The sequence below is a fragment of the Calothrix sp. CBUCES-K 9914 genome (genome assembly GCF_059640475.1).
The window spans coordinates 1-46,202 of the sequence record NZ_JBXXZH010000047.1; the positions used below are offsets into that span (position 1 = coordinate 1).

At 38.4% G+C, this 46,202-nt stretch carries 41 protein-coding genes and 2 pseudogenes; 13 read left to right on the top strand and 30 right to left on the bottom strand.

Going from position 1 to position 46,202, the window contains the following annotated elements; translation table 11 throughout:
- Positions 1–254: 254 nt before the first annotated feature.
- A pseudogene (locus AC2JBO_RS13215) lies at positions 255–452 on the top strand (transporter); the annotation flags it as partial.
- 34 nt (positions 453–486) lie between these two features.
- On the opposite strand, the gene AC2JBO_RS13220 reads toward AC2JBO_RS13215, so the two are convergent.
- The 3 genes from AC2JBO_RS13220 to AC2JBO_RS13230 all read right to left on the bottom strand — a co-directional run bounded on the left by AC2JBO_RS13220 (position 487) and on the right by AC2JBO_RS13230 (position 4,411).
- Entirely contained in the window at positions 487–1,188 is a 702-nt protein-coding gene (locus AC2JBO_RS13220; protein ID WP_496954117.1) for a thermonuclease family protein, read from the bottom strand.
- A gap of 127 nt (positions 1,189–1,315) precedes the next feature.
- Positions 1,316–1,507 carry a bromodomain-containing protein gene (locus AC2JBO_RS13225; RefSeq protein WP_496954118.1) on the bottom strand — a complete coding sequence of 64 codons (192 nt, stop codon included), beginning with the start codon at positions 1,505–1,507 and terminating at the stop codon, positions 1,316–1,318.
- Positions 1,508–1,639: 132 nt separating this feature from the next.
- A complete protein-coding gene (locus AC2JBO_RS13230) occupies positions 1,640–4,411 on the bottom strand; it encodes an NHLP bacteriocin export ABC transporter permease/ATPase subunit (protein WP_496954119.1) in 2,772 nt (923 codons plus the stop codon).
- Between the two features lie 19 nt (positions 4,412–4,430).
- On the opposite strand from AC2JBO_RS13230, the gene AC2JBO_RS13235 reads away from it, so the two are divergent.
- Complete coding sequence (locus AC2JBO_RS13235) at positions 4,431–5,573, top strand: TerB family tellurite resistance protein (RefSeq protein WP_496954120.1); 1,143 nt, start codon at positions 4,431–4,433, stop codon at positions 5,571–5,573.
- Between the two features lie 530 nt (positions 5,574–6,103).
- Here AC2JBO_RS13235 and AC2JBO_RS13240 read toward each other — a convergent pair.
- Positions 6,104–6,898, bottom strand: a complete 795-nt coding sequence (locus AC2JBO_RS13240) for a prohibitin family protein (RefSeq protein WP_496954121.1) — start codon at positions 6,896–6,898, stop codon at positions 6,104–6,106.
- A 465-nt stretch (positions 6,899–7,363) separates the two neighbouring features.
- On the opposite strand from AC2JBO_RS13240, the gene AC2JBO_RS13245 reads away from it, so the two are divergent.
- Entirely contained in the window at positions 7,364–7,765 is a 402-nt protein-coding gene (locus AC2JBO_RS13245; RefSeq protein ID WP_496954122.1) for a four-helix bundle copper-binding protein, read from the top strand.
- A gap of 16 nt (positions 7,766–7,781) precedes the next feature.
- On the opposite strand, the gene AC2JBO_RS13250 is transcribed toward AC2JBO_RS13245, so the two are convergent.
- The 3 genes from AC2JBO_RS13250 to AC2JBO_RS13260 form a co-directional block, all read right to left on the bottom strand.
- Positions 7,782–8,330, bottom strand: a complete 549-nt coding sequence (locus AC2JBO_RS13250; RefSeq protein WP_496954123.1) for a cupin domain-containing protein — start codon at positions 8,328–8,330, stop codon at positions 7,782–7,784.
- 163 nt (positions 8,331–8,493) lie between these two features.
- Positions 8,494–9,468 (bottom strand): cysteine synthase A, encoded by a 975-nt coding sequence (gene cysK, locus AC2JBO_RS13255; RefSeq protein ID WP_496954124.1) that lies wholly within the window; start codon positions 9,466–9,468, stop codon positions 8,494–8,496.
- A gap of 145 nt (positions 9,469–9,613) precedes the next feature.
- Entirely contained in the window at positions 9,614–9,787 is a 174-nt protein-coding gene (locus AC2JBO_RS13260) for a hypothetical protein (protein WP_496954125.1), read from the bottom strand.
- Positions 9,788–9,952: 165 nt separating this feature from the next.
- Here AC2JBO_RS13260 and AC2JBO_RS13265 point away from each other — a divergent pair, with 165 nt between their 5' ends.
- Positions 9,953–10,732, top strand: coding sequence for a DUF4058 family protein (locus tag AC2JBO_RS13265; RefSeq protein ID WP_496954126.1), 780 nt, complete (start codon positions 9,953–9,955; stop codon positions 10,730–10,732).
- Positions 10,733–10,924: 192 nt separating this feature from the next.
- Here AC2JBO_RS13265 and AC2JBO_RS13270 read toward each other — a convergent pair whose 3' ends face one another.
- Entirely contained in the window at positions 10,925–11,809 is an 885-nt protein-coding gene (locus AC2JBO_RS13270) for a ParA family protein (RefSeq protein ID WP_496954127.1), read from the bottom strand.
- 539 nt (positions 11,810–12,348) lie between these two features.
- Here AC2JBO_RS13270 and AC2JBO_RS13275 point away from each other — a divergent pair.
- From AC2JBO_RS13275 to AC2JBO_RS13295, 5 genes and pseudogenes are all read left to right on the top strand, one after another.
- Positions 12,349–12,618, top strand: coding sequence for a nucleotidyltransferase family protein (locus tag AC2JBO_RS13275; RefSeq protein ID WP_496954128.1), 270 nt, complete (start codon positions 12,349–12,351; stop codon positions 12,616–12,618).
- 370 nt (positions 12,619–12,988) lie between these two features.
- Positions 12,989–13,183 carry a hypothetical protein gene (locus tag AC2JBO_RS13280; protein WP_496954129.1) on the top strand — a complete coding sequence of 65 codons (195 nt, stop codon included), beginning with the start codon at positions 12,989–12,991 and terminating at the stop codon, positions 13,181–13,183.
- Between the two features lie 68 nt (positions 13,184–13,251).
- On the top strand, positions 13,252–13,521 hold the full coding sequence (locus AC2JBO_RS13285) for a UPF0175 family protein (RefSeq protein ID WP_496954130.1): 270 nt from the start codon (positions 13,252–13,254) through the stop codon (positions 13,519–13,521).
- Positions 13,518–13,613 (top strand): annotated as a pseudogene (locus tag AC2JBO_RS13290) (PIN domain-containing protein); the annotation flags it as partial. The gene AC2JBO_RS13285 and the pseudogene AC2JBO_RS13290, both read left to right, overlap by 4 nt.
- Positions 13,614–13,666: 53 nt before the next feature.
- Positions 13,667–13,999 (top strand): PIN domain-containing protein, encoded by a 333-nt coding sequence (locus AC2JBO_RS13295; RefSeq protein ID WP_496954131.1) that lies wholly within the window; start codon positions 13,667–13,669, stop codon positions 13,997–13,999.
- A 35-nt stretch (positions 14,000–14,034) separates the two neighbouring features.
- On the opposite strand, the gene AC2JBO_RS13300 is transcribed toward AC2JBO_RS13295, so the two are convergent.
- The 4 genes from AC2JBO_RS13300 to AC2JBO_RS13315 all read right to left on the bottom strand — a co-directional run bounded on the left by AC2JBO_RS13300 (position 14,035) and on the right by AC2JBO_RS13315 (position 21,227).
- Positions 14,035–16,596: a DNA translocase FtsK gene (locus AC2JBO_RS13300; protein ID WP_496954132.1), complete on the bottom strand. Its 2,562-nt coding sequence runs from the start codon at positions 16,594–16,596 to the stop codon at positions 14,035–14,037.
- A gap of 30 nt (positions 16,597–16,626) precedes the next feature.
- A complete protein-coding gene (locus tag AC2JBO_RS13305; RefSeq protein WP_496954133.1) occupies positions 16,627–18,702 on the bottom strand; it encodes an ATP-binding protein in 2,076 nt (691 codons plus the stop codon).
- A gap of 61 nt (positions 18,703–18,763) precedes the next feature.
- Positions 18,764–19,585, bottom strand: coding sequence for a transcription factor RcaD (locus AC2JBO_RS13310; protein ID WP_496954134.1), 822 nt, complete (start codon positions 19,583–19,585; stop codon positions 18,764–18,766).
- Between the two features lie 679 nt (positions 19,586–20,264).
- Complete coding sequence (locus AC2JBO_RS13315) at positions 20,265–21,227, bottom strand: glycosyltransferase family 2 protein (protein ID WP_496954135.1); 963 nt, start codon at positions 21,225–21,227, stop codon at positions 20,265–20,267.
- Positions 21,228–21,598: 371 nt separating this feature from the next.
- Between AC2JBO_RS13315 and AC2JBO_RS13320 the strand changes: the two genes are divergently transcribed.
- On the top strand, positions 21,599–22,810 hold the full coding sequence (locus AC2JBO_RS13320) for a glycosyltransferase family 4 protein (RefSeq protein ID WP_496954136.1): 1,212 nt from the start codon (positions 21,599–21,601) through the stop codon (positions 22,808–22,810).
- 240 nt (positions 22,811–23,050) lie between these two features.
- Here the strand turns inward: AC2JBO_RS13320 and AC2JBO_RS13325 are convergent, their stop codons facing one another.
- Positions 23,051–23,338, bottom strand: a complete 288-nt coding sequence (locus tag AC2JBO_RS13325; protein WP_496954137.1) for a hypothetical protein — start codon at positions 23,336–23,338, stop codon at positions 23,051–23,053.
- Positions 23,339–23,587: 249 nt separating this feature from the next.
- A complete protein-coding gene (locus AC2JBO_RS13330) occupies positions 23,588–25,351 on the bottom strand; it encodes an iron uptake porin (RefSeq protein WP_496954157.1) in 1,764 nt (587 codons plus the stop codon).
- Between the two features lie 200 nt (positions 25,352–25,551).
- Between AC2JBO_RS13330 and AC2JBO_RS13335 the strand changes: the two genes are divergently transcribed.
- Positions 25,552–27,870, top strand: coding sequence for a hypothetical protein (locus AC2JBO_RS13335; protein ID WP_496954138.1), 2,319 nt, complete (start codon positions 25,552–25,554; stop codon positions 27,868–27,870).
- Positions 27,871–27,902: 32 nt separating this feature from the next.
- Here AC2JBO_RS13335 and AC2JBO_RS13340 read toward each other — a convergent pair whose 3' ends face one another.
- The gene (locus tag AC2JBO_RS13340) at positions 27,903–28,076 is read right to left on the bottom strand and encodes a hypothetical protein (RefSeq protein ID WP_496954139.1); all 174 of its coding nucleotides are present in this window, start codon (positions 28,074–28,076) and stop codon (positions 27,903–27,905) included.
- Between the two features lie 388 nt (positions 28,077–28,464).
- On the opposite strand from AC2JBO_RS13340, the gene thrC reads away from it, so the two are divergent.
- On the top strand, positions 28,465–29,556 hold the full coding sequence (thrC, locus tag AC2JBO_RS13345; protein ID WP_496954140.1) for a threonine synthase: 1,092 nt from the start codon (positions 28,465–28,467) through the stop codon (positions 29,554–29,556).
- 147 nt (positions 29,557–29,703) lie between these two features.
- On the opposite strand, the gene AC2JBO_RS13350 is transcribed toward thrC, so the two are convergent.
- The 7 genes from AC2JBO_RS13350 to AC2JBO_RS13380 form a co-directional block, all read right to left on the bottom strand.
- Positions 29,704–30,102 carry a hypothetical protein gene (locus AC2JBO_RS13350; protein ID WP_496954141.1) on the bottom strand — a complete coding sequence of 133 codons (399 nt, stop codon included), beginning with the start codon at positions 30,100–30,102 and terminating at the stop codon, positions 29,704–29,706.
- Positions 30,103–30,254: 152 nt separating this feature from the next.
- Complete coding sequence (locus AC2JBO_RS13355) at positions 30,255–30,704, bottom strand: hypothetical protein (RefSeq protein ID WP_496954142.1); 450 nt, start codon at positions 30,702–30,704, stop codon at positions 30,255–30,257.
- Between the two features lie 43 nt (positions 30,705–30,747).
- The gene (gene hpnI, locus AC2JBO_RS13360; protein WP_496954143.1) at positions 30,748–32,019 is read right to left on the bottom strand and encodes a bacteriohopanetetrol glucosamine biosynthesis glycosyltransferase HpnI; all 1,272 of its coding nucleotides are present in this window, start codon (positions 32,017–32,019) and stop codon (positions 30,748–30,750) included.
- Between the two features lie 4 nt (positions 32,020–32,023).
- Positions 32,024–32,914, bottom strand: a complete 891-nt coding sequence (gene hpnK / locus AC2JBO_RS13365; RefSeq protein ID WP_496954144.1) for a hopanoid biosynthesis-associated protein HpnK — start codon at positions 32,912–32,914, stop codon at positions 32,024–32,026.
- A gap of 53 nt (positions 32,915–32,967) precedes the next feature.
- A complete protein-coding gene (gene hpnJ / locus AC2JBO_RS13370) occupies positions 32,968–34,413 on the bottom strand; it encodes a hopanoid biosynthesis associated radical SAM protein HpnJ (protein WP_496954145.1) in 1,446 nt (481 codons plus the stop codon).
- A gap of 173 nt (positions 34,414–34,586) precedes the next feature.
- Positions 34,587–35,735, bottom strand: coding sequence for a bacteriohopanetetrol glucosamine biosynthesis glycosyltransferase HpnI (gene hpnI / locus AC2JBO_RS13375; RefSeq protein ID WP_496954146.1), 1,149 nt, complete (start codon positions 35,733–35,735; stop codon positions 34,587–34,589).
- Between the two features lie 24 nt (positions 35,736–35,759).
- Positions 35,760–37,403 carry a B12-binding domain-containing radical SAM protein gene (locus AC2JBO_RS13380; RefSeq protein WP_496954147.1) on the bottom strand — a complete coding sequence of 548 codons (1,644 nt, stop codon included), beginning with the start codon at positions 37,401–37,403 and terminating at the stop codon, positions 35,760–35,762.
- A 205-nt stretch (positions 37,404–37,608) separates the two neighbouring features.
- On the opposite strand from AC2JBO_RS13380, the gene AC2JBO_RS13385 reads away from it, so the two are divergent.
- Entirely contained in the window at positions 37,609–39,225 is a 1,617-nt protein-coding gene (locus tag AC2JBO_RS13385) for a cyclic peptide export ABC transporter (RefSeq protein ID WP_496954148.1), read from the top strand.
- A gap of 127 nt (positions 39,226–39,352) precedes the next feature.
- On the opposite strand, the gene AC2JBO_RS13390 is transcribed toward AC2JBO_RS13385, so the two are convergent.
- The 8 genes from AC2JBO_RS13390 to AC2JBO_RS13425 all read right to left on the bottom strand — a co-directional run.
- Positions 39,353–39,574: a type II toxin-antitoxin system HicA family toxin gene (locus AC2JBO_RS13390; RefSeq protein ID WP_496954149.1), complete on the bottom strand. Its 222-nt coding sequence runs from the start codon at positions 39,572–39,574 to the stop codon at positions 39,353–39,355.
- The gene (locus tag AC2JBO_RS13395) at positions 39,571–39,801 is read right to left on the bottom strand and encodes a type II toxin-antitoxin system HicB family antitoxin (protein ID WP_496954150.1); all 231 of its coding nucleotides are present in this window, start codon (positions 39,799–39,801) and stop codon (positions 39,571–39,573) included. Before AC2JBO_RS13395 ends, AC2JBO_RS13390 begins: the two co-directional genes overlap by 4 nt.
- Positions 39,802–40,091: 290 nt before the next feature.
- Positions 40,092–41,462, bottom strand: a complete 1,371-nt coding sequence (locus AC2JBO_RS13400) for a GlnX family signal transduction membrane protein (RefSeq protein WP_496954151.1) — start codon at positions 41,460–41,462, stop codon at positions 40,092–40,094.
- A gap of 44 nt (positions 41,463–41,506) precedes the next feature.
- A complete protein-coding gene (locus AC2JBO_RS13405; RefSeq protein WP_496954152.1) occupies positions 41,507–42,934 on the bottom strand; it encodes a GlnX family signal transduction membrane protein in 1,428 nt (475 codons plus the stop codon).
- A 25-nt stretch (positions 42,935–42,959) separates the two neighbouring features.
- Positions 42,960–43,757 (bottom strand): FHA domain-containing protein, encoded by a 798-nt coding sequence (locus AC2JBO_RS13410; RefSeq protein ID WP_496954153.1) that lies wholly within the window; start codon positions 43,755–43,757, stop codon positions 42,960–42,962.
- Between the two features lie 12 nt (positions 43,758–43,769).
- Positions 43,770–45,044: a vWA domain-containing protein gene (locus AC2JBO_RS13415; protein ID WP_496954154.1), complete on the bottom strand. Its 1,275-nt coding sequence runs from the start codon at positions 45,042–45,044 to the stop codon at positions 43,770–43,772.
- 349 nt (positions 45,045–45,393) lie between these two features.
- A complete protein-coding gene (locus AC2JBO_RS13420; RefSeq protein ID WP_496954155.1) occupies positions 45,394–45,795 on the bottom strand; it encodes a hypothetical protein in 402 nt (133 codons plus the stop codon).
- A 197-nt stretch (positions 45,796–45,992) separates the two neighbouring features.
- On the bottom strand, positions 45,993–46,202 hold a 210-nt coding region (locus AC2JBO_RS13425; RefSeq protein ID WP_496954156.1), incomplete at its 5' end, for a PP2C family protein-serine/threonine phosphatase.

Here is a 46,202-nt window from a genome sequence, read left to right on the forward strand (position 1 = left end):
GCTAACCATCTTGACAAATCCGATTTGAGAGGGAATGAAACAGCCCTGCCTTATTAAGGGGGGTTGGGGGGATTATTTTCTTAACCGAGTAGTATTGTCATAGATTTAGTATTTATTAGGGGTATTAGATGGAGAATTGGCAAACGTTGATTAGCATTACCACATTTTTGTGCGTTATTTTTTTTATTATGACTGAGTGGGTACACTTGACAATTGCAACTTTATTAGGCGCATTGTTGCTTGTATTTACTAATGCGATGATGTTTGGCGCCACATTAGGAGGCAACGGTACATTAGTAGGAGCATCATCGAATATAGTCGCAGCAGGTGTATCCGAACAACATGGGCGCCGTATTTCATTCAAAACGTTCTTACACTATGGTATACCAGTAATGGTACTACAACTCATAACTTCTGCAATATATGTATTCTTCCGCTTCCTGCGCGCGTAATATAACATCATGTAGCACAGGCATCCTGCCTGTGCTACAAAGGTTTAATAGATAAAACCCGATAGCCTTTACCCTGGGTTACACACTTACCATTAACATCAATAGGACAAGCACTACTTCCTTGAGCAGAAGGACGAGTACCCTCAACAAACATAACTTTTATTTCCACTTGTCGATTATGAAATGATTGCAACTGTCTACGAGAAACTTGCTCAGACGGACGTAATACTATTTTACTACCTGAGCGAGAATCAGTAATTAGAAAAAACTCTTCACCCAAATAAGCTTCTTGTGACATAACCGCAGGAATTTCTTTATAAATTAGCTTTCCACGCAAAGAATACACTTTTGATTGTCTCCACAACCCTAAACGTTTATTCTTAGCAGTGGCCTCAGCAATTAAATATTGACTCCTGCTTTCAAAACAATTATTTAAAGTCCTTCGCTCAACAACTGCGGCGCCTTCTTCTACCATACGAAGATTTACAGACTTATTATCTACAAACACCTCGCCAAATATACTACCATTTTGTACAGATTCTGTAGTTTTGACAACTAAGGGAGTATTTGGCGCCAGTATTTTCTTTAAGGTTGCCCTTCCATTTGTTTCAGGTACATTAATACATGCAAGCTTGACCGTTACAAGTTTACCAGCATCATCTTTAACCTGAACATTGTTACCATCTATGAAACCAATAAAATGACCTAATATTAAAATTATTTCAAAAAAGTCCATATGTAGACAGGTGTATAAGTTTATTTTGCTTTATTATTCCCTGAATACAGCGTCAACAAACATTTAGTAGGTAGGTTGGGTAAAGCAAAGCGCAACCCAACATACACAAGGCATTTACTTACAAATTTTATTTAGGAAGAACTGGACGTTCTTCATCAGGTGTAATTAAAGGCACACCTAACTTCTTTCTCGCTGTCTCTTCAGCTATTTTTCTATCTTCTTCGTGACTAAATTGACTCTCATCTAATAAACTTTTATCGTGCGCTGCTTGGTCGCGACTTGGTGCGGCGCCGTTTTTCCATCTGTATCTAATGTCCATAATTTATAAAAAGTAGATAAACTACTTTTTGCTATCTACTTCTTCATATTAAAACTAACGTTCTTGGCTATTACTCTAACCACAGATGTAAAGACGCTTCCTATCGCGTCTTTACACGGATAATTTTTTGACTTAAGCAATTTGTCTAGCCATTAGTTTCGCAAATAGCCCTTCTTGTTGTGCAAGTTCATCGAAACTTCCTTGCTGTACTACTCTACCTGCTTCAATTACATAAATATGGTCAGCGTTGCGAATGGTACTGAGACGATGGGCAATTACTATTCGTGTCACCCGCAACCGTTCCAAACTTTCACTGACTATTGCCTGAGTACGATTATCTAATGCACTAGTCGCTTCATCAAAAATCAAAATTTTTGGTTTCAACACCAAGGAACGGGCAATTAACATGCGTTGGCGTTGTCCTCCAGATAGGTTAGTACCACCTTCTGATATTACTGTATGCATCCCCATTGGCATTGCCTCAATATCTTCAGCAAACCCTGCCATACGCGCGGCTTCCCAAGCTTCATCCATTGTAACTAGGGCGCCACCTGAAATATTATCAAATATTGAAGCGCTATTAATCCGCCCATTTTGCAATACTACACCAAGTTGGCGCCGTACAGCGGATATATCTAGTCCTGATAAATCTTGACCGTCATAATAAACAGTTCCTACTTCTGGTGTATCAAATCCTAATAGTAAGCGAATGGTGGTGGATTTACCGCTACCGCTAGGTCCAACAAAAGCAATAAATTCCCCTGGTTCGGCTTTGATACAAACATCATCTAGATTCAAAGGACCATCAGCACGATAGCGGAAAGACACGTGTTCTAACTCGATTTTGCCAGTCAGTTTACCAGGATTAGCTTTTTGTAAATTAATTTCGGGTGTCGCTTGAAGAATCGGTTTTGCACGCTCCCATAAAACCACTACTTCTAAAATCCGAATCAAGGTATTACTTAAATTAGTAATACCCGTGACAAATATCCCAAAAGCTGCATTAAAAGCAAGAAAACTTCCAGCTGTTAACTTTTCTACATCCTTCGCTGCATCTGGTTGCATTGAATCCGCCATAATTTTAGCTGATAAAGCAAAAATTATCATGGAAGATGCAACAGGCACCATTATGTTAAATACTGCAACTAAGTCTTCAATCAACTGTGTACTCAACATGAGCTTCAGTTGTTTACTATACTTTTTAGCCCAGTGAGCAAAAGCACGATTTTCCGCACCTGCGATTCTAAGTTTAGAAACACTACCGATTAGTTGCACCATCAAACCGGAGATTTCTCCCTGTATATCTTCCAAAGGACGCATAGTTCGACGGGTAAGGGTGCCGCAGATAATCGTAACTGCCATCACAGCTATACCTACACCTACTGCGACTAAGGCTAATTTGGAACTATAAACGAACAGTAAACCCAAATTCAGTAACGAAAACAGGCTGGTGAAGAGGGTTAGCAAAGTACTACTACTTAGTTGCTGACGCATCTTTGAAATCGCTGAAACTCTCGATTGCAAATCCCCTATCGAGTATTCGCGAAAAAACGACATTGGCAAGTTTAATAATCTATCCCATACAGCAGCTTGTGTATCAGCGTCAGAATTACTTTCTAATCTTAATGATGCAAAACTTTGTGTAAGTTGAAATATTGCAGTGCCAAAACTAGCTGCCAGTAAGCCAATACCTACTTGCAGTACAAATCCTCTGTCTGCATCAGGTATAGCCTTATCTATTAGGATACTTGTGGCTTGAGGAGTTATCATACCCAGTAAGCTACCAACAACCCCTGCTAAAAACAAGACCATAATGTCCTTGCCACGACCGGCTAAGGCAAATTTCAGTAAATCTATCGCCTTCAAATTTTGATCGGGTAAAGACCGATAAAACATATAAGCAACTGGGTCTAATTCATTTTTTTTTAAAAACTTCGCTGCAGAAGTTCGTTTGCGAGTGGCAGGGTCGAATATTTCATATTGATTACTACCTATTGGAAGAAGTGCTACAGGACATTTATCGCTATTAGCATAAGCTAGCAATGGTCCAGAATCTTGTTTCCACCAATTAGGTGTGAGAATAACCCGACGCATACGAACCCCGGATGCTCGTGCAATTGCTTCAACTGGTTCTTTTACACGATTTAAATCTTCTGATTTACCAGGAGGTCGAATCATAATTCCTAATGCTCTTCCTACGGCGCCAGCCGCCATTAGTAAGCTTGTATCCTCCTCCAAAAGAGTTTTAGACTTGGGTTTAAGGATGGAGGCAAGTTCTCCCAATGCCCCAGTTGTTACCTTAAGATTGAGTTTTTCTCTAGCTTCAAATTGGGTAAGTTGCTCTTCGTATTCTTGTTGTTCCAATTGGTAAAGGTGTCGTAGAAAATCTCTGTATAGATGTACCACCTTTTCTGAGAGAATCTCCCAAGTATATAAAATTGAATTATCTAGAATTGTTGCAGGGTTGACTACACCAGGGAAAATAGAAAACTTTTCTATCCATTTTTCTGCTGAAACGATTAATTTCTTGCTTACAGGTTTCGCTATCAACAGACTTTGACTATCAATAACCGAGCCTTCAAAGATATCTTGCGTAATTTTACTTACAGTGCTTTCTTCTAGAGGTACTGCTAAAATTCCGTATATTTTGGGATGGTTGCTGTCGTCAGTTGATGTAACTATCGAGTTAACCTCAGCCAGATCGAAGCCAAATAATGCCTCTCCAGGACTTGCACTAAATAGATAACGACGTTCACTTACTGGAATGCCGTCTTGGATTGCAACCGCAAATAGCCCTACAACTCCTGATTCAATTATCCAAACAATGGAAGGGTCGTCTAAAAGTAAAGGCTGGTTAGCTTTGAGCAGGAAATTAGGGCTGAGTACTTGATTTTTCTTATTCATACGAAAGGTAGTTTGAGTTATGAACACAGTATTAGTTGAATCTGAAGCAGTCGAATTGCTATCCCATCTAACAGGACGCAGGCTGAATCAAACGGATGTAAACAAGAGCGTCATTTTTTTATCGGCATTAGTCACTATGACTCTTGGTGTGATGTTTGCTGATGGTATTGTTACTGAATCTGAAACACAGTTGTTAGAAAAAACCATTGAACAGTTGGTTCCTCGAAAAGGTGATGTACCTGTATTAATCCAACTTTTGACTAAAGGCATCCGAGAAAACCCGGTATATAGAAACCCATCTGAATGGTTGAAGCTGACGAAATCACTCTCTATAGAAGAAAAAACTTTACTGATTAGTTTTTCTTATGAAATGTCAGCCGTAGATGGGGAAATAGCGATGAGTGAAAGAGAATATCTAAGAGCAACAGCAAATACACTGAAAATTCCTCCCCAATATACGGAAGTTTTAGAAACTTGGTATAGCAGTAAGTATATTCCAGATGTTGCAACATGGAAAGAGTTGCAAAATTTAATTAATCCCAAAAATTTTGATTATTTGGGTTTGCGATTCGTGAGTTTAGAATCTGTAGAACTATTATCACGCATTACAGATAAAAAACTCTCTAAAACGGATATTAATACCATTGTGCTTTTCTTATCATCTTTACTTACTATTACTTGGGGAGTTATCATTGCCGATGGTATGCAGCAAGAGGCAGAGAAGCAATTACTGGCAAAAACGATTAAGCGTCTGATTCCCCCAAAAAATAATAGTGTCCGTGAATTAATAGAGGTTTTACTGGAAAAAGTACCCCAAAGTGATATTTATCAACAGCCGCAAGAATTGTCAAAACTCACAGCATCTTTATCAGAACCGGAAAAGATATTGATGATGAGTTTTTGCTATGAAATGTCTGCTGTAGATGGTGAAATATCAATTGAGGAAAGAAAGTACTTGCAAGACTCTGCTAATTGGTTAGGTGTTGAGCCTAAATACATAAATGTTTTAGAAGCTGGTTTTGGTGGTGATGGGATTGATGATATAGTAGCCTTTGAACGTTTAAAATCTGTGATTCACCCTGATAAATTTCAAGAAATAGATGAAATTTTTGTTGATGCGGCTAGATACATTCTCGATACCCTCGAAGTATTAAGCTTTTAATACTAAAATCCCACCTGGCAAGATTCCCGACAACTTTTACGAAGTCGGGGATCTGACTATCCGCAACTTACCAAAACTATTGACATGAACCACTACTGGTTCGTGTCAATAGTTTTGGGGTGTAAGAGGATTAACCACAAAGACACAAAGAACACAAAGATTAAGAGTTAAGAGAATGAGATATTGGCGCCTACACCCCAGAATTAATGACACAGACCACTACCGACACATTTTTTCATCATCCCACGTATCTAGCCGATCTCCCTCTACGTCTTCCACGTAAAGGGTTATATGATCTAAGCCAAACTTAATTCGGTCATCTTGCAGTTTTTGTGCTTTTTCTACAGCCTGAAGTACCTTTGACGCTTTCTTTATCTTGATTGTAATTTTGTCTTTCATTAACCATGACTAATTATGGGAAGATTGATGGTGCGTGAAAGCACTTAAATATTTCGTTTCATTTATAAATTGTAATAGCTTTCACGCACCCTACAACATTATCCGTTACATCCGTTACATCCGTTGCCAATTTACTCCACAAACTTACTAACATCAAACTTCAAATCTGCACCATTAACAATTTTAGGTAATTGCCCATTCCACTTATCCACTGTTTGCTTCCGAATAAGGTCTGGAGTTAAATTTTCTTTTATCAACCTTTGTGCTTCCGCTTCACCTTTAGCCAAATTCACCTTCGCTTCCGCTTCCTTAATTGCCTTAAGTGCAACAAAGTCCGCGCGTTTTGCATCTTGTTCAGCAACCTGTTTCGCTTCAACAGCATCCATAAATCGATCCGAAAAACGAACGTGGACGAGCGAAATATCATCAACATAAATGTGATAACTAGCTAGCCTCGCCGTCAATAGCTTATCAACCCCACCCTTCACCTCACTACGTTTAGTAATTATCTCCTCCGCAGTATACTGTGCCATTACCGCTTTTAATACCTCTTCAACCGCAGGATTGATAATTTTATCTATTACCTGCATTTCATCACCTATCTGCTGATAGATAATATTTACCTCTTCTGGTACAATGTGCCAGTTCAAAGCAACATCAGCATAAACCTCCTGTAAATCTTTTGAAGATGCTTCAGCGGATATTTCCTGCTTTTCAACTCGAACACTCAAATTTTTAACCGTATTCACCAACGGAATGATCCAGTGAATACCTTCCGAAAGAACTTCATCTTCAACTCTGCCAAAATACATTCGTACTCCCCTCTCTCCAGCTTGAACAAAAGCAAAAGGGAAGAAAATTATCCCCACCAGCACTAAAGTTAAAGCGACTCTAATTACTTTGTTACGAGTTTTCCTATCGTGCATAACCAAATTGAATAACTCTTCCTCTGTTGCTCTGTGTCCACCGAACTTTGGCGAAGAGAAGTTTGTGTGTCGGGGTTTCCCCGCACAAAACTTCGGGGACGGAAACCGACACCGCCAAGTTCTCTCTGTGGTAAAAACTAAATATCAAGATTTCATGACAATAATGTGAAGTTGGCAACCGTAGGTTCTCAAAGTTAAAAAAATACCTTTATAAGTTTAAATACTCATTTCGACCATCAAATCAAATCGCGATAAGGTCTAAAAGAACAGAATTACCTAGGTTTGACCTTCATTAATCCTGAATTGTTAAAAAAGTTGTATGTAAAATCAATCCCTACTTTTCAACTGTATTTACAAAAGTTCAAAATTTAGAACCTTTGAGGCATATTGATTTATCAGATACAAAGTTTTAACGTACTAAATATAAGCTATTTGACGAGCCGTTTTGTGCAGGGGAATAAAACCATGATGATGACGAAAGAAACAGTACTCACCGAAATTGAAGCTTGTAAGCAAGTATGTATTGAGTGTCAAGACACTTGCCTTGATACCATTAACTATTGCAAAACGCTTGACAATACCATCGATATGAATTTGGTGTGTATGATGCGTGACTGTGCTGAGATGTGCATGATGTGCGTCAATTTAATCACAGATGGTTCAGAATTTATGGGACGTACATGTCAACTTTGTGCTGAAATGTGTCTCAGTACAGCGATGTTATGCGACATGAGCAACGACCCTAAAATCAAAAACTGTGCGACCATTTGCCGTCAGTGTGCTGAATCTTGCAAAACCTTGGGATTTCAATCTTCCTCTTACTTCCGCAGAGAAAATACTCTCTCCCTAGATAACCTCAGTATTTAACTCAACTCGTTCCAAGCTAAGAAATTTCTACCTCGGTGTTAGTATACTCTGGCATCCAACCACGCGCGCTAGAGAAGAACCGAACAGCTTTGATATTCAAAGATGCATTTAAACTAAACCAATGTTCGCTATTAGAAGGTATATGTATGAAGTCGTGTGCTTGTAGTAACACCTGAACTTGATTACCATCTGGCAGCACAAAACCAAAAACCCCTTCACCAGATAAAACATACAGCGCTTCTGCATCTGCATGTGTATGATAGCGGCTGTATGTTTTATTATGCGTATATAAAGTTGGTGAACCCGGATGCAGCACAAACAGGTCATAACAGAAATAGTCACCCTGCTGCTTAATCAAATCAAGTTCTTCCTGATACGACTGTGAAATATAGTCTTTTTCTCGATAGCTGAGAACATCTTGCTTCAACAGGTCAGAATAATATGTTAATTCAGTTGACTTGTCAAAATTGTGGTGATTGAGTTCTATTTGCAAAGAAGCTAAAATCTCAACAATTTCGCTCTCTTTGCTGATGATTTCGCCGTTACTAAGCTTTAAAATCGCCATGTCAGTACTTTTCTAAAGGTTATACGCTAAATTTTGGTGTAACGTCTGCTACAAATTCCAAATAATTTAATACTTTAATACTAATACCACACAAATCCGCCCGGATAGAAGTAGATTGTGTAAATATATTCTACCACTGCATGGTTTTTATTTCACAACTGCATCAACTTATCCCAGTTAAATTTTCGATTAATTCTTGCAGTCCCAAATCTTTATATAGAGGTGTACTAAGATAGCGTTCACCGAAACTAGGTTGAATTACAACAATTAAGCGTCCAGCGTTTTCGGGTCTTTTGGCAATTTGCACAGCAGCATACAAAGCTGCACCCGTTGAAATACCTGATAAAATACCTTCTTGGGATGCTAGGCGCCGACCGTAAGTGATAGCATCATCATCAGAGACTTGGAACACTTCGTCAATTAATTGTAATTGGAGAACAGGAGGAATAAAACCGGCGCCGATACCCTGGATTTTATGAGACCCTGGTTTACCTCCACTAAGTACAGAACTATTAGCAGGTTCAACAGCAACGACTTTAAAATCAGGTTTACGCTTTTTTATAACTTGTGCCACCCCAGTAATTGTACCTCCTGTTCCAACACCCGCGACAATCATATCAACAAGACCGTCGGTATCACTCCAAATTTCTTCGGCAGTAGTATCTTTGTGAGTTTGGGCATTGGCAGGGTTATTAAATTGTTGCAGCATATAAGTATTCTTAACAGTGCTGACTATTTCTTTCGCGCGACAAATAGCTCCCTGCATACCCTTAATACCAGGAGTCAATTCAACTTCAGCACCATAAGCTTTCAAAATCAACTGACGCTCAATGCTCATCGTATCAGGCATCGTCAAAATCAAACGATAACCTTTAGCAGCAGCTATCATCGCTAAAGCAATACCCGTATTACCCGAAGTCGGTTCAACCAACACCGTTTTACCCGGTTTAATCAACCCAGCTTTCTCCGCTGCCCTTATCATACTGGTGCCGATGCGGTCTTTCACAGAAGCAGAAGGATTCATACCCTCCAACTTCATCACAACTTGAGCAACACACCCAGAAGATTGAGGAATTTTATTGAGTTGGACTAAAGGAGTCCGGCCAATTAACTCGGTTATATCGCGCGCAATCCGCATTATATATAGCAGTGTAAATATAAAAAACCTATTCCATATTACACCAACTTGACTGATTAGCCGTAGTTTTAACCCATAAAATTCCCACCTCTTGTGGAACAGGCATCCCTGCCTGTGCCAAATATTAATATATAATAAACTTCAACTATAAACCCGTTTGCAGCAAAGCAGCCGACGTAACAGCAATCATAAAGCAAACGAAAGAATATTTGATACCAGGCTTATTTTGAGAAATAGCAGCTTTCAAGCCCATAAACACAGACCCAACAACCATACCACCGCAAGCCAAAAACTGCCAATTCTGTATAAAAAGCATCATAATAACACAACCTAATATTATATATCCATAGACTCAATATATGGCTGTTCACACACGCGCCGAATCTCTCAAACGAAAGAATTTAGCACCACCTTAAGAAGCAAATACTTTCCGATGCACAAAATGATTAAAATTTAAGAGTAGTTTTTTTTGGACGCTCCAAAAATGAATAATCCGTTTCCAGGAATGAATCCATATTTAGAGAACCCTGTATTTTGGGCAGAGTTACATCATAGATTAATTACAGCGATAGCAGACGCAATTGAAGTAAATATCCCACAGCAATATCAAGTTGCCATTGAACAACGTACTTATTTAAGTGATGACTCAGATTCTATATCTGTTGGGATACCTGATGTTTCTGTTTTCTCTAAACAACTGGCGCCGCAGCATTCATCTACAACACACCTTTCTACATCAGAAGGTATAACAGTAATGATACCAATGCCAGAAAATGTTACAGAAAGTTACTTAGAAATACGAGAAATAGAAACTAGTTTTGTGGTCACAACAATTGAAGTTATATCTCCGAAAAACAAAAAAGCTGGAGAAGGTAGAAAAGCCTACGAAAGCAAAAGGAAAAAAGTATTAGCTAGTCTTTCTCATTTAATAGAAATTGATTTATTAAGAAGTGGCAAACCAATGTCTATTTTAGGAGAAGTAGCTATAAGCGATTATTACATAGTTGTCAGCAGAAGCGATATTCGTCCCAAAGCGAAACTATACACCTTTTCTGTTCAACAGCCAATACCCTCATTTCACCTACCTTTACAATCAGAAGATATAGAACCAATTTTAGATATACAATCTCTATTAAACAGTATATATAACCGTGCTAGATATTATTTAAGAATTAATTATAATCTTGAACCAGTACCACCTCTCAAACTTGACAACGCAGCGTGGTGTGATACGCTTCTACGTGAACAAAGGTTACGTAAATAGAAAGGTTAGTACAAAAATCAAGTATTAATACGTTGTTGCATTCCGGTGAGATAACTTATCTTGAGCTTCTTTAAATGTCCATTTAATTTCAAAGTCTTCCCTGCATGTTGGAAAGCGTTCAATAGTGCTTTTTTGAGGTTAGCTTATTTCAGAGATGGTTTTGACTGGCGCCAGCCAAAACCTCCTCGCGCATCACAATTTTGCTAACAACTCCTGTGTTAATTGCACAAAAGATTTAGAACCAGGAGACTGGGGATTATTTAAAACCACAGGCATAAAACTATCAACAGCTTTTGCCACGTTCATATCCATAGGCACTTGGTTTTTAAACACCTTGCTATCGCCAAAGTCCTGATGTACACGGTTCATCACCTGCTTATAATACCTACCACTAAGCAAATTACCGCTGTACATGGTAAATATAATCCCCAGCATTTGAATATCAATCTTAGCTTCCTGCTCGTGACTATCTTTTAGCTGGGCAATACGTCTTTCTAGAAGTTGAATCCCAACTATGGATAATGGCTCCGGTTTTGCAGGTAATATATAGTAGTTGCTCGTTGCCAACGCGCTGCGTGTCAATAAAGTATAACCGGGAGCGCAATCGAAAATAATAAAATCGTACTCATTGCGTACAGGTTCCAATATTTTATTGAGCAGAACCCGCTCAAAACGATTCCAAATTGTCTCAAAATCCTTCTCACCCAAAGTTACCGCTTGCTGGTGCAACAGTTCCGACACTACAAACTCGTCGTACAAGTCAATGTCACCCGGTATCATGTCCAAACCAGATACATTACAAACCTGCTTTTGAATTACATCATGGATAGTATGACTCGGCGCCTCACTAGGGGTCATAATTTGGTCGATAAGATATCGAAACGTTTTACCCTGTTTACGACGATTAGCAAACTCAACAGGAGACATTAAACTAAGAGTAGCGCTAATTTGCGTATCCAAATCAAGTACTAACACCCGTTTACCATGATTTTTCGCCAAACACGTCGCCAAATTGACAGTCAGCGTCGTTTTACCCACACCACCCTTCATATTCGCAGTTGCAATTACATATCCCATAGGTCAACCCTTCCAATAACGCATTCACATTGTAGGTTGGGTGGAGACTTTGCGGAACCCAACATATATATTAGTACCTATTAACTCACCTCCCCATACCCCTCACAATTTCAAGCAGTCAAAATTATACCAGCGAAGAATAACTAACAGAGCCAATAAAAAAGAGATTTTCTAAACTAACATTTCCTTCTTGTGGAGCAACATCTCTTGTGGAGCGGGCATCCTTGCCCGCCATAAACATTCAAACAAACAACCCACTAGTCATTTTCAGGTAAAGATAATTACCTTATTAGACACAGAGTACACAGAGAGAAGAGTAAGAAGAGCTTAAGATTGGCGCCTAAATATTTGGATGGGACGGGGCTTGCGATGCCATTAGTGTCAAGTTAAGCTCAAACTCGTTACGTCAATGAGTAATTGTGCTTAAAAATTCGGTATTATAACTTATTCTTCCAAATGGTATTATAAGACTTGGTGACGCACGATTACTCAGTTAAACTCAAGTCCTGTATGGAAATAAAATTATTAAGATTGTAACCATGAAACAAAAAACTCTTCCTATTAATTTATCTTACGAAAAAATTAAACAATTTTGTCAACGTTACTCAATTCACAAGCTTTCTTTATTTGGTTCTGTATTAAGAGATGATTTTACTAGAGAAAGTGATGTAGATGTTTTAGTAGAATTTCAACCAGGAAAAACTCCAGGTTTAGCTATTTTTAAAATGGAGGATGAGTTATCAAATATAATAAATCGCAAGGTAAATTTAAGAAATTTAGCAGATTTAAGCTGTTATTTTCGCTCTTAAGTTTTAATGGAAGCAATGGTTATTTATGAGCAAAAAGGAGTAAGAGGAGGTTAAGATTGGCGCCTGTTTATATAGGACGGGCAAGGATGCCCATCCCACAAGATGGTTAGTTTTATTTTTAGTAATTAATTTATATTCAGTAAATCACAAAGTTTTTTAGAAACTTTACCACATAAGCATTTGAGCAAAACGGCTCTTGCGTACTTAGCGTGCTAATTTAGGGAAAAATAACCTTAAAAAGCTTGCTGGGCTTATCTTACAGCTATTATTACCTTCAGAACGGTATTCTTGTCCAAAATTAAAAATAAAAGCGTCTGTAAGCCTTGTAAATCATGCATATTTATAGATTTTAATTAAAATTTAGCACGCTATGTACGATAGAACCGAAATTATTGAAATTGATATTGATTCTGAACATCCTTTGCTAAAACGGGCTGGAATATTCCAAGATGACCCTCAGTTTGATGACATGCTGGCATTTATTGAAGCTGATCGACGTGAGCTAGATACGGAAGTAGAAGCAGAGTATCGTCAAATTAAAGAAACAAAAAGCAATCCTGGCTGATGAATTTATGGATTTTTGATATAGTAAGCTTATTTATAATCCAATTATTAAATATATTTACAAAAAATATGCTAATTACTCTCACCATTCCTGACGATATCGTTTACCAACTCGCTGATAACCCTGAGCAACTATCGAGACGCGCGCTTGAATCCCTGGTTGTTGATGCTTACCGCAGTCGTCAACTTTCTACTGCCGAAGTACAGCGTATTCTCAACCTTCCCGGACGACTAGCAACCGATGCCTTCCTTAAAGCCCATGAAGCCTACCTACCTTATACCGAAACAGACCTCGACCAAGACCTGCAATCAATAAACCAAGCCCTTGCTCAATTATGACCGTTGTTTGTGATACCTCACCTCTGTGCTACCTAATCCTGATTAATCACGTTGAAATACTGCCCCAACTTTTCAACAATATTCTTATTCCCAACGCTGTTCGCACAGAACTGCTTGCAGAAGGGTCTTATACCCAAGTTCAAAATTGGATTACCCAACCTGGCTTGACATTCAACCTGTTACTAAACTTCTTCCTGATCTCCCCAATAAACTTGGTGCAGGTGAGCAAGAAGCTATTTCGCTCGCCTTCCACCTTAATGCTACCTTAATTATTCTTGATGACATGGACGCACGAGTTGAAGCGCTTCAACGTAACCTTACCGTAACAGGGTTACTAGGTATTCTGTATAGAGCTGGAACTCAAGACTTAATTAACTTTCCTGATGCTATAAACCGATTGCAGAAAACTACGTTTCGAGCATCCTCTACACTTATTCAAAGTTTGCTAAATCGTTACCACCAAGAACGAACTAGATAAAGCGTGGCTGTCTCACATCATTTCATAATGTATGCTTAGTTGTTAAGCTGTATACTTGTGGCAAACAAACTTTGTAAACGGTGTAAATAGGCGCCTGTTTGGTAAAGCAAATCACCTTTTCCTAATAAGTACGCTGCGGAATTTTGTTTTCCACCAAGAATAATCATCGAGTCAGCTTCACTTGCGGTTTTCAAAGCTACTCTGCCTGGTAAATTTGAACGAATAATTGGAGTTACAACACCTGCTTCGGGACGCTGAGTAGCAATAATAAGATGAATTCCAGCAGCTCTTGCCATTGCTCCCAAACGTTTGATACTTTGTTCTAAAGCTTTGCGAAGTTCTTTTTCTGCCATAAAATCAGCGTATTCGTCAAAAATACAAACTATACGCGGTAACGGTGTTTGAGAACGCTGGTTATAGCTAATTAAATCATTACATCCTGTTTTTTCAAACAGCTTATAACGTTTTTCCATCTCCCCAACTAGACTTTCCATCAATTCGATAGCGGTTTCACCATCTTTAACAACTGGAGAGTACAACCACTTTATCCCCTCAAACTCAGGAAAAGTCACACGTTTAGGGTCAACTAGGACAATTTTCAAATGTTGTGGAGAATGACGAACTAGGAGACTAAGAAGAAGCGCGCGTAAAAATTCACTCTTGCCACTGCCAGTTGTGCCACCAACTAAAAAGTGACATGTATTAGGGTCTGATAAATCAGCTTTTAGCAATTTTCCTTCTAAATCTACCCCGATTGCAATTTTCACCGCTGCGTTTGCTGGTAAAATTTGCGACTCGACATAATCTTTAAATTTAGCAACTTGTCTTGGTGTACGAGGCAAATCAATACTGACATAGCCAGCTTGAGGAGCAATTAAAGGTGGACTTGCTAAACCCATTTGTACTTGCAAATCCGCAGATAATTTAAGCAATGTGTTAACTTTTACACCAAGATAAGGCTTTAACTTCACGCGAATAAAAGCAGGCGCCACAGCCACACCTTGAAAATCTACACCAATACCAAAAGATTCCAATGTAGTAACTAAACTTTCTCCAATTACATCAAATTGCTCATCCTTATTATCCTGTCCATCTCCTATATTCTGATCATCTTTATATTCACTGCTACCAACAGCAAAATAACTTTGACACTTTTGCTGCTGCGGGCAAATTTTACACAAATATGGCTGGGTAGTAGCTGGGGGTGGATTTGGTGATGGTGGTTCCCAAGCTAACCATTCTTGCATTTGTTGTAACTTGTAGGGAATTAACTGATGAACAGTGTTCTCTAACTGTTCCCAAGGGTACTGATATTCTTTAAACTCTGACAAAACACAGTAAACCGCCGAATCAACAGGCGCCTTTTTCTTTTGCCACATCATATAACTATAAACAGCAACTTGTGCCAATTGCGCTGATGGGTCTACAGGTTGATAAGTTTTAAATTCAATCACACATAAATGCTTAGTTTCAAAATTAAAAACTAAGCAATCAAATCTACCTGCAACTCTTTGTTGCGAATTATTAGGTAAATTGAAGTAATGCTCTAACTTACGGTCTTCAGAAATAAAAGTTTCACTAATAACACTTTCAGCATTACAATAACGTCGATTAATTACCAGCAGTTCTGCAAAGTGTCGGATTAATCCTTGTAACCCTTGCCAAACCTTAAATAGTGGTTGGGCTAGATTAGAATCTTTATTTATTGACTGTTGTAAATAAGAATAAAATATTTTATTGTAATAAAGCTGTTGTATACTAGAAGCTACTTCCTCTACAACTAACTCTGATGCAACAGGTTTAAATATCTCTGTCAATTCTGGTTTATTAGTTAATAAATTAATAAGCTCATCTGCTAAATCATGAAAAATTTTACCAATACCAATATTGTTCTCAGTTGGTAAAAATAAAGTATTACCTCCAAAATGCTCTTTTAAATAAAATAAGCGAGGGCATTCAAACGCTGTTCGTAACTTAGTAGGTGTTGAAGACAAAGATTGCGGCTTTTCTGCTGACTTCTTTGAAGGTGCCATATCAAAAATAGAATTTACTATATTAGACTTAGAAAATTTTAATAAAGCCTGATGTACAGCAGCTAAATAAACCGTATCCATAGCAGCATATTGTAGCTGCTTTTGAGTAAGTGGGCGCCGTCCCCAGTCGCTTGCTTGCTCTTCTTTATCTACATCTGAAAACTTACATAACTCAGTAGCTAAGGTTTTCAACTGTAAATTAGAAGTACCTAAAACATTTTTACTAATTTTCTGAGCTATTTTAAGAGTACAAGTAACATTCTGAGCCGACTTACCACCAAGATACTTTAAATCAAAATTAGCATTATGAAAGACTTTTTCGATTTGAGGATTAACCATGATTTTCTGAATAAAGTAAGAAGCCAAATCATGTTTATCCAACACATCTAAAATATACACAGACTGACTTGCCGTGTCAGTATGGTTAATTAAAACTTGTATAAGAGAAAGCCTAGGGTAATTAGTACTCCAGTCAGCAACTTCTGTATCTAACCACAGTGTTTTAGCAAAAGTAAGCTCATTAATCTTTATTATTATTATTTGATTCTCTGTTAAATATTCCATGAATTAATAGTAGTTATCCCATTGTCAAATTTATTTAGCAACTAAACAAACTAATTGTTCTTCAGGCTTTGCCTTTGGATTCATAACTTTAAGTTGATTATCATCGCACAATGAATTAAGCAAAAGCTTGACATCCTTATCGCTAACATCAGGAAACTGACTACTAGCTTGCGACAGTAAAGTTGGAATTCCCATAAAGTTTTGAGTTGTTACAAGATTTAGCATAAAATCTTGAACAGGTCTTAAATCTGGTTTTCTATCTGGTTTTGGTTCAACTTTAGGAACAAGTTCTAAATATTGTAATAAGGTACACTTTTCTAGAATTTTCGATTCACGAATTAAAGATTGTAATTCCGATACATTAATAGTCTTACCAGCAACATCTAATTCTTGACTGATACAAGAGTTTACCAAGGTCTGATATGTGGCAAGAATATGAACAGATTGTAAATTAGGTTTAATGTGGATATTTTTAGTACCTTTGAAAATTTGCTGATATAATTGATTACCTTTAAGCTTTGCATCTCCAACACCAGCCATCCTAATCAAATATACTTTTCGACAGAGATTTTGTTGAATGACTTTATAAGTAGCATTCATAATGTTGAAAAAGCTTGTCATATTAACCTCTTCTGTCCAAATTACTCCTATTTTCCCAATCTTATAGTGTTGATAACTTAAAGAGTAACTTGCATATTTGCCACTCAGTAACTTAGTCTTAACAGATTGCATTTGCAAAGCTTCTAATGATAGCTGTAACGTCTGTATTAATTGATTTGCAGCTAAAAAAGTGACTTTATTAATACTACCTTGAGTTTTTTTAAGTTCCTTTTGCCAAATTAATTCAAACTCAGCTTGAGTTTTAGGGTCAGGTACAGTAATGCCTGTAGGCTTTGTAGAGATATCTGGCTCAACTTCAATGATCTGTTTTTCACCTGGTTGTCTTGGGAGAGTAGGTTTTTTGCCAGCTTCTATCAGCTCAATCTTATATTTTTGATACTCCAGTTTTCCTAAATTAATAGCCTGCCTTGGATAAGTTTTTCCGCCACGATAAGTATCTTCTAGTAATTTCCTGTTTAGTGGGAAGATTGGTGTATCTGGTTGAGGACTAGCATTTTGATGTATTGACTGTAAGCGATAAGCCCATATTGCTTCTGCTTGATTTAAATTAATAAGTCGAAGTGTAATCAAGCGCTCAATTCTTGCTTTATCTGCTTGAAGAATCATTTTATTCGCACGCATCCAATGTTCTTTAATTATGGTAATGATAACTAGAAAATTTTTCAGATTATCGTTGTGAATAGTAGTATTAATATTAAATATTGGTTGAGGATTTGAGTCAAAACTAGGTGTTGTTTCAACTTGATCAAAACAAATAACAATTGGTTGCGTCTCTTTTGAAATTTTACCAAAATTAGCTAAAATGTTTTTGGCACCATCTTCTGTATCAATACATGATTTGACTTTAAGAGCTTGCATTGACTCTTCGCTTAAATCATCTCCTCTTAACCACTCGCAAGCTAAAGGATATAGTTCTGGATCTGTCAAATCATAAAGAACACTAAAAAATGTATCAGCATTATATATACCTGCTAATTTATATGTGTTTTTAAGATGTTTGATAAACTTTTGACGGTCGTTTAATAATACCTGCCAAATACTATCATTAAAAATACGTTTTTTAAGATTGCCTTTGGTAAAAGCTGATAACCCTTTTAACCACAAAATTAATTGAGATTCTTCTTGACCTTCGGGAATTTGGATTAAACTATCAACCGTGTAGCGCAAAACATGACGCCAGATATAATCATTATCAGCCCAAGGACCAATATAAGCAAAAAAAGCCTTTGGGTTAAAAGTTCGTTTAAGTCTACCTAAAAGATAACTTTTACCGGAACCTTGGTCTCCTATTAGTAACAATGTACGACTACGATTATCCATCGCAACAAGGTCTAAATAACCTTCTATCTCATTAATAACTTCCTGATGAATTGACTCAACGACTGTTGCCGATTCCTGATTATCATTCCAAAAATTACCTATAACTGTATTCACAAGGTCAAAAGGATTAACCTCGCGCATAATGATTTCGTCGATAGATACCATAGTTTAAAATTGTGCGGACACTTACTGATGTTGGGTGTTGAAAAAAATTTTATTTATATAGCTAGTAGACACCAATAAAGAACAATGGACCACCAATATTTTGAGTAATTCCAGCGTCAAATTCTTCTGGTTTGTAACCTGTGGGGTCTAGCAAAGTACTTAATTCTATCTGGTCGCTTGCTTGCAGACGATAAAGTGCTTTATCTAATTCATCGCGCGTTAGTGGTGGCTGTAACTTTTGCCGCAAGTGAAAGATTGGCAAATAATTGTCAGTACCAAGCTCTTTGTCTAATTTCCGGATGATTTCTAAAATTTCTTCATCGCTAACATTGGTAATATTTTCAGCCGGTGGAGATACCTGCTCTGAATGACCGCGTACAGTTTTTCGCATGAAGCGCAGGTAATTATTGAGTAAGTCTAAGCTGATATTAGCGGCGCCTTTGGGTACATAATCATCTCGCAAATACGCGATACCGCGTTCTGTGAGCCATACTTCTGCTTTTGTCCTCTTGATTTTCTCTTCAGTTTCAATCAAACCCCTATCACTCAAGGTTTTTAATATCTCATCCCGCTCACTGGCTTTTGGCGAAGTTATTTTCCCAGGACTAATTTTCCCAGAAGCTTTACTAATTTTCTCTAAAACCTGACGTTCTTTCTCTGTTATCGGTACTTCTTTTGGGTCAAGATTTAGTAAAGCTTGACCTGCTGGTAAAATGTAGACTGTAGCAATTTCACGAGTATAGTCTACAAGTTCCCGCTGACCCAAAGAAAGGCAAATTTTGTCTTTACCCTTAAATGAGTTAAATATACTGGCGCCATAGCTAGACCGATAATCGCTACAACCTAGTAACTTGAGGATAAACTTTAGTTCATTTGTTTCCATGCGGGTAATCTTACCTAAACTGAACTCGACAATGCTCTAACTAAAGAAGCAATAATTTACACATACTTCTCATCTTAGCGAGAATTTGTCTCTATAGACAGTTGACCACTAGGTAAATCAGAAAAATTTTAGGTTTGTACTTAGGAGCGCTCAACTCCACTTGTATTACTTTGAGGAAGTTCTGGTGATGTAGCTTGTTCCCCAAGCTTCGCGTTCATTAATTTACTCGCCGGAATGCACCTCGAACTATTTAGAGTTATTTATTAAGTAAAAGAATCAATGATTATTGGCTGTAAGATGTAAATACTTGTTGGCAAAAATATAGTACAAGATGTTATAATAGTTAGTCTTTGAGTATATTAGTAATCACTAATAGTGGGATTTTTTATTATGTTACTAGGTGAACATCCCAACTTCAGCCAGTTAAAGTCATTTACTATATAATGGCTTATTTGGTTTTAAGGACATAAAAATTCCTTTCGATAAAGAAGCGTTTAAGAGTATCTCGAAACAGGGCGGTTGCCGTATTTGTTGAATTTTCCAGACTTTTTTGCGCTGTAGAGACGCGATTAATCGCGTCTCTACAAGATATAATATAATGACGTATGTAAAGGATAAAAATCAATCCATATTAAAGGCACTGAATTAAAGGCGCCAACAAAAACAAATAAACCATCCGTTACATCCGTTTAGAATCCGTTGCCACTTTTCGCACCACATCAAACGCCATTGGACGCATTCCCACAGGTAGCAGCGACAAACCCAAACCTGTCCACGCTTTAGTCGGTGAGTGAGCTTTACCTGCCAAGACTAACTCCCTTCCTTGCTGCGTCTCACCTTTTTCTATCAATCTTAGTCCCAACAATAACTGTGTTTCAGTCAGGCGCCCTCTACGAATACGCTCTAATTTCTCTGATTCAAATTTGTAGTTTTCCAAATACTGTATTTTATCTGATAGATAACGAATCGCGCGGTCTTTGCTTTGCTGTTCGGCGTGGCAGCGGTATTCCATTAGTAGTTGAGGTAGATAATACCCTTGTTTTCCTGATGATGCTAACCGTACAAATAGGTCGTTGTCTTCGCAGTTCTGCCAGTTGGGTTGCATGAAACCCATTTCTGTTAACACTCGGCGCCGAAATAATGTGGCGCCTATTTGAAAGCTCTGTTGAACAAAGACAACTTCGAGAAGGTTTTCTACTATTCCTTCTCTTAAGGCAGTTCTTCCCCAAATGCGGGAGTTATATTTGGTTTGGGCTTCGTCGCGCTCGTTGTTGATGTTTATTATCCAATGGTCTGTCCCAACAAAATCTACCGAAGGGTTGTTGTCTAAGATAAATGCAGTGCGTTCTAAGAATTGAGGTGTAAGTTTATCATCGTCGTCGAATTTAATAAAATATTCCCCTCTTGCTGCTTCAAAACCCGCGCGCATGTTGTTGCTTTTACCGATATTTTGCGGGTGACGGATGTATTTGATGCGGTTGTCGGTGTATTGCGACATGAGTTTGGGGGTTTCGTCGCTGGAACCGTCGTCACAAATGATTAGTTCAAAGTTTTGATAGGTTTGTTGAAGTACGCTTTCGATGGCGAAAGGTAGTAGGTTGGCACGGTTGTAGGTGGGAATGGTAATGGTTATTTTAGGCATTTTTTTTTACCACAGAGACGCAGAGGAAGAAATCCCCCCAACCCCCCGCGAATTCGGGGGGCTTTAAATCTCTGAATCTTGTTCCCCCCTTATTAAGGGGGGCTAGGGGGGATCAAATTACTATAAGCGCCAATATTTTAAGATATTTATATATTTCCCTAAATTTTTACGAATATAACATGCATGGCGCCATTATATTCTTCAAACACTGCATTTAGTATCAGTCAAGTCATTATTTAATTTTTATGCTTTAAAATAGGTGCTTGATTTGTATCTCTAATATTGCGGATATTGGCGATGACGTTACCCCATAAGCTAGTTAATCCTATACTTATAGTTTACATAAATCCTTGTCAGCATAATTACTTAATATGCACATACTAATGTTATCCTCGACCTTTCCTTACCCTGCCACCCGTGGAGGTACACAGGTGCGAACCTTTAATTTATTAGATTATCTAAGTCGGCGCCATACGGTAACGATGGTGACGCAACGCGAAGCTGATGTCAGTGACATGGATATTTTTAATTTGAGGGAACGGGTTGATAACTTAGTCGTATTCGACCGTCCGCGCGATGAGTCGAGTGGTATATATGGAAAAGTAAAAAGATTTGGGACTTTTATCACGGGTTTAACTCCCCCTAGTGTGCTAAATCGATATTCAGTAGTAATGCAAAACTGGATTGATAATTTTGTAGAAGCAGGGAAATGCGACGTTATCACCTGCGAACACAGCGTTAACGAAATTTATATCAGACCCCACTTTCAGCAAAAAGTTAAAACTGTTGTTAATGTCCATAGTTCTGTATATGGTAGTTGTCGCAATCAAATCGAAACAGGCATTTCTGAAAATAAACTCCGCGATGCAATCAACTTACCACTGCTACGCCGCTACGAACAAAAGTACTGTCAAAAATTCTCAAATATTGTCGTTACTACCGAAGAAGACAAAACTCAACTTCTTGAATTCAAACCAGATGCTGAAATTCCCGTCATCCCTAATGGCGTAGATTTGGTATCATTCCCCTACCGTCTTAAAGACCCAGGTGGGCGCCGTATAGTATTCGTAGGCGCAATGGATAATTTAGCGAACATTGACGCGGTATGCTTCTTTTGTAACGAAGTTTTGCCAGAAATCCAAAAACTTTACCCAGAGACAACTTTTGATATCGTCGGTTCACGTCCGGCACCAGAAGTACTAGCACTTCAAAATCTACCAGGAGTAAACGTTACAGGTCGAGTACCTTCAATGGTAGAGTATCTACATCAAGCTACCGTTTGTGTAGTCACAATGCGAACCGGATTTGGAATCAAAAACAAAACCTTGGAAGCAATGGCAGCAGGTACACCAGTTGTAGGAACTGACCGTGGTTTAGAAGGGTTAGCTTGTAACGCACCCGACGTACCACTACGGGCAATACGCGCGAACCAACCAGAGGAGTACGTCAAAGCCATTAGCCAACTTTTTGATAACCCACAATTACGCGCGGAATTATCTTATAACGCCAGACAGTACGTTGAAAATGAGTTCACCTGGGAAAGTGCTGGCAAACGTTACGAACAAATATGTACTGATATTTAATCATGAAAAAACGTAGAGATACTTTAATAAATCTCTACGTCTCTTTAACTATGATTTAACCAGGGTTGAATTTGATCCCCCCAACCCCCCTTAATAAGGGGGGCTTTAAGAACTTTTCTTATTCCCCCTATTATTAAGTAGGACTTTAAAAACTTCTCTTGTTCCCCCCTTATTAAGGGGGGTTAGGGGGGATCAATATTAAAAGCAAGGAACAAAACGGGGAAGTGCAGGATTATAAACTTACTGTTGCAATGCTGGAAAAATTCGACTTGGTATTGGAATACGACGATTAGGTGCAGGCGCCGCAGTTTCTCCAGAGGCTTGACTAACTTCAGTTGAAGGAGTCACTGACTTCTGAGCCGAATTATTGATATCAGCGATACCTTCATTTGGCTGCGAAGCGTTTAAAACATCGTTATTGCTTAAGTTATCTGTATTATCTACAGTTGTTTGCGCTTGGCAAGGACTTACAAGCATTGTTAAACCAGCTACTACACCCAATAGCAGACAAGAAATGTTTCCAGGCATATATTTTTGTTCAAAATTTATTATCCAAAGATAGAAGCCGCGCGACTAACTTCAATGTAGTTGCAATAGGATAATTTCTTTAAGCGAAGTATCACTGAATTATTTATTTATTTTTGTCCAATAATAAAGTGTCAAGTATTATCTTTTATCCCTATTTATGCGCTGTTTTAATAAAAGCTTTATAAACTGTATATAAAAACTATTTATATAAAATAAACTCCCGACGTACAAAAATCGTCGGGAATCTTGTTAAAACAAAAACGTACTTCGTAGGACACCTATTGTTACTGAGTCACTATTCGGTGTATGTCCTGGTTCAATAATGTGAATAATACCTGGTGTAATACTGATATTATCTGTAACCTGAAAACGGTAAAACGCCTCAATTTGAGTTGTAGTTCCTGGCTGACCACCTGAGCGACCTGCACCACCGTTAATAATATCAGGGACGTTATTCCCTACTGGTAAATCACTACTAATTATTTTAGGTGGTTGTCCTACATAAATACCCCCAAGGTTGCCTTTTCGGAATAAGTCGGGGAAGTTGAAGTACACCATCCAGTTGGTTGTTTCAACATTTCCTGACCGACCCGGAATATTGGAGTTTGTATAACCACCCCAGGCGCCTAAAGTAAATTTTGGTGAAATTTGCCAGTTAACAGTGGCGCCAACTGCATTTGTTTTTGTAGGTTCTCGTTTTTGAGTCGCAGGGTTGACCGCTGTTAAACAATCATCACCAACAAGACTATCTAAACACCCAGTCGAAGAGTAATTATTAAAATAGTACACACTCAAATCCAAACTATCGACTGGCGTAACTAGTACTTGTAATCCCGCCGTTGTATTACCATCGAATAAACCATTACGCTTGGTGGGGTTTCCAGTTCTAGCACTCGTGTAAATTCCCTGCAAACTCGCGCGCTTGGTAAACTGCCAATCAAACGCCAAACCTCCCTGAAACGCAAACCCTGTATTTAATATTGGGTTACGTTGGGCAAAATATGACAGTGGCCCAGTAGCACCACTTTCTGCACGGTTAGGTCCTCGAAATGCACTCGTCATGTTGACGTTAGTAGTACCAACCATGATGGCAAAATTCTTGCTCAACAGTCGGTGGTAATGCAGGTCACTAAGTAAAAAATTGTTATTTGTCGAAAATTCATAGCCCAAAATGACATCATTAGTCAATCGTGGGTCTGTTCCACCGCTAGCAGCAACAATTCCTGTCACCAGATAGCTTTGGGGGTCAAATTGAGTTGTTAAATAAAGTTGATTAAAATTAATTACATTCGTATTTGTACCAAGGTCTTTAGTATCCCTTCTACCATCGCGCGGTGCAATATCAGCACGGTTACTAGTCCGACCTTGAATACCAACAATACTAAAACCAGATAATTTCGTCGTCGTCGAAAACCTGTTAGCCTCAACTTCGGCAACGCGCGCTTCCAAATTATCAACTCGACCGCGTAACGTCACTAACTCAGGAGCAAATTCCTCTTGTAATTTTTTTAAACGCGATAAATCTTCCTGTTTAAAAGAATCTTCGGTAGCAGTTGCAATTAATTCATTAACACGATTTAAACAAGCACTTAATCCTGCTGCAAACTCATACCGAGTCAACGCGCGGTTTCCTTTAAAAGTGCCATCAGGATATCCCGCAATACAACCATAGCGTTCAACAAGCGATTGTAAAGCTTGGAATGCCCAGTCAGTAGGCTGCACATCCTTAAGCTGTGACACAGATGTTACTTGTGACATCCCCGAATCACTTTCGTCTTCAGCTGAAGGAACAGATGCGACAAAGAGGGGAGAAGTTACAGCCAAGTCTTGAAAATTTACGCCAGCCTTTACAATAGTTTGTTGTGAACCTAGTTGTAAATCAATCTGTGGAACTTTATCTGAACTAGCAGTATCCAACCGAGAAAACTTGCTTGATAGTGCTTTGCCAGGAGTACTAAAGACCCCAGCAAGCAACATCAAGACAACAACACAAACTCTATCCTCTAAGCGCATCAGTTTACCACTCACACTCACACTCAACGGACGAGTTTATTCAATAAGTTTTAAAAATGACATGCGAAAATTTACCTAACTTTTTCCCTCTCTTCCTTCCCTCCCCCAGTAAAAGGTGGGGCAAGGGGTGGGGTTATTAGCCATTTAGCATCCAACCGAGTATAAAAGGAAAAGTGCAGTACGTAAGACCGATACTTAACATGGCTATACCGCGAAAGCCGAAACAAAAGGCTTCTCCAGACACACGTATCAAGCGTGTAATCAAAAACAATAAAAATCAAAAAAAACCAAATCGGCGCCTAACATCATTCCTAGCAGTACTAATGTTGCTTGGCATAACAAGTTTAGTTATAAGTTTTGCATGGATTAGTTTTCTATTTATTTTTCAACCGCAGAAAGTCGTTTGGATAAACAAAGTTTTACCGCAGTGGGCACAAATTAAACTTAGTAAAGGTGACAGTCCGCAAACTTGGACGCAAATTGCAGATGATTTAAGTAAACAGGGATTACAAAAGGGTGAAACTCTTGCTTTAAATAATGCGGATACCTTCCTACTACCTGTTTATAGACAGCGGACAAGTTGCCAATCAGACTGTCAAGAAATCGTCGAGCTTCGAGTTTATCAGCAAGCTAATGATTTAGAGTTTCAGTCTACTGAAAAACACTATCAACTTACAACTCAAGTTGCTATTTCAGGCCCCGAAGAATCATTTGTAATTGCACCACTTGTTAATGCTACAAACGATAATCCCGGTTCAAGCATCTCTTTACCCATAACTGAAATTAAACGCTTAGACGGCGCCATAACGAGCGAAGGCATTTGGTATTACCTACTTGGACGGCGCCAAGAAGGCACTTATAATATTAACTATGGTCATATACTTTATTATAATCCAAATCGTTATCATATACAGCAACTTATATCTTGGACAAGCCCCACAGGTGAACTTCCCCAATGGCAACAAGTCACGGGCAATAATAATAAAGAACTAGTAATTAATCAAACAATTGGTTTAGAACCACAGTTACAAGTTTATCAGACAAAATCAGTCAAAACTTTTCTGAACCCAATTGAACTCAATGAAATAACACTTAAACCACCTGCATTTAAAAATTCTGCCTATGAAAAAGCTCTCTCAATCGCGCGTAGTGGCTTATGGACTCCAGCATACGATTGGTTAAAGTTTATTACAAAAAACAAAAAGAATATTCCAGCACTTGCAAAAGCTCAAATTGATGCCCAAATTGATCTTATTCGTTTACATTCTCAAATTAGTAAAGCTCAGGCAGATAGAACTTGGGCAAGTCCCGGTCAACAAATACTCGCTAATTTAATTGATGGACGCTGGGGTAAAGCCTTAGAACTATTCAAAGCTGAACCACCACAAAATTCATTTGAAATTGGTGCCTTACTCAAAGCAGATAGCGGACGGTTGTGGAGTCGTGTTGAAGCAGCTTTACAAGTAAACTCCGACCGTCCGGAAGTCCAAGCATGGGGAGCATTGATTTTAGCAACGCAATATGGAGACGCGCGCGCTTATTCTTGGCTAAAGGAACAATTTAAAGATAAGCAAGTTACAATAGCCGAAATTCAAAGTCTACTAAAACAGCTTAAAGGTGAAACCGTTACTCAGTCTCTACCAACCGCAACACACACGAGCAAAATTATTGGTTCAGCACAAAATTTTAATCAACCACTCAAACTCAATGAATGGTTACAGTTTGATAGTACCACCAACACCACCACTAAATGGTATGAAATTAAAGTATCTGCATTCCACGACGGTAAAAACTGGCTTTATGCACCGTTTACCAACTTAAAGCTCCCTCAGAAGGCGCCTGAAAAATTCCTACGTTCAACTTTAGGATTAGACAACGACGCATTACTACAAATAGCCATATGGCAATCAAACAATGAACAGCAATCAATAAATGCAACAATCAAAGCAGCACAACTAAACAACGGAGTATTGCGCTTACTCGCACAGCCAAACGACACTTTAGTTTCTATATCTAATTTACAGAACCGACCTCAAGCACTGGCAACTACAACATCAGCGCTCGAATGGGTACAAACAAATCCAACTACACTTGCACAAATGCAATCACAAGACCCACCGCGCGCGAACACTATCCTCAAATCAGTATGGCAAGTAGTGCAAGCGTACAATAAAAGTAAACGCCCTGACAATGCCAGTACTCAACAAATTCGGCAAAACGTAGGACAGTGGCCTATACAAGAAATTGATATTACAGGTAACGGCAAACCAGAAATTGTACTAACGGTTTCAGCAGAAACTCTCGCATCGCTACAATCTTCTAAAAAATATTCCCGCCCTAGGACACTGATTTTTTCTGATAATGCTAGTATAATTTATACAGACTTCGGTGAAAATGCCGAACAATCACTGACAGCAATAGCCAATTTGACTCAGACAAACTTGCCGAGTTTGTTAATTCAAAATGCAAATGGCTACACTTTGAAGCGCTGGTCACAAAAAAATCAACGCTTCGAGTAGTAAACCAAGATTAATGACCTCCAGAAAGGCACCTATTCGCCCTTCTCAGATGATGGCTTTTGCGCCTTCAGATTTTGCAACTCTTGAAGCAGACAGTCAACTTCAGCTTGTAAGTGCATAAATTTTACTTGCTGGTCTACCTGATAAAAGGTCTTGTTTAAAGTGGAAGCCAAACGGCTAGAATCTGAAATTGTTGACGTAGACATAGTACATTTAATCCTCAAAGCAACTCACACCATTAGAAATATTATAATAGTGTTAATTTAATAATCATTAAGATATTCTATACTTGGTATAAATAGTCCTAATGATTACTGTCTAGATATCTAAAAGACTACAAATCACAGCCCACAGTTCCGTAAGGGCTTTATTATTTTTTCTAAAGATTTTTTATAATTCATTGCGTTACACCCTACGATAAAGATTATGGCTAGCAAAATTCACCTTTAGTATTATGTCAAAAGTAGTGCTGCAAAAATATCTTCCCTAGGGAGAGTATTTTTACCCATAGTCGCAAAAAATGTGACTCGCGCGTACTTTGTGTATATTAAATAGTTGAGTAAACTCATATTTCGCAGTTGAATCGTACATACCGTGACTTTAACCCTGCCTACTGTCAAATCTAACTGCCAACCCTGGCTTGGACTAATCGAAACCTATCGTCAGTATCTACCCGTTAGCGAAAAAACTCCGGTTGTGACGCTGTACGAGGGTAACACACCGTTAATTCCTGTACCATCCATTGCTCAACGCATTGGTAAACAGGTGCGGGTATTTGTAAAGTATGACGGTCTTAACCCCACGGGAAGTTTTAAAGACCGGGGAATGACGATGGCAATTTCAAAAGCCAAAGAAGCAGGGGCAAAAGCAGTAATTTGTGCCAGCACAGGTAATACTTCAGCCGCTGCCGCAGCTTATGCACGACGTGGTGGAATGCGTCCTTTCGTTTTAATTCCTGATGGTTACGTTGCACTTGGCAAATTGGCACAAGCATTACTATATGGTGCAGAAGTATTAGCAATTAAAGGGAACTTTGACCGCGCGTTAGAAATAGTACGGGAGATGGCGGAAACTTATCCAGTAACACTAGTTAACTCAGTCAACCCATATCGTCTAGAAGGTCAAAAAACAGGCGCCTTTGAGGTCGTCGATGTTTTGGGAGACGCACCAGATTGGTTGTGTATTCCTGTAGGTAATGCAGGTAACATTACAGCGTACTGGATGGGATTTTGCGAATATCACCAAGCAGGAAAATGTGGGCGCCTACCGCGTATGATGGGATTTCAAGCAGCAGGCGCCGCTCCCTTAGTAAACGGTCAACCCGTAGCGCATCCAGAAACAATCGCTACAGCAATTAGAATTGGAAACCCAGCAAGTTGGGAAAAAGCAGTAGCAGCACAATCGGCTAGTACAGGTGAATTTAACGCAGTCACCGACGATGAAATTCTTGAAGCATATCGACTGTTGGCTTCGGATGAAGGAATTTTCTGTGAACCTGCGAGTGCAGCATCAGTAGCTGGAATGTTAAAAGTAAAAGACCAAATTCCAACTGGCGCCACTGTAGTATGTGTATTAACAGGAAACGGTTTAAAAGACCCGGACACTGCAATTAAACATAGCAAGAGTCAATTCAAACAAGGAATTCTCCCCGAAGTTAAAGCTGTCGCTGAAGCAATGGGAATGTAGGGTGCGTTACGCTACAAAAATTTTGAAACGAAGCCAACAATCTTGTAGCGTAACGCACCGAAATATAATTTGGTGCTTTGGATGGTTTGGTACGTGACGCTACTGGACTGCTGCTTCGTTTCAAAATTGTTATTGGCGTCACACACCCTACTTGGGGCTACTATAAGAGACTTTGCCGTCTTCTTTGATTGTTAAATGGTGTTCTCTAGTATCTGTGTTGTTGGTGCGACCTAACGAGTCAGCTTGAATGGGAACACCATCGGTGTCAAACCTTCCATTAACAGCAAAAGAATCTTCGCGGTTAGGCTTGAATTGCCACATTCGCTCTGTACCTGGTAACATGTCTCTTTCCTCAAAGTTTTTACCAGCTACCTGAATTTTCATAAAATTGATTGTTTTCTCCGAGTCATTACGCAGTACAAGTTTTGCCTCTGGTGACTTGGAGTTGCAGGCATTAAATCCAAACATAGATAGTGTAGCCAAGATAACTAATGCTCTTATTCTCTTGAAAAGAACAACTTTAGATATTTTCTTTTTAGTAGGCATAGAAAATAGTCTCCGTGCTGGGAACAGCTAATACTCTCTTTAAATAAAAACGAGTGCTTATACTTAAATATTTCCCAGTAACGGCGCCTAACTAACATAAAGAACGTATAAATTTGATTTACACAACCCGTAACTATGGTATTATGAGCTATTTAGCTTTTTGAACGTATTTGTGTCAAGCTGTCTATAGCATCACCCAGAGCAGTTGTAAGACTTTTACGGGTTTGAGCATGACTTTCCTGCTCAGTTTTTAAAGCAAGTAAAAGCGAAGCGCGTTCTTTTGTCGCTTCGATGAGTTTGGCTTGTAATTCCTGCACGGAGTCAATTTGATTAATTTCGGCTTGAATAGCTGTATTCACATCCGCATCAGGGAGTATCGTTTCGTCAATACCCCGCATTTTTTTGATTTCAGCTTTTAGCGACGCAATTTCTTGTTGCAACAGTTGAGCATCAGTACGACGCTGCTCTGCTTCCGTATTATAAAGTCGGCGCCATTTTTCAGCACTTTCCCACGCTTCATCACAGCGTGTCATCGCATCTGCTAGCTGTTGCTTCAAAGATTGAATTTCTGCTAACCACTGCTGCGTTAAATCTCCACTCATAAGTTTTTACAAACCATTAAAATATTTTTTTTCACCATCGATTTTAATTAGTAGGGTGCGTGACGCTATCAGTAACTGCGCTTCGTTTAAAAATGTTAGTAGCGTCACGCACCCTACTTTTGTTTGTAACCAATAAATCATCCGTTACATCCGTTGTATCCGTTGCAAACTGACCCACTTTTACTAGTTTTCCATCTTTAGTTAGTCGAAATTTTGTTCCTCTCCACTCAATCGTACTACTCAAAAACCCACAACACCAAATCACAAATCCGAATAAATCACACAAAGGAATTATCCACAAGTATTTTTTTGCAGTCGGGTCTTGACTAAAGTTAACTCCTACTACCCAACCCATAATTAACCTTGTTGTCCAAGTTAAACTGAGCATAATCCAAGCAGTTTGTGAACCACCTGTAATAATTAGTAATATTAAGCTAATTACAATACCATAAGTAAATATTAGTCCTAAATAGCCCCAGTACCGAGAAACTCGAATGCAGCGTGCCCAACGAATTTTTTGTTTAATCACGTCAGCAAAACTTGTTTCTTTAAGTTCATGTTCTACAATATAATTAGAAAGAACTACTTTATAACCAGCTTGGTATGGTAAATATCCAAGTTGAAAATCATCAGCAAGATAATCTGCTACCGTCTCAAATCCACCAATTGCCAGCAAAACTTGTTTACGAATAGCAATAGTGGCGCCAAACCCGTATTTAATACCACCTTCAAGATGATTACTAACTAAAACTCCAGCATTAAATTCGGTAGTTTGACTAACTGCTTCAATTAAAGTTGTCCACCCTTGTGCTAATGAACGGTATAAACAAGTAACAACTCCAACCTCTTCATTTTTGAACGGTTGAACAATTCGCTGTAAATAATCACTGCCAACTCGAATATCACTATCAGCAAGGACAAGAATATCATGTTTTGCATCAGTAACGGCATTCGCTAAATTACTAATTTTAAGGTTTGTGCCAATAACACGGTCACACTGCACTAACTCAATATCCAGTTCCAAAAAATCATTGATAATTTGTTTGACTACAGGTATTGCAGCATCTTTTGCATCACGAACGCTAAATATAATTTGGTAATTTGGATGTGGATAATTTTGTCGGCAAAACGAAGCTAAATTCTCATAAGTATTTGTATCCAAACCACATAACGGTTTGAGAATAGTTATTGACGGATGATAATCTATATCAATTGGATGCTGACTATTAGCACCGCGCGCTGCATAAATTGCATAGCAGTAAAAGCAGATTGATGTTACACACAGTAACAATAGCAATAAATTTAAGGTGTTCAAGCAGTTAGAGATTTTTTGTAACTTGTGTGTATCTTTGTTGTAAATTATAATAATTAGTCAACTCAAAACCACTTGCGTGCAAAGCTTCACGTACTTGTTCGCTTAATAATGCTTTAAACTCAATTTCTCCTGCACCCTCCAAACTATTTAATGCTTCTCCTGCAAGTGGTAATGCAGGATGCGAATATATTTCAACTTGATTTGCTTTAATTTGGGGTATTAGACTACATAAATATTCTTCAGATACACAACCAGTTTGAAGCAAACCATACACGCGCTCAGTAAAATTAATGTTTTTAAGTTTAAGTATACTGGCGCCGTAATCACGCAATCTACCAAACACTGCTGACCAAATAATTCTGGTAAGCAAGTTCTGACGATTTAGCTTTAAATTCAATTTTAACTCTTCCGAAGGCAATCGTATATATTTTATACCAAACTCCGTTGCCAAATCAGCAAGAATATTAATCACAACTGGATGCACATGTAGATGTAAATGCCCATCGACATGTGACAAAGGTAAACCCGTTGCGCGAAACTTTTCTAACTGCGCGCGGATTTCTTGCTGTAATTCTATCCTGGCTTGTTTATTAAATTGGTAACGCAGCCCTGCCAATGTAGGGTCATTACTAAAATTACCGTTTTCATCAACTAAGTGAGGAACTTGTTCAAAAGGTAATGCGGAACGACCACATACTAAGACCAAATGTAAACCTACACCTAAATTAGGATTTTGGTGCGCTAATTCCACAGCTTCAGAAAAAGCGGCGCCTGTCACCATTAAACTAGTACTTGTTAGCACACCGTCTTGATGTGCTTTGATAATAGCTTGGTTGACTCCATGCGAGAAACCAAAGTCATCACCATTAATAATTGCTTTACGGCGTGTTGACATATTTGGTATGGTGGGCATTGCCCACCTTACAGGTGTACTGCACATCTGGGACTTTATGCTACTCGTGCATGTTCAGCAGCTTTTTGGTGTCTTTCTCTCAAATACGAGAAAAACTCTACACCTTCGCGGAGGCGCCGCACCATCATTTGACGGTCGGTAAGCATTTCGCGCACGATTGGTATAATCGCTTTGGGACGAAAATAGAATTGACGATACATCCTTTCAACTGCATCCTCTATTTCCGCACTTGAAAGCGTTGCATATTGTAAAGTAGAAGTTTGAATTCCTGACTCTGCTACTAAAGCTTGATTTGTAAACCAACCGTTAGTTTTTGCCTGTTCGTATAATTCTGTACCCGGATACGGCGCCGCGATGGATACTTGAATGGTGTGAGGACTTAATTCACAAGCAAAACGAATTGTTTCTTCTACTGTTTGTTTGTTCTCAATCGGTAAACCAATAATAAAAGTACCGTGAACTGTAATACCTAAATCATGACAGTTTTTCATGAACTGACGCGCGACTTCGAGCTTAACACCTTTTTTGATATTGTTGAGAATGTCTTGGTTTCCTGACTCAAACCCGACGAGTAACAAACGCAAACCATTATCACGCAATGTTTTTAAAGTGTCGTAATCTAAATTCGCACGCGCGTTACAACTCCAAGTCAAGTTAAGACGCTTCATGTGTTCGCTAATAGCTATCGCGCGATGTTTGTCAATGGTAAACGTATCATCATCAAACATGTACTCACGCACTTTATCCCCGAATATAGCTTTGGCTTCTTCCATATCACGACCAACCGCTTCGGGACTTTTGGTTCTATATAAATGACCACCTATCGTTTGCGGCCATAAACAGAAAGTACATTTTGCTGGACAACCGCGTCCTGTATAAAAAGAAATATACGGGTGCTGTAAATAACCAATAAAATATTTTGTTATATCTAAATCGCGCGCGTAAACTGGTAAAACACTGGGCATTGCATCCCAATCGTGAATCAATGGACGGTCTTGGTTGTGATGAATATTACCTAATTTATCGCGATAGCTGAGACCGAGAATTTCATCCCAAACTTTGCCAAGAGCTAATTCTTTACAGGTGTAATCAAATTCGTTGCGACAAACAAAGTCAATTACTGGGTGTTCTTCTAGTGTTTGCTGCGGTAATACAGCAACATGGGCACCGACAAATCCAACTTTGGCGCCAGGGTTTTTATCTTTAATTGCTTGCGCGCACTTAGCATCGTTTACCAATGAAGGTGTACTGGTATGCATTATGACCAATTCATAGTCAGCAGCAATTTTAAGAACATCTTCAACGGTTTGCCCGTGAGGAGGAGCATCTACAAGTTTACTACCCGGTATCATAGCTGCTGGCTGTGCTAACCATGTAGGATACCAAAAGGAAGTAATCTCACGCTTGGCTTGATAACGAGAGCCGGCGCCACCATCAAACCCATCGAACGAAGGAGGACTTAGCAGCAAAGTTTTCATCATATCTTTCTGATACCCGACTTCTTTAAGAATCTTGATAGAATTTTGTATGTGTTTTAACAAAGAGATGAAAATTTTAACTAAAATTTTGGATTTAGAGGATTTACGAACTAATTATTTGTTTGAAAGCCTCCAGAGCGGCAGAGGAAGAAGAATATATTGACAAATTAGGCATATTATGTATCTGTAATTGCAACTAATTTTCCATCTTTAGTAAGTTTGAATTCCTCTCGGCGCCATTTAGTTATGTTACTCAAAAAGCCACAGCACCAAACGATTAATCCAAACAAGTCAGACAGAGGAATTAACAACAAGTATTTTTTAGCTGTCTGGTCTTGAATACCAACAACTCCCACCATCCACGCCATAATAAACCGGGTTGTCCAAGTAATGCTAAATATTATCCAGCTAAAGATAGAGGCGCCAGTGGTTATCAATAATAGGGTGCTGATAACTGTACCATAAGTAAAAATCAGTCCTAAGTAGCCCCAAGGACGAGAAACTCGAATGCATTGTGCCCAACGAATTTTTTGCGAGATCGCATCGGCAAGACTACTTGCAGTCAGTTCATGTTCAACTACATAGTCAGAAAGCACAACTTTGTATCCAGCTTCAGCAGGTAAATAGCCAAGTTGAAAATCATCGGCAAGATAATCTGCTATTGCTTCAAATCCACCAATAGCTATTAGTGCTTCTTTACGGATGACAATTGTTTGCCCGAAGGCATAGTTTATAGTTTTTGCTAAATTATGGCTAACTAAAACACCAGCAGCAAACTCAGTGCTAGTACTAATAGCCGTAAGGATTGTTGTCCAATGATTTATAAGTGAACGGTAAAGACAGGTAATCACACCAACTTTTTGGTCTTGTAGTGGTTGGATTACTCGCTGCAAATAATCCTGTTCAACTCGGATATCACTATCAACAATAAATAATATTTCATGTTTTGCATTTTCCGAAGCGTTCGCGACATTACTCATCTTGAGATTTGTCCCAATAATACGCGGGCACACCACCAACTCAATATCAAGATGTAGAAAGTCCTGAATAATTTGCTTGACAGTGGGAATTGCTGGGTCATCTGAGTCACGTAAACCAAAGATAATCTGGTAGTCTGGGTAATCTTGTTGGCAAAACGAAGCTAAATTTTTGTAAGTGTTACGGTCTAATCCACAAACTGGTTTGATAATCGTAATTGGTGGGTGAAAGTCTGTATTAATTGGATACCGATTACGAAAAAAGCGAAACGCTGCATAAGTTGCGTAGCAGTTAAACCAAACTGATACCAAACAGAGGATTAACAGTAGTAAATTTATTGTATTCAAGTGACAATTTTGATTAATTTAATTCTATGATTCATGACGAATTTTTTGAGAGTAGAATGAAGCTGTTTCTTCACCTTTGCTGCATTCTGCTGCAAATTTAATTAGGTGATGTCCAACTAAACCTACATGAATTAAGCTTTTAATATCGCCCCTAGAAAAAGCTTTCCGTGCCATTTCCCAAAAGGTTTTACGGTAGTTTCCAAATACACCAACTTTTACCGATATATTACTTAGATAAGTTAAACCTTTGATAATATTTGCCCGTGATACGCGCGCAGAACTGTTTGGCACTTGAATACGGTTAGGATAAGTGTTTTGCATTTGGTAGGCAAAACGCTGATAAAGAAAATCTGGCTCATAGGTACTAGTAATACAATGGCGCCACATTTGGGTAACTTGTTCGTAAGGCATCAAAAACTCAACGTTAGAATCACGGGTTTCGTCGAATACAAGTCTTCCTTCTTTTTCCAGTCGGCGCCATAAAGGAGTGCGGGGTAAAGCGTGCAAAAGATTTATAGTTAGTGTGGGGATTTGAGAACGGTGAATGAAATTAAGAATCCGTGGTGCTGTATCTTCTGTATCTGTATCAAAACCGATAATTATACCAGAGACAACTTCCATTCCATAGCTGTTTAAGGTTTTTACCGCTTCATCTATTGGCATACTCAGATTATGCGTTTTAGAAATAGCCTCAAGTGCGCTAATTTCAGGAGTTTCAATCCCACAAAATACTGTAGTAAAATAAGCTTCGCGCATCAAAGAGAGTAATTTGGGACTCTGTGCTAAATTTAACGTTGCCTCACACGCAAACTCAACTGGATAACCATTTCGTTTTTGCCAGTCTATTAAATACGGTAATAATTCCATCGCTGCTCGACGATTACCAACAAAATTATCATCGACAAAGTATACCGCTCCAATGTTGCCATATTTGAGCATAGTGTCAAGCTCATTTACAACCTGTTCGGGAGTTTTCATCCGTGGATTATTTCCGTATAGTTCTGGTATATCGCAGAACTCACAATGATACGGACAACCACTAGAATACTGAATATTGGCAATGAAATATTGGTCGAGGTTGAGTAAATGATACGCTGGAGTGGGAAACTCAGTTAAAGGTAAACGTTCTTTTGTTTCAAAGCGTAGTTGCTGGGATGGGCGCCTGTTATTATTATCAATATATTCAATCAAGCGGTCGGTAGCATCACCCAATTCACCCAAACTCAAAATATCAAAATCAGGGTAATAATCAGGACATCCCGACACTGACGGACCACCAACAACAGTGATTTTACCTTCGCGATGTGCAAGTTCGTTGATTTGATTGATTTGCGTGCGTTGGATATGCATTCCGCTGACAATAACAACGTCTGCCCATTTATAATCTTTACGTGTTGCAGGTTTGATATTTTCATCAACAAACCTAACTTCCCATTGTTTCGGTAAGTATGAAGCAACAACTAATATACCTTGTGGAGGCATAAACGCACGTACCTTTCCCATCAACGGATAAGCATGATGAAAAGTGCCGAACGAACGGCTATACTTTGGAAAAACACAGAGAATACGACGGTGGTTAGTTGGAGTATAGCTCGTGTGCCTATAAGTAGAAGTATTTTGAGTAGTTGCTGTAATCGGGTTCTCTTGGGATTTCAGATTTACAGTCATAATAACTTGCCTGTAGTAGGTTATTTCTTGACACCCTTACATGAAACTGTCCTTTCGCTGATATTGTAGTAAGGCTGCTAAGTCTCATTTACAGTAACAGTTTAGAATGTTGCTCAAAGCTACAAACATAATCGCAAGCAAAAGTTACATAATATTCAAGGTTATTGGACATTTACTTTTCCTTTCCCCTTCCTCTAAAATCGAAATGAATCTAATTCTCTTTTTACTGCGTTCCGCATGGGGAATGGTAGCTATAGCAATATTTACCGGATTTATCAGTGGTGGTAGTAGTGCTACTCTTATTGCATTAATCAGTAGCGCAAGTACTCGCACTCCTGGTTCATCACTAACCCTGATAGCTTGGGTTTTTATCGGAGGAGCGATTATTTCGCTGATAACCAGCGTCATTTCACAGGTAATGCTGATTCGACTTTCGCAAAACGCTGTTTTTCAACTGCGGATGCGTTTAAGTACCCAAATTCTCAATTCGGAATTAAACCATCTCGAACGTTTAGGGAACGCGCGACTCTTAGCAACGCTTACCGAAGATATTCAAGCTGTCGCAAACGCAGTTTACATAATTCCATTTTTATGTATTGATTTGGCTATGGTTTTAGGTTGTCTTATATACATTACTTGGTTATCGTGGTTGGTAATCGTGATGGTAGTTATATTGGCAATAGTCGCGATTGGTAGCTGTCAGTGGTTGTTAAAGCAAGGGGAAAAGTATTTGGCGTTAGCTCGTGAAGATGAGGATATTTTATTTAATTATTTACGTACAATTACGGATGGAATTAAAGAACTAAAGCTACATTATCAGCGGCGCCAAAGTTTTATAGAAAAGCAGTTACAAACAGCAGCAGGAGCATTTAAGCGTCATAACACCCGTGGTCTAACTTTATTCGCAATGACAAATAGTTGGGGAAGGTTGATATTTTTCTTTGCTATTGGTTTTGTGTTATTCGCGCTTCCCAAGTTTCTCACCATTAACCCACAAACACTTGCTGGCTATATACTAACTTTTACATACCTGATGCTACCGATGGATAATATCGTTAGCAAGCTGCCTCAACTCGTAAGCGCAAGTATTGCACTACAAAAAATTGAATCACTAGGATTATCATTATCAAACCGTGCAGAAACTACAACTATTCCCCCTGATATTAAACTATCGTGGCGCCGTTTGGAACTGAACAAAGTAATTCACACATACCATACAGACAACGAAGACAGTAACTTTGTGCTTGGGCCAATAGACTTGGTATTACACCCCCAGGAACTAATATTTATTGTGGGTGGAAACGGAAGTGGCAAATCATCACTTTTAAAAATAATTACAGGGTTATATGCTCCCGAAACCGGAGAAATACGCTTAGATGGTGAATTAATAACAGACCAGAACCGTGAATGGTATCGTCAGCATTTTTCGGTTGTATTTGCAGACTTTTATTTATTCGACGAACTATTAGGGCTAGAAAATACGAACTTAAAGAATTTAGATAAACAAGCGCAAGAGTATTTAAAACTATTAAAACTCCAGCATAAAGTAAATATAGAAAACGGTAAATTTTCAACAACTGCCCTATCTCAAGGACAACGCAAGCGACTAGCATTACTCACAGCATATTTAGAAGACCGACCAATTTACCTATTCGATGAATGGGCAGCAGACCAAGACCCTACATTCAAAGAAGTGTTTTATAAAGAATTATTACCTTCTTTACGAGACAAAGGTAAAACAGTAATTGCCATTACTCATGATGACCGTTACTTTGGTGGCGCCGACCGAATTATCAAACTAGATTATGGTAAAATCACTTAAAAACTTAGAAGATATTTTGCAACGGATGCAACGGATAAGTTATTGGTTACAAACAAGAGTAGGGTAGTTTACATTTACGTTCCTCAATCCAAACTACGAATTTTCGTATCTTGCGTTCAGATAAAAATTACAGTAGATCAATAAATTCATCTACCGTTAAACCAACTTGTTTGATAATTGCTCGTAATGTACCTTTTGCTACCGTTGTATGGTTAGGAACAGTAACTTGGCTTGCTGATTTTTGACGTACCATTGTAATGTGACTACCACGTTGCCTATATACCACAAAGCCTATTTTCTCTAAAGCTTTAACACATTCTCCACCCGAAACTGTTGGCAACTTACTCATACAGCTACCACTTCTATATTATCTACTGGAACTGGTACACCTCGTTCCTGTAAAACTTCAATATGTAGTCCAATAGCCTCCTGAATATTCTCTAAAGCTTCTTCGCGAGTTTCACCCTGACTTATACAACCTGGTAAACTCGGTACTTCAGCTATAAAATAACCATCTTCATCGGTATATAAAAGTACTGTTCTTTTTTCTAAGGTTTTAGTCGATATATTAGCCATATCTAAGAATTATCTACATAATTGAACCTAACTATATATAATAAACCATTTTACCTACAGTAGTCTCAATACTACAAGGAATAGAATTGCATTCCCCCAACAAGAACGCGAGAGAGAGGGCTATACATGAAATAAACGCTTAAGAGTTTTAATACGGAAGCTTTATGTAATACCTACATTTAACTAAAAAGCTTCAACATAATGAGGATTCTTCGCTGCGCTCAGAATGACATACTATTTAATTGTAATGATACAATATTTAAACATTATCTAAGAAGAGAACAAGCTTGTTATTGGTATTCTATAAGGCGCTTACGAAGTCCATATAAAGCTAAGGTAGAAATCGTGAGAGTTGTACCAATAGCAATTATTTCAAGATTTTGAACATTCGCAAAACCTTTTTCGATGGCGCCATCAAATTGTTTAGTATTGATATCTAACACTTTTTGGTGTGCTGTTTTAAATTGTTCAAATGCCCAGTTGGATTCACCTTGACTAATGCCTGTACATAATTTAATTGCTTCAGCATATTTACCACTTGCGGCAAGTTGGCGAATTTGTTTGTCGATATCTAGATATCTATCTAAAGCGGTTATTGTTTCGACTGCGGCTTCACGTTCACCAGTAAATGTAGTATTCTTAAATTCATCAGCGAATAAGCCAGTGAAGCCATTTACTTGTTGCTTGCTAGCGAGTTTTGGTATAATTGTTTTGAAGGTTTCACCTGGTGGTAATGTGGCAATTTGGTTAATTTTTTCTCTGAATGCTTTTTCGTACTTGGCTGCATTAGCTCTATCAAGTAAAAAACGACTTTCATCACGATTGGCACTATAAGCAAGCGCACGTGCTTGTCGTAGTACATAAAGTGATTCAAATGCGTCTTCTTTTGCTACTTTCAAATTTGATACTGATGATTCTATACTGTAGATAGTATAAGTTATAAAAGCAAAAGATATAATAGTTGCGGCTAGTAACATTGGGTTTATAACACGTCGCATTCGACGATATAAAAATAACTGTGTTCCTAGCAAGACAACAAGCAGTGTAATACCTGTTATGACAATTAATATTTCTGATGCAGCACTAGCTATTTTTTGCTGTTCGTATGTTTGATTTAGTGTTTCAAGATTGACTTGATTTAATTTATCGGTATTCGGTTGAATTTGATTTTCGTTAATTTTAACGGCTTCGTAATAATATATCAGCAAAGCATTATTATCACCACGGGCATTTGCATCGCGCGCTTGTTGGATAACGAGCATATACTGAGTTAGCCCGTTCAACATATCTATTATAGGTTTGCGTTCTTTGTCACCATATGTAATATTCTCTGATGCTTTGACTATAAATTCTCCTAATCTTGTACGTCGATATTCAAAACCTTTATCAGCTTCGGGGTTTTGTCCTGGTTTTACAAGTAATTGGTTAACAGCATTAGTGCCCATATCAGCTAAACTATCTTTAATTTGCTGTGCTGTAATTACGCTGGGAGCAGCATCTTTTCCAACTGTTTTAATGGCATTGCGTTGTACTTGGGTGCCGGAAATAGTAGTGAGGGCTAAAATTAAGCTCGTACCCCATGTTAAATACAGTGTTGTTTTTAAAATTTGGGGTGTGTTAAGATTTCTTTTTCTTAGCAATGAAAAATATGTAGATGACATTAGTATATCCTAGATTTTATACTATATATTAATAGATTGGTAAGCTATATTTCATACTCGCGTAGGCGCCGACGTAATCCAAATAGCGTAAGAGTAGAAATACTTAAAGTGACAATAACAGTAATAGCTTCAAAATTTTGTATATTTTGAAAGCCTTGCTCAATTGATTTATCAAGAACTTTAATATTAATTTCTTGGGCTGTAACATGAGCTTTTTTAAACTCTTCAAATGCCCAGTTTGATTCACCCTTGTCTTTACCTGCATTTAATTTGACTGCTTCAATATGTTTCCCGCTTTGTTCTAGCTGTCGAATTTGCTTATCAATCTTTAAATAATCATTATACGTTGAAATAGTAGATGTTAGCGCTTCACGTTCGCCTGGAAAAGTAATATTATTAATGTCATTAGCAAATAATCCTGTGATACCTTCGACTTTTTTGCCAGCAATTAATGCTGCTTTAACATCATCCCAAGTTTTGCCAGCAGGTAATTTAAGAATTTGATTGACTTTATCAAAAAATGCTTGTTCATGCTTGAATGCGTTCTCTTTATCTAGTAAATAACGACTTTTATCCGCGTTTGCAGCATAAGCTAGTGCGCGCGCTTGACGTAATGCATGAAGCGAGTCAAAAGCATCTTCCTTTGCAACCGTTAAATTGTTAGATGATGCGACTATAGATTGTATAGTGTATCCAAGGAATATTAATGCGAGTACTGTAGCACCCAACAACATTGGATTAAAAACCCGTCGCATTCTTAGGTATAAAAACACTTGAGTAGCAACTAAAACTCCCAGCAAAAATGAGCTAGAAGTTAAAATCAAAAGTAGCGAACCTGTTGCTTTAAAAGCCTGTTGGCTGTATATGACATCTAGCTGCTGCATATTAACTTTATCGAGTTTATCCACCGCAGGTATTAATATATTATCTACAATTTGCGAGGCTTCGCGGTAAGCTAACAAAGCTCCATTTGAATCACCACGTGCATGAAAATCGCGCGCGCTTTGGACTTTCGCGATATAATCACCCAAATTTAATTGTAAAGTTTCAATAGGTTTGCTTTCAGCTTCTCCATAGCTAATATTTTTCGCAGCTATAATAATTCGTTCCGAAAACGCTTTACGACGTTCTTCATAACCATCAATAGCACTGCGTCGAAGTTTCTCATACTCTTGAGGCGCCCCAGCATAATTTGTAGGTGTGAGAAGTAACTCACTTGCTACGTAAGCATCCATACCTACCAAAGTATCTTTGATACGCTGTGCAGTAATAATACTGGGTATTGAGTCTTTACCAACACTTTGTATTGCTTGCCTTTGAGTTTGGGCGCCGAAAATAGTAGTTAAAGCTAACAAAAAACTGGTGCCCCAAGTAAAATATAGCGCTGCTTTTAAAAATTGCGGCGTCTTGAGGTTTCTATTTTTTAGTAACAAAATGTATTTAGATTGCGAAATAGCAGTATTAGAACTCATATATTGTAGTTTGTTGACTATAATCCTACACAAATCTAACTTTAATTCGAGTCCAGTGTCCTAAAGTAAACTCATCACCATCTTTAAGAACAGCATCAACCATTGGCGTTAATTCCACCGTATTAAGCACAGTCCCATTCGCAGAATCAATATCTCGCAAAGTAAAATTTCCATCGCTTTGACGATTTATTAACGCATGACGATGTGAAACTGCACTATCAAAATTGAGTGCTATCTCTGGATTAATACCGCGCGCAACACTTAGGCGCCCAATTAGGTTACTTTCTTTATCAAGTCGTAAAATAACTGGTGGTTGATTTGGAGGTTCTGGACTTTCAGAACTTCGTAACACTGGGTCAATGGTGATAGTAATTTCAAGAGAGTGCTGAGTGCTGAGTGCTGAGTGCTTAGTAGTAGGTGAGGAGTTAGAAGTAGAGACGTGATTAATCACGTCTCTACAGTTAGGAGTTGGGAGTGAGGACTCAGCACTCAGCACTTTATACTCAGCACTGTTTGTATACTCAGCACTGTTTGTATACTCAGCACTTTTTATTGGTACTTCTCCATGCGCTCCTGTGTTAAAGTTGTACCCGCAAATTTCGCAGAAGTGACCGCTATTTGGGTCGTGTGGAGCTGTACATGCAGGGCAAGTTATTGCATTTTTTATCAGCTTAGGTAAATTATCAAGTGAATTTATTGTATTTACCTGTTCGAGACTACCCTGAATTTTAGTGCCACACTCCGAACAATAATCAGCTTCAGTCGAAGCGTGACCTTTTGAACATTGATAAGTAGACATGTTAGTAGACATATTAATAGGCATAATCTAAACTCATTAAGATTTAGGAATGCGAGTTGTTTTGGTGGAACGGGTTTCAAGTGCCATTGTGTCCTCTTTCGCGACTTCGCGCTTGATTTTCACGGTTCCAGTTGCTGCATCTTCTATGTCAACAACTTTTTTAAGTAATCTAGCTGTTGCTTCGTTTCCTGACTCGTGGGCAAGTTTGACTGCTTTACCTAGTTTTGCTGTAGCAACTTCGTAATTTCCTTTATCGCGCGCTTCGAGTCCTTGTTGAATTGAGTCTGCAAGTTCGGCTTGTCCTGTATAGTGAGCGACCGTTCGGTCAATTTTGGTAGATTTAGCATCATCGTCTGTCCAAACAGCAATAATTCTAGCTTCGGCGACTTTTGTTTCAACACCATCAACTGTATATATTAGACTAGCCCGACCTGCGAGCATTTCATCACCAACATTACCTGGGTTTACTTGAATGCAAAAGTGATAATCGCGCGATTCGCTTTTACCCCAGGCGCCTGTAGGATAGTCATTAACTTGTGGTTTAACGAGTTTGGCGCGCGTTGTTAAGTCTACAATATCAGGACTTACTTGTTTACAATACATAATTTGTGCGCCACTCGGTGTCCAAAGACGTAGTGATACATCGCTAACATTCTTATTCATAGCCTTTGCTAAAATCGCTTGAAAGTCGGCTTCTATCATTTCTGGTTTAGCGATAATATCAGTAGTACCCAGTAATTTACCGGATATTTGCTGTAATTGTTTAACACGCCAATCAGTACCAACACCTCGACAATCACATTGAAACACACCTTCACAGGTACTTAGCACATTTTCCAATGCAACTTCGTCCGAGTCATCATTTTGACCGTCTGTAAGTAAAAGCGCTTGACGTAACCCGTTGGGCATTTTATCAAACTGTTTGCGTGCTTCAGCTAACCAACGCGAAATAACCGTACCACCACTGGCGCCTATTTTTTTAATCTCTCCTATCGCAAGCTGTTTATTATCACGTGTCGCTTTAGAAACAGGAAAAATCAAACTAGCAACGTTGGCACCAGTAACAATAAAAAATGAAGCATCTTCCGGTAGCAATTCGACAATTCTAATCATCGCCGCTTTCGCCGCACGAATCTTCTCACCACCCATTGAGCCAGAGGTATCACAAATTACACCAAATAGTTTACTAACACCTTGGTTACTTGAAACACCATCTCCCTCAACAGCAACAGTCATAATAGCGTGAACTTCCTTGGCGCCTTGCGCGAGGAACTGGTTTTGAAACACTTCAGCCTTAAATTGAGTACTCATAATATATATAGTTTGTGTGTACGTAGGTTGGGTGGAGCCTTTGCGGAACCCAACATTAATTTACTAAAATCCAAATTACTCCGATAAAGTAAAGTGAAGATTAACATCCTCCCTTACCACCCTTCTATGAACAAAAGCAAGCTTATTAAGTCCCATTAATTTCCATAATTGCTCCAATGACCATATATCATTTCTATTTTGAAGTATTTCAAATAATTGGTAATAATCATTTTCCTCATACTCATATTCATCATATTCAATATCACGAAAAATATTTTGATATATATTATTATCTTGACACCACCAATAAATATCAAAATCTTGAAAATGCAATGGGAAATTGAAAATATCAATTCTCAGTATTTTCTTTATTAGATTCTCTTAGTTCATACCATGTTTCAGGTGTTACTTTAATTTTCACTGAATGAGAAGATATACAACTAGGATATTCAGGTAGTTGTTCCAAGCTTAATTGTTGATTTTTGATATAAAAAAGAGCGTATTTAATAGCAGAATTTATTGTTACTCCAAAAGCTAATCCTAAAGCTTGGCGAAGCTCTCCTGCCATTTTTTCTTGAGACTCAGTGATTGTAATTGAAACTTGTTCGGGTTCTTCAAAATTATTAGATTGTTGCATTGCTTCCGCAATAGCTCTTTCAACATATGAATCATCTACTTTACTTGGGGTATATTGTTCTGGCAATGATGTTCCAGACTTTTGAAATTGTTCATTCTGACTTTCTAATGGCATAGTTCAATTACTCTTGATTCCTAATAGTGAACAAAATTATTGATACAAATCTTCACAATCTGGATATTTCCATATATATTTTTTGTCTTCGTATACAGCGAGTGACATTTCAGATAATCAAGTTTTTCTCCGCCTAAATAGCATAAAATTACTATAGTAAAATTTTATCAGCATCGGCACCAAATTCACTAATGTACTCAAAAAGAGAGTACAGCAACTGTAATATTGTCGTGTCCACCACACGCACGCGCGTAATCGACTAAACTACGTGCTATCATTCCAGTTTCGAGGTGTGAATATTGCTTGACAAGTATTTCCATTTGTGCTGGTTCGGGGGCGTAATTCCATAATCCATCGCTGCATAATAATAGATATCCATTTCCGGGAATTTTAAACTCTATTGGTGA

Excerpts from the sequence above, each read along its gene's own strand:
- AC2JBO_RS13220 (WP_496954117.1), bottom strand. The coding sequence starts at position 1,188 with ATGGACTTTTTTGAAATAATTTTAATATTAGGTCATTTTATTGGTTTC.
- AC2JBO_RS13225 (WP_496954118.1), bottom strand. The coding sequence starts at position 1,507 with ATGGACATTAGATACAGATGGAAAAACGGCGCCGCACCAAGTCGCGAC.
- AC2JBO_RS13230 (WP_496954119.1), bottom strand. The coding sequence starts at position 4,411 with ATGAATAAGAAAAATCAAGTACTCAGCCCTAATTTCCTGCTCAAAGCT.
- AC2JBO_RS13235 (WP_496954120.1), top strand. The coding sequence starts at position 4,431 with ATGAACACAGTATTAGTTGAATCTGAAGCAGTCGAATTGCTATCCCAT.
- AC2JBO_RS13240 (WP_496954121.1), bottom strand. The coding sequence starts at position 6,898 with ATGCACGATAGGAAAACTCGTAACAAAGTAATTAGAGTCGCTTTAACT.
- AC2JBO_RS13245 (WP_496954122.1), top strand. The coding sequence starts at position 7,364 with ATGATGATGACGAAAGAAACAGTACTCACCGAAATTGAAGCTTGTAAG.
- AC2JBO_RS13250 (WP_496954123.1), bottom strand. The coding sequence starts at position 8,330 with ATGGCGATTTTAAAGCTTAGTAACGGCGAAATCATCAGCAAAGAGAGC.
- cysK (WP_496954124.1), bottom strand. The coding sequence starts at position 9,468 with ATGCGGATTGCGCGCGATATAACCGAGTTAATTGGCCGGACTCCTTTA.
- AC2JBO_RS13260 (WP_496954125.1), bottom strand. The coding sequence starts at position 9,787 with ATGATGCTTTTTATACAGAATTGGCAGTTTTTGGCTTGCGGTGGTATG.
- AC2JBO_RS13265 (WP_496954126.1), top strand. The coding sequence starts at position 9,953 with ATGAATAATCCGTTTCCAGGAATGAATCCATATTTAGAGAACCCTGTA.
- AC2JBO_RS13270 (WP_496954127.1), bottom strand. The coding sequence starts at position 11,809 with ATGGGATATGTAATTGCAACTGCGAATATGAAGGGTGGTGTGGGTAAA.
- AC2JBO_RS13275 (WP_496954128.1), top strand. The coding sequence starts at position 12,349 with ATGAAACAAAAAACTCTTCCTATTAATTTATCTTACGAAAAAATTAAA.
- AC2JBO_RS13280 (WP_496954129.1), top strand. The coding sequence starts at position 12,989 with ATGTACGATAGAACCGAAATTATTGAAATTGATATTGATTCTGAACAT.
- AC2JBO_RS13285 (WP_496954130.1), top strand. The coding sequence starts at position 13,252 with ATGCTAATTACTCTCACCATTCCTGACGATATCGTTTACCAACTCGCT.
- AC2JBO_RS13300 (WP_496954132.1), bottom strand. The coding sequence starts at position 16,596 with ATGGAATATTTAACAGAGAATCAAATAATAATAATAAAGATTAATGAG.
- AC2JBO_RS13305 (WP_496954133.1), bottom strand. The coding sequence starts at position 18,702 with ATGGTATCTATCGACGAAATCATTATGCGCGAGGTTAATCCTTTTGAC.
- AC2JBO_RS13310 (WP_496954134.1), bottom strand. The coding sequence starts at position 19,585 with ATGGAAACAAATGAACTAAAGTTTATCCTCAAGTTACTAGGTTGTAGC.
- AC2JBO_RS13315 (WP_496954135.1), bottom strand. The coding sequence starts at position 21,227 with ATGCCTAAAATAACCATTACCATTCCCACCTACAACCGTGCCAACCTA.
- AC2JBO_RS13320 (WP_496954136.1), top strand. The coding sequence starts at position 21,599 with ATGCACATACTAATGTTATCCTCGACCTTTCCTTACCCTGCCACCCGT.
- AC2JBO_RS13325 (WP_496954137.1), bottom strand. The coding sequence starts at position 23,338 with ATGCCTGGAAACATTTCTTGTCTGCTATTGGGTGTAGTAGCTGGTTTA.
- AC2JBO_RS13330 (WP_496954157.1), bottom strand. The coding sequence starts at position 25,351 with ATGCGCTTAGAGGATAGAGTTTGTGTTGTTGTCTTGATGTTGCTTGCT.
- AC2JBO_RS13335 (WP_496954138.1), top strand. The coding sequence starts at position 25,552 with ATGGCTATACCGCGAAAGCCGAAACAAAAGGCTTCTCCAGACACACGT.
- AC2JBO_RS13340 (WP_496954139.1), bottom strand. The coding sequence starts at position 28,076 with ATGTCTACGTCAACAATTTCAGATTCTAGCCGTTTGGCTTCCACTTTA.
- AC2JBO_RS13350 (WP_496954141.1), bottom strand. The coding sequence starts at position 30,102 with ATGCCTACTAAAAAGAAAATATCTAAAGTTGTTCTTTTCAAGAGAATA.
- AC2JBO_RS13355 (WP_496954142.1), bottom strand. The coding sequence starts at position 30,704 with ATGAGTGGAGATTTAACGCAGCAGTGGTTAGCAGAAATTCAATCTTTG.
- hpnK (WP_496954144.1), bottom strand. The coding sequence starts at position 32,914 with ATGTCAACACGCCGTAAAGCAATTATTAATGGTGATGACTTTGGTTTC.
- hpnJ (WP_496954145.1), bottom strand. The coding sequence starts at position 34,413 with ATGATGAAAACTTTGCTGCTAAGTCCTCCTTCGTTCGATGGGTTTGAT.
- AC2JBO_RS13380 (WP_496954147.1), bottom strand. The coding sequence starts at position 37,403 with ATGACTGTAAATCTGAAATCCCAAGAGAACCCGATTACAGCAACTACT.
- AC2JBO_RS13385 (WP_496954148.1), top strand. The coding sequence starts at position 37,609 with ATGAATCTAATTCTCTTTTTACTGCGTTCCGCATGGGGAATGGTAGCT.
- AC2JBO_RS13390 (WP_496954149.1), bottom strand. The coding sequence starts at position 39,574 with ATGAGTAAGTTGCCAACAGTTTCGGGTGGAGAATGTGTTAAAGCTTTA.
- AC2JBO_RS13395 (WP_496954150.1), bottom strand. The coding sequence starts at position 39,801 with ATGGCTAATATATCGACTAAAACCTTAGAAAAAAGAACAGTACTTTTA.
- AC2JBO_RS13400 (WP_496954151.1), bottom strand. The coding sequence starts at position 41,462 with ATGTCATCTACATATTTTTCATTGCTAAGAAAAAGAAATCTTAACACA.
- AC2JBO_RS13405 (WP_496954152.1), bottom strand. The coding sequence starts at position 42,934 with ATGAGTTCTAATACTGCTATTTCGCAATCTAAATACATTTTGTTACTA.
- AC2JBO_RS13410 (WP_496954153.1), bottom strand. The coding sequence starts at position 43,757 with ATGCCTATTAATATGTCTACTAACATGTCTACTTATCAATGTTCAAAA.
- AC2JBO_RS13415 (WP_496954154.1), bottom strand. The coding sequence starts at position 45,044 with ATGAGTACTCAATTTAAGGCTGAAGTGTTTCAAAACCAGTTCCTCGCG.
- AC2JBO_RS13420 (WP_496954155.1), bottom strand. The coding sequence starts at position 45,795 with ATGCCATTAGAAAGTCAGAATGAACAATTTCAAAAGTCTGGAACATCA.